This is a genomic window from Halolactibacillus halophilus (genome assembly GCF_900115605.1).
Classification (GTDB): Bacteria; Bacillota; Bacilli; order Bacillales; family Amphibacillaceae; genus Halolactibacillus; species Halolactibacillus halophilus.
Map to the genome: position 1 here is coordinate 1 of NZ_FOXC01000007.1, position 57,671 is coordinate 57,671.

The 57,671-nt window shown below is 37.5% G+C and carries 54 protein-coding genes, 1 tRNA gene, 1 pseudogene and 1 riboswitch (1 of these 57 running past the window's edge); of the genes and pseudogenes, 33 read left to right on the plus strand and 23 right to left on the minus strand.

The window, feature by feature from the left end:
• The 3 genes and pseudogenes from BM098_RS03940 to BM098_RS03950 form a co-directional block, all read right to left on the minus strand.
• Positions 1-583 (minus strand): annotated as a pseudogene (locus BM098_RS03940) (transposase); the annotation flags it as partial.
• A 189-nt stretch (positions 584-772) separates the two neighbouring features.
• Entirely contained in the window at positions 773-991 is a 219-nt protein-coding gene (locus BM098_RS03945) for a hypothetical protein (RefSeq protein WP_089830641.1), read from the minus strand.
• A gap of 227 nt (positions 992-1,218) precedes the next feature.
• Positions 1,219-1,677: a hypothetical protein gene (locus BM098_RS03950; RefSeq protein WP_089830643.1), complete on the minus strand. Its 459-nt coding sequence runs from the start codon at positions 1,675-1,677 to the stop codon at positions 1,219-1,221.
• Between the two features lie 779 nt (positions 1,678-2,456).
• Here BM098_RS03950 and BM098_RS03955 point away from each other — a divergent pair.
• The gene (locus BM098_RS03955) at positions 2,457-4,106 is read left to right on the plus strand and encodes an FAD-dependent oxidoreductase (RefSeq protein ID WP_089830645.1); all 1,650 of its coding nucleotides are present in this window, start codon (positions 2,457-2,459) and stop codon (positions 4,104-4,106) included.
• Between the two features lie 326 nt (positions 4,107-4,432).
• Here the strand turns inward: BM098_RS03955 and BM098_RS03960 are convergent, their stop codons facing one another.
• Both BM098_RS03960 and BM098_RS03965 read right to left on the minus strand, forming a co-directional pair.
• Positions 4,433-5,950 (minus strand): ABC transporter permease/substrate-binding protein, encoded by a 1,518-nt coding sequence (locus tag BM098_RS03960; RefSeq protein WP_089830647.1) that lies wholly within the window; start codon positions 5,948-5,950, stop codon positions 4,433-4,435.
• A gap of 1 nt (position 5,951) precedes the next feature.
• Complete coding sequence (locus tag BM098_RS03965; RefSeq protein ID WP_089830649.1) at positions 5,952-6,890, minus strand: ABC transporter ATP-binding protein; 939 nt, start codon at positions 6,888-6,890, stop codon at positions 5,952-5,954.
• 221 nt (positions 6,891-7,111) lie between these two features.
• Between BM098_RS03965 and BM098_RS03970 the strand changes: the two genes are divergently transcribed.
• Complete coding sequence (locus tag BM098_RS03970) at positions 7,112-7,513, plus strand: hypothetical protein (protein WP_089830651.1); 402 nt, start codon at positions 7,112-7,114, stop codon at positions 7,511-7,513.
• A 340-nt stretch (positions 7,514-7,853) separates the two neighbouring features.
• On the opposite strand, the gene BM098_RS03975 is transcribed toward BM098_RS03970, so the two are convergent.
• Positions 7,854-8,483: an FMN-dependent NADH-azoreductase gene (locus tag BM098_RS03975; RefSeq protein ID WP_089830653.1), complete on the minus strand. Its 630-nt coding sequence runs from the start codon at positions 8,481-8,483 to the stop codon at positions 7,854-7,856.
• Between the two features lie 206 nt (positions 8,484-8,689).
• Here BM098_RS03975 and BM098_RS03980 point away from each other — a divergent pair, with 206 nt between their 5' ends.
• From BM098_RS03980 to BM098_RS04010, 7 genes are all read left to right on the plus strand, one after another.
• Positions 8,690-9,244 carry a TetR/AcrR family transcriptional regulator gene (locus BM098_RS03980; protein ID WP_089830655.1) on the plus strand — a complete coding sequence of 185 codons (555 nt, stop codon included), beginning with the start codon at positions 8,690-8,692 and terminating at the stop codon, positions 9,242-9,244.
• A 73-nt stretch (positions 9,245-9,317) separates the two neighbouring features.
• Positions 9,318-10,106, plus strand: coding sequence for a heliorhodopsin HeR (gene heR / locus BM098_RS03985; protein WP_089830656.1), 789 nt, complete (start codon positions 9,318-9,320; stop codon positions 10,104-10,106).
• A gap of 266 nt (positions 10,107-10,372) precedes the next feature.
• Entirely contained in the window at positions 10,373-11,242 is an 870-nt protein-coding gene (locus BM098_RS03990; protein WP_089830658.1) for a patatin-like phospholipase family protein, read from the plus strand.
• A gap of 35 nt (positions 11,243-11,277) precedes the next feature.
• Positions 11,278-12,369 (plus strand): site-2 protease family protein, encoded by a 1,092-nt coding sequence (locus BM098_RS03995; RefSeq protein ID WP_089830660.1) that lies wholly within the window; start codon positions 11,278-11,280, stop codon positions 12,367-12,369.
• A 247-nt stretch (positions 12,370-12,616) separates the two neighbouring features.
• Positions 12,617-13,087: a MarR family winged helix-turn-helix transcriptional regulator gene (locus tag BM098_RS04000; RefSeq protein WP_089830663.1), complete on the plus strand. Its 471-nt coding sequence runs from the start codon at positions 12,617-12,619 to the stop codon at positions 13,085-13,087.
• A complete protein-coding gene (locus BM098_RS04005) occupies positions 13,080-14,819 on the plus strand; it encodes an ABC transporter ATP-binding protein (protein WP_089830665.1) in 1,740 nt (579 codons plus the stop codon). Before BM098_RS04000 ends, BM098_RS04005 begins: the two co-directional genes overlap by 8 nt.
• Positions 14,812-16,707 carry an ABC transporter ATP-binding protein gene (locus BM098_RS04010; RefSeq protein WP_089830667.1) on the plus strand — a complete coding sequence of 632 codons (1,896 nt, stop codon included), beginning with the start codon at positions 14,812-14,814 and terminating at the stop codon, positions 16,705-16,707. The genes BM098_RS04005 and BM098_RS04010 overlap by 8 nt, the downstream gene beginning before the upstream one ends.
• Positions 16,708-16,835: 128 nt before the next feature.
• Here the strand turns inward: BM098_RS04010 and BM098_RS04015 are convergent, their stop codons facing one another.
• The 5 genes from BM098_RS04015 to BM098_RS13855 form a co-directional block, all read right to left on the minus strand.
• Positions 16,836-17,021, minus strand: coding sequence for a hypothetical protein (locus BM098_RS04015; RefSeq protein WP_234987407.1), 186 nt, complete (start codon positions 17,019-17,021; stop codon positions 16,836-16,838).
• A 171-nt stretch (positions 17,022-17,192) separates the two neighbouring features.
• Positions 17,193-17,705, minus strand: a complete 513-nt coding sequence (locus tag BM098_RS04020; RefSeq protein WP_089830671.1) for a DUF3221 domain-containing protein — start codon at positions 17,703-17,705, stop codon at positions 17,193-17,195.
• Positions 17,706-17,914: 209 nt separating this feature from the next.
• Positions 17,915-19,276 carry a PFL family protein gene (locus BM098_RS04025; RefSeq protein ID WP_089830672.1) on the minus strand — a complete coding sequence of 454 codons (1,362 nt, stop codon included), beginning with the start codon at positions 19,274-19,276 and terminating at the stop codon, positions 17,915-17,917.
• 12 nt (positions 19,277-19,288) lie between these two features.
• Entirely contained in the window at positions 19,289-19,561 is a 273-nt protein-coding gene (locus BM098_RS04030; RefSeq protein WP_089830674.1) for an ACT domain-containing protein, read from the minus strand.
• A gap of 86 nt (positions 19,562-19,647) precedes the next feature.
• Positions 19,648-19,726: riboswitch (glycine riboswitch) on the minus strand.
• A 274-nt stretch (positions 19,727-20,000) separates the two neighbouring features.
• Positions 20,001-20,135, minus strand: a complete 135-nt coding sequence (locus BM098_RS13855) for a hypothetical protein (protein WP_261766423.1) — start codon at positions 20,133-20,135, stop codon at positions 20,001-20,003.
• 155 nt (positions 20,136-20,290) lie between these two features.
• Between BM098_RS13855 and BM098_RS04035 the strand changes: the two genes are divergently transcribed.
• Both BM098_RS04035 and gndA read left to right on the plus strand, forming a co-directional pair.
• Complete coding sequence (locus BM098_RS04035; RefSeq protein WP_089830675.1) at positions 20,291-21,034, plus strand: Cof-type HAD-IIB family hydrolase; 744 nt, start codon at positions 20,291-20,293, stop codon at positions 21,032-21,034.
• A gap of 185 nt (positions 21,035-21,219) precedes the next feature.
• On the plus strand, positions 21,220-22,641 hold the full coding sequence (gene gndA, locus BM098_RS04040) for an NADP-dependent phosphogluconate dehydrogenase (RefSeq protein WP_089830678.1): 1,422 nt from the start codon (positions 21,220-21,222) through the stop codon (positions 22,639-22,641).
• Positions 22,642-22,837: 196 nt separating this feature from the next.
• Here the strand turns inward: gndA and zwf are convergent, their stop codons facing one another.
• Positions 22,838-24,331, minus strand: coding sequence for a glucose-6-phosphate dehydrogenase (gene zwf, locus BM098_RS04045; protein WP_089830680.1), 1,494 nt, complete (start codon positions 24,329-24,331; stop codon positions 22,838-22,840).
• A 215-nt stretch (positions 24,332-24,546) separates the two neighbouring features.
• On the opposite strand from zwf, the gene BM098_RS04050 reads away from it, so the two are divergent.
• The 3 genes from BM098_RS04050 (at position 24,547) to BM098_RS04060 (ending at position 26,130) form a co-directional block, all read left to right on the plus strand.
• Complete coding sequence (locus BM098_RS04050; RefSeq protein WP_089830682.1) at positions 24,547-25,311, plus strand: TIGR01457 family HAD-type hydrolase; 765 nt, start codon at positions 24,547-24,549, stop codon at positions 25,309-25,311.
• A gap of 28 nt (positions 25,312-25,339) precedes the next feature.
• Positions 25,340-25,555 (plus strand): YdbC family protein, encoded by a 216-nt coding sequence (locus BM098_RS04055; RefSeq protein ID WP_089830684.1) that lies wholly within the window; start codon positions 25,340-25,342, stop codon positions 25,553-25,555.
• An 89-nt stretch (positions 25,556-25,644) separates the two neighbouring features.
• Positions 25,645-26,130 (plus strand): PTS sugar transporter subunit IIA, encoded by a 486-nt coding sequence (locus BM098_RS04060; RefSeq protein ID WP_089830686.1) that lies wholly within the window; start codon positions 25,645-25,647, stop codon positions 26,128-26,130.
• Between the two features lie 72 nt (positions 26,131-26,202).
• Here the strand turns inward: BM098_RS04060 and mreB are convergent, their stop codons facing one another.
• A complete protein-coding gene (gene mreB, locus BM098_RS04065; RefSeq protein ID WP_089830688.1) occupies positions 26,203-27,261 on the minus strand; it encodes a rod shape-determining protein in 1,059 nt (352 codons plus the stop codon).
• Positions 27,262-27,591: 330 nt separating this feature from the next.
• Here mreB and BM098_RS04070 point away from each other — a divergent pair, with 330 nt between their 5' ends.
• The 6 genes from BM098_RS04070 (at position 27,592) to BM098_RS04095 (ending at position 34,088) form a co-directional block, all read left to right on the plus strand.
• Positions 27,592-28,299, plus strand: a complete 708-nt coding sequence (locus tag BM098_RS04070; RefSeq protein ID WP_089830690.1) for a lysophospholipid acyltransferase family protein — start codon at positions 27,592-27,594, stop codon at positions 28,297-28,299.
• Positions 28,300-28,734: 435 nt separating this feature from the next.
• A complete protein-coding gene (locus BM098_RS04075) occupies positions 28,735-30,858 on the plus strand; it encodes an EAL domain-containing protein (protein WP_234987408.1) in 2,124 nt (707 codons plus the stop codon).
• Between the two features lie 131 nt (positions 30,859-30,989).
• Positions 30,990-31,454 (plus strand): low molecular weight protein-tyrosine-phosphatase, encoded by a 465-nt coding sequence (locus tag BM098_RS04080; RefSeq protein WP_089830694.1) that lies wholly within the window; start codon positions 30,990-30,992, stop codon positions 31,452-31,454.
• A 14-nt stretch (positions 31,455-31,468) separates the two neighbouring features.
• On the plus strand, positions 31,469-31,750 hold the full coding sequence (locus BM098_RS04085) for a hypothetical protein (protein ID WP_089830696.1): 282 nt from the start codon (positions 31,469-31,471) through the stop codon (positions 31,748-31,750).
• Between the two features lie 29 nt (positions 31,751-31,779).
• Positions 31,780-32,787: a YihY/virulence factor BrkB family protein gene (locus BM098_RS04090; protein WP_089830698.1), complete on the plus strand. Its 1,008-nt coding sequence runs from the start codon at positions 31,780-31,782 to the stop codon at positions 32,785-32,787.
• 185 nt (positions 32,788-32,972) lie between these two features.
• Complete coding sequence (locus tag BM098_RS04095) at positions 32,973-34,088, plus strand: GGDEF domain-containing protein (protein ID WP_089830700.1); 1,116 nt, start codon at positions 32,973-32,975, stop codon at positions 34,086-34,088.
• Positions 34,089-34,193: 105 nt separating this feature from the next.
• On the opposite strand, the gene BM098_RS04100 is transcribed toward BM098_RS04095, so the two are convergent.
• Positions 34,194-36,146, minus strand: coding sequence for a heavy metal translocating P-type ATPase (locus tag BM098_RS04100; protein ID WP_089830702.1), 1,953 nt, complete (start codon positions 36,144-36,146; stop codon positions 34,194-34,196).
• A gap of 333 nt (positions 36,147-36,479) precedes the next feature.
• On the opposite strand from BM098_RS04100, the gene BM098_RS04105 reads away from it, so the two are divergent.
• The gene (locus BM098_RS04105; protein ID WP_089830704.1) at positions 36,480-37,313 is read left to right on the plus strand and encodes a transporter substrate-binding domain-containing protein; all 834 of its coding nucleotides are present in this window, start codon (positions 36,480-36,482) and stop codon (positions 37,311-37,313) included.
• Positions 37,314-37,343: 30 nt separating this feature from the next.
• A complete protein-coding gene (locus tag BM098_RS04110) occupies positions 37,344-38,027 on the plus strand; it encodes an amino acid ABC transporter permease (protein WP_234987409.1) in 684 nt (227 codons plus the stop codon).
• 91 nt (positions 38,028-38,118) lie between these two features.
• Here the strand turns inward: BM098_RS04110 and BM098_RS04115 are convergent, their stop codons facing one another.
• The gene (locus BM098_RS04115; protein ID WP_307725228.1) at positions 38,119-39,291 is read right to left on the minus strand and encodes an MFS transporter; all 1,173 of its coding nucleotides are present in this window, start codon (positions 39,289-39,291) and stop codon (positions 38,119-38,121) included.
• Positions 39,292-39,612: 321 nt separating this feature from the next.
• On the opposite strand from BM098_RS04115, the gene BM098_RS04120 reads away from it, so the two are divergent.
• Entirely contained in the window at positions 39,613-40,002 is a 390-nt protein-coding gene (locus tag BM098_RS04120; RefSeq protein ID WP_089830708.1) for an OsmC family protein, read from the plus strand.
• A 176-nt stretch (positions 40,003-40,178) separates the two neighbouring features.
• Here BM098_RS04120 and BM098_RS04125 read toward each other — a convergent pair whose 3' ends face one another.
• Positions 40,179-41,045: a mechanosensitive ion channel family protein gene (locus BM098_RS04125; protein WP_089830710.1), complete on the minus strand. Its 867-nt coding sequence runs from the start codon at positions 41,043-41,045 to the stop codon at positions 40,179-40,181.
• A gap of 105 nt (positions 41,046-41,150) precedes the next feature.
• On the opposite strand from BM098_RS04125, the gene BM098_RS13560 reads away from it, so the two are divergent.
• Positions 41,151-41,300 carry an SE1561 family protein gene (locus BM098_RS13560; RefSeq protein WP_186819678.1) on the plus strand — a complete coding sequence of 50 codons (150 nt, stop codon included), beginning with the start codon at positions 41,151-41,153 and terminating at the stop codon, positions 41,298-41,300.
• Positions 41,301-41,688: 388 nt separating this feature from the next.
• Here BM098_RS13560 and BM098_RS04130 read toward each other — a convergent pair whose 3' ends face one another.
• Both BM098_RS04130 and BM098_RS04135 read right to left on the minus strand, forming a co-directional pair.
• Positions 41,689-43,770, minus strand: a complete 2,082-nt coding sequence (locus BM098_RS04130; protein WP_089830712.1) for an RNA degradosome polyphosphate kinase — start codon at positions 43,768-43,770, stop codon at positions 41,689-41,691.
• Positions 43,771-43,775: 5 nt separating this feature from the next.
• Positions 43,776-45,326: a Ppx/GppA family phosphatase gene (locus BM098_RS04135; protein WP_089830714.1), complete on the minus strand. Its 1,551-nt coding sequence runs from the start codon at positions 45,324-45,326 to the stop codon at positions 43,776-43,778.
• A gap of 240 nt (positions 45,327-45,566) precedes the next feature.
• Here BM098_RS04135 and BM098_RS04140 point away from each other — a divergent pair, with 240 nt between their 5' ends.
• Both BM098_RS04140 and BM098_RS04145 read left to right on the plus strand, forming a co-directional pair.
• Positions 45,567-47,681: an ATP-dependent Clp protease ATP-binding subunit gene (locus BM098_RS04140; RefSeq protein ID WP_089830716.1), complete on the plus strand. Its 2,115-nt coding sequence runs from the start codon at positions 45,567-45,569 to the stop codon at positions 47,679-47,681.
• Between the two features lie 259 nt (positions 47,682-47,940).
• Complete coding sequence (locus BM098_RS04145) at positions 47,941-48,777, plus strand: dimethylarginine dimethylaminohydrolase family protein (RefSeq protein WP_089830718.1); 837 nt, start codon at positions 47,941-47,943, stop codon at positions 48,775-48,777.
• Between the two features lie 92 nt (positions 48,778-48,869).
• On the opposite strand, the gene BM098_RS04150 is transcribed toward BM098_RS04145, so the two are convergent.
• The 5 genes from BM098_RS04150 to BM098_RS04170 are packed head-to-tail and all read right to left on the minus strand — an operon-like array spanning position 48,870 to position 51,671.
• Positions 48,870-49,646 carry an ABC transporter permease gene (locus tag BM098_RS04150; protein WP_089830720.1) on the minus strand — a complete coding sequence of 259 codons (777 nt, stop codon included), beginning with the start codon at positions 49,644-49,646 and terminating at the stop codon, positions 48,870-48,872.
• On the minus strand, positions 49,621-50,544 hold the full coding sequence (locus BM098_RS04155) for an ABC transporter ATP-binding protein (RefSeq protein WP_089830722.1): 924 nt from the start codon (positions 50,542-50,544) through the stop codon (positions 49,621-49,623). Before BM098_RS04155 ends, BM098_RS04150 begins: the two co-directional genes overlap by 26 nt.
• A 3-nt stretch (positions 50,545-50,547) precedes the next feature.
• On the minus strand, positions 50,548-50,763 hold the full coding sequence (locus BM098_RS04160) for a PLD nuclease N-terminal domain-containing protein (protein WP_089830724.1): 216 nt from the start codon (positions 50,761-50,763) through the stop codon (positions 50,548-50,550).
• On the minus strand, positions 50,756-51,406 hold the full coding sequence (locus BM098_RS04165) for an SdpI family protein (RefSeq protein WP_089830726.1): 651 nt from the start codon (positions 51,404-51,406) through the stop codon (positions 50,756-50,758). The genes BM098_RS04160 and BM098_RS04165 overlap by 8 nt, the downstream gene beginning before the upstream one ends.
• Positions 51,399-51,671: an autorepressor SdpR family transcription factor gene (locus tag BM098_RS04170; RefSeq protein ID WP_089830728.1), complete on the minus strand. Its 273-nt coding sequence runs from the start codon at positions 51,669-51,671 to the stop codon at positions 51,399-51,401. The genes BM098_RS04165 and BM098_RS04170 overlap by 8 nt, the downstream gene beginning before the upstream one ends.
• A gap of 176 nt (positions 51,672-51,847) precedes the next feature.
• Between BM098_RS04170 and BM098_RS04175 the strand changes: the two genes are divergently transcribed.
• The 7 genes from BM098_RS04175 to BM098_RS04205 form a co-directional block, all read left to right on the plus strand.
• Positions 51,848-51,920 (plus strand) — tRNA-Ala (locus BM098_RS04175).
• Between the two features lie 293 nt (positions 51,921-52,213).
• On the plus strand, positions 52,214-53,191 hold the full coding sequence (locus BM098_RS04180; protein ID WP_089830730.1) for a LacI family DNA-binding transcriptional regulator: 978 nt from the start codon (positions 52,214-52,216) through the stop codon (positions 53,189-53,191).
• A 1-nt stretch (position 53,192) separates the two neighbouring features.
• Complete coding sequence (rbsK, locus tag BM098_RS04185) at positions 53,193-54,062, plus strand: ribokinase (protein ID WP_089830732.1); 870 nt, start codon at positions 53,193-53,195, stop codon at positions 54,060-54,062.
• Positions 54,063-54,064: 2 nt separating this feature from the next.
• A complete protein-coding gene (gene rbsD, locus BM098_RS04190) occupies positions 54,065-54,454 on the plus strand; it encodes a D-ribose pyranase (protein ID WP_089830734.1) in 390 nt (129 codons plus the stop codon).
• Between the two features lie 24 nt (positions 54,455-54,478).
• On the plus strand, positions 54,479-55,972 hold the full coding sequence (locus BM098_RS04195) for a sugar ABC transporter ATP-binding protein (protein WP_089830736.1): 1,494 nt from the start codon (positions 54,479-54,481) through the stop codon (positions 55,970-55,972).
• Complete coding sequence (locus BM098_RS04200) at positions 55,959-56,897, plus strand: ABC transporter permease subunit (RefSeq protein WP_089830738.1); 939 nt, start codon at positions 55,959-55,961, stop codon at positions 56,895-56,897. Before BM098_RS04195 ends, BM098_RS04200 begins: the two co-directional genes overlap by 14 nt.
• Before the next feature lie 68 nt (positions 56,898-56,965).
• On the plus strand, positions 56,966-57,671 hold the 5' portion of the coding sequence (locus BM098_RS04205) for a substrate-binding domain-containing protein (RefSeq protein WP_089830740.1). Its footprint extends 215 nt past the window's final position; the window shows 706 of its 921 coding nt (coding positions 1-706); it begins with the start codon at positions 56,966-56,968; its stop codon lies beyond the right edge, outside the window.

Below are 57,671 nucleotides of genomic sequence, written 5' to 3' on the forward strand. Positions count from 1 at the left end.
GCGTCTTTTATACCCTGAACTTCTCTTATCAATGTTAGGTGAGATACCGTTAATTTGGCTTTTCTTTGAACTTAGTAGAGAGAAATCTACAGGGACAAAGGTTGCTCCGTCGGACCAACCAAGTGTAAGTAAACGAAAACCTTTGTAGTATCTCATCTTCTGAGAAGCATGATCAAAGCAACGTGCCAGTAATTCAACAGATTTACTTCGATTTCTATCATAAGATGAGTCATCCAAAATGAGAACCTTTGGTCGTTGGTGATTGGTTAACTTGGTTACTTTACCAATAGTATAACGACTTAGGTTAAGTAGGAACTTACGCCAATTGAATGGTTGAGTGATTCATAAAGCGATAAACGGCATCCTTTGCGGGAAAATCGTGAGATTTCTTACTTTCAAGTGTTCTAAACCAGTTCTTATTTCTGAATATGAGACCAAAAACAAGCTGAAATAAATACCCGCTAGAAAAACCAAGTGCTTTCGTAATACCGGCATTTCTCAAGTGTTGTAAAACTTTGAGTTCTTTAAAAATGACATTTAATTCATTTGGTAGTTGCTTATTTAGGTCATTATTAGTTATCATATAGGAGACACCTCTTCTGTATGTTATTGTGTTTTGGTTAACTCAATTATACCAAACAGGAGTGGTGTTTTTTTATATTTTTTTAAAAGCAACATGAGTATTTAATTAACTAATGTTCTTAGAATCACTAAGTTTAGCAGTCATTTTTGAACTGCGAAAGTTGAGTTAATTACTAATAAATTTAAGACGTTATTGTTTTTTACTAAAAGTTTTCATAGCATCATAAACTACCAACAAACCGATAATTAATGAACTCGTTCTCAATATAAATTCTGCAACTAAAAGGTTGCCCATAACTCTTTGTACATCATACGATGCTCCAGTTATAATAACAGGAGAAAAAATTATAAGTGTTCCAACTATTAGACCGATAATTAAAAAAGATAAATTTATTACGTTTTTTTTCATGGTTAGCCTCCAGAGAATTAAAAGTATTTGTATCCTTCTTGATATTTATATTTGTACCAACTTGTAGCATGAGATACCCCAAATGAAACGCTACCATATTTTCCGATTCCTATGTTTAGACTACCGTTATAAGTAGTGGTACCGTTATTATAAAAATCACCATTTAAAATATAGAATATCTTATTTGGATCCTCTAATTTAGTATAAATTTCACCACTAAATTGTTTTTATTTACCATTATACGACCTATTCAATGAAACTTTTAATATTTTTTTAATTGCTCTAAAACTACCTCCCCGTTCATCGGTTTGGCAATAATATCTAATTTGAGGTTTATAAGTCGATGTTACACTTACGCTAGTACTTATAGTTCTGTAAGTTGCAGTAGCTGCTGCAGCTACTGAAGATTTATTTACTACCTTACCAGAGGTTCCGTATAAAGAACTAGTTAATTCGTTACGAGCTTGTTCTTTTGAAATGTTTTGATCATTTGCAACTTCACTTACTAACTCTTCATAAGTTAAAACATCACTTATCCCTTCAGTGGACTCATCAATTACTAATTCTTGTCCAAGCTCAACCTTGTTGTCCTTCAAAGAGGACGATCCAGTTTGAGCAAACACAGAAGTAGTCGATACAGTTAAAAACATGATGACAGATAGTGCGACAATCAATACTTTTTTCAAATATATAACCTCCTAAATTTTAGTTAATTTTAGTGTATAACTATATTATATCACTGTCAATAGTTCACAATTAAAAATATTTTTTAACACGGGAGTTTGACACTTCATTTCTCTAAAAACACTCTTAAGCCTTGATATGGCCTTATTTTTTTGTCGAATTTGGCGTTATAGAAACCCAAGAGATCCGCAAAAAACACCTCGGCATTGATTCTCAAGAATGAGCGCGTCAATGTGCTAAGACACTGGAGGATTGTCATAACTTTTCTTTGAGAGAGCATTGTACAAAAGTAAAGGAAGGCAATAATAGAAAAGTGTACATCAACAAAATAATTGGAACAGTAAAAAACATATATTCGTGCGAAGTTTTCGGCTAAAGTGGTTCACTTTTCAAGTAATATTCTGGTTCACTTTTAAGATAACACATACATTCTTGAAAGCTATTTTGGATTATACAAGATTTTCTCTTCGCGGAAAAGAACACGTAGAGAATGAATGAGGATTTGCATTATTGGTAACCTTTTTCAAGGATGAAATTACTAAAATAGAACCGGATGTGATCTTCTTATCAGAAAAACACATCCGGTTTTCACTTCATATTTTCGAGTTTTGCTTCAGACTCTTTTTGTTAAGAATGTGTAAAGTACTTGTATTTATAAAGAGGATTCCTTAGTATATAAGTAGATGATTATATAAGGTTAATGAGTTAATAAGTAGGGAAAAGTAACAGTGTGAAAGATAGGTAGTTGATCATTAAAAAGATACTCTAGGAGGCACACAAAATGAAACTAATTGTCATAGGCGCAGTAGCCGCCGGAACATCAGCGGCCGCAAAAGCAAGACGAAATCAAGATGATTTAGACATTACGATTTATGAAAAAGATATCGATATTTCTTACTCAGGTTGTGGATTACCATATTATATCGGAAATGAAGTAGAATCGATTGAAACGTTAACCCCAAGAGATCCTGCTTTCTTCAAGAAAAAATACAACATTGATATTCATACCGCTCATTTAGTAACCGAGATTGACCATGATAACCAACAAGTGCATGTAAAAAACTTAAAAACAGGTGAAATCTTTACAGATGCCTACGATAAACTCGTTATCGCTACCGGCGCAAAAAGTATAGCACCACCAATTGATGGTGTTGATTTACCACACGTCCATGCTTTACGAACAGTTCAAGATGCGCGTCAGATTAAAGGATATATCGATGACCATCAACCGAAAAAAGCTGTGATTGTTGGAACGGGATTCATTGGGTTCGAGATGCTTGAAAACTTAATTGAACGAGATATAGAAGTAGTCATCGTTGAGATGAAATCACATATTACCTCAAATCTTGATCCTGATATGGCGGACTATTTAGAAGATAAGCTTATAAAAAAAGGGATTGATGTAAGAACAGACACAACTGTCAAAGCGATTCAAGCCAATCACGTGAAGATTGACGAAACAGAAACGATTCCAGCGGAACTTGTTATTTTAGCAACCGGTGTGAAACCAAATGTCGCCCTCGCAAAAGCGATTGGCGTTGAGATTGGTGAAACAGGGGCAATTAAAGTAAATGAGCGCATGGAGACAAATCTTAAAAATGTTTATAGCTGCGGGGACTGTATTGAAACCTTTCAGCGACAAACAAATAAACCCGTTTACCGTCCACTTGGGTCGACGGCGAATAAAACCGGCCGGATCGCAGGTGACCAATTGTCTGGCGGTTCATTAGAATTTAAAGGGATTCTCGGGACAAGTATTTATAAATTATTTGAATTTACCATCGCTAATACCGGTCTATCTGAAGTGGAAGCACGGGCAGAAGGGTTTGATATTGAAGTTTCCCACAATATTAAACCAGATAAACCGGCTTACTTTAATGGAACGGAGATGAATATTAAGGCGATTGCTGACCGAGCATCTAAAAAGTTACTTGGCGTGCAAATTGTTGGACAAGAGGGGGTCGATAAGCGAATCGATGTTTTTAGTACATTGATTACTTATGGTGCAACGGTCGATGAGTTATTTCATTTAGATCTTGCTTATGCTCCGCCATTTTCAACGACTAAAGATCCGGTTCATTATAGCGGAATGATTTTAGATAATGCGTTGTCTAAAGGACGTCCGCTAAAGACGAGTGATGATGTTCGTGAGCTAGAAGCGAACGGTGAGAAGATTCAAATTGTCGATACCCGGATTGAAAAGCAACACCTCGCTAATTGCGTGGACGGCGCAGTGAGTATGCCGCATGCGGTTATTCGGGCACGGCTAAATGAGCTTGATAAAAACTTACCGACAGTGACGTATTGTAACAGTGGTACAACGGGTAATGCAGTTCAGAATATATTACTCAACCACGGCTTTAATGATGTCTCAAACTTATCGGGTGGGAATAAGTTTTATCAAGCGACGAAAAAAACGCGTGATCAATAAGAAAGCTGCATGAGTTATCAATCATTTCCTTTATAATAACAGAGATTAAAAGAGAAAGTCGCCTCTATAGGTGACTTTCTCTTTTATACTGGATTTATCGATGAATCCACTGGATTTTTATCCCATTTAATTTCCGATAAAGTTTAGAATAGTATAAAAAAGTAGAGGGTGACATTCAATTATTGTCCAACTAAAATAGACCCGAGATGCTCATTTTAAGCGTCTCAGGTCTATTTATGTGTTGCTTCATATTCAGCTAATTGCTTAAGTTTGAAAAAATCTTTACAAGAACTTTATTGCTATAAGGTTTTTTGCTTTCAATCATGTTACTCGATTAATCCTGCTTCAGTTAAATAGTCTCGTGCGACAACACTGGCATCTTCATTATCAACTCCGACACGGTAGTTCATCTCGCGCATTTCATCAGAGGTAATTTGTCCACCCAGTTGGTTTAAAACTCTTTCAAGTTCTGGGTATTCTTCTAACGTTTCGGCACGTAATAACGGCGCACCTTGATAAGGTGGGAATAATTCTTGGTCGTCCTCTAAGACGACTAAGTTATAGCGTTCAATCTCAGGATCGGTTGAGTAAGCATCAATTAAATTAATGTCACCTGACTCAATCGCCTGATAACGCAAACTTGGCTCCATCGTTTGCAGTGATGGGAAGGTTAGGTCATAGAGTGATTGAATCCCGAGATACCCATCTTCACGGTCAGAAAATTCTAAGGTGAAGCCTGCCTTAATATCTCCAAGTGCACGGTTTAAGTCAGAAATGGTCACCAAGTCATATTGATTTGCTAGTTCTTCAGTAACAGCCAAGGCATACGTATTATTGAAGGCCATTGGTTCTAATAAAGCCATATTATAGTCACGGAGAATACCACTTCGTGCTTGTTCGTACACAGCTTCTTTTGTATTCGTTTCAGCTTGTTCTTTGATGAGTTCTCCTAAAACGGTACCGGTAAATTCAGGATAGAGATCAATTTCTTCGTTATCAAGCGCATCAAAGACAAAGCTTGTTTTACCTAAGCCGGACCGTGTTTCTACATTAACATCCATCTCTTCTTCAATTAGGGCTTTATACATCTCAACGAGAATCTCTGGTTCAGCACCTAATTTCCCCCCAATGACAAGCGTGTCTTCATCTTGATTTAAGAGTGAAGGGGCGAGTGTTAAACCAAGCGTAAGAATAAGGATTGCCACAATGGCTGTAATGGAATACTTATAATTGACGTGCTCGAGCTTTCTTAAGATAAAGTCAAATAAAATGGCTAATAATGCAGCTGGGATCGCACCAATAAAGATAAGAGCGGTATTATTTCGGTCAATACCAAGCAAAATGATATCGCCTAAGCCACCCGCTCCAATAAGTGCAGCAAGTGTAGCTGTACCAACGATCAATACCATGGCTGTTCGAATACCTGCCATAATAACAGGCATAGCAAGCGGGATTTCCACTTTAACGAGCCGTTTTTTAGAGTTCATCCCCATCGCTGTAGCAGCTTCAATGAGCGAATCGTCTACTTCTTTAATTCCAGTATACGTATTTCTTACAATTGGCAACAGGGCATAAACCGTTAAAGCAATAACCGCAGGCACTTTGCCAATCCCGAATAAAGGAATAAACAAACCGAGTAACGCAAGGGATGGAATGGTTTGAAGGACAGCGGTCACGTTGATAATCGTTTCAGCAACGTTTTCTTTTCTCGTTAAATAAATGCCGAGTGGAATAGAGATAAGTACCGCAAAAAACAGCGCAATAAATGACAGTTGGATATGTTCAAGCAGAGCACTTAATAGTTGGTCTTGCCTTTGAGAAAGTGTGTCAAAGAATATAGACATATTAGACAGCTCCTTTCTCAAAATGATTGATAAAGGCATCGGTAAATGTTTCTTTATTTAGTAGACCGAGTGTTTGGTTGTCCTTTGTAATTAGGAGTGTGTCTGTTGTTTTAAAGTGCCTCATCAGTTCAAATACTGACGTTTCAAGTGGGATTTTTGGTGCGTCTTTAGCGTCTGTTGTTTCGATTAAGTCTTGAATATCAAAGTCTTCATCTTGTTGAACGCTTTTAGTAAAGGTTCGAACAAAGTCATTGGCAGGGTTATATAAGAGCTCTTCGGGACTGCCGACTTGGATAATATCTCCGTCTTGCATTAAACAAATGCGGTCGGCAAGCTTAACGGCTTCACGAATATCATGTGTCACAAACACAATCGTTTTTTTGATTTTTTTCTGTAAATCTTGAATGTCATTTTGCAGTTTCTCACGACTAATCGGATCAAGCGCACTAAATGGCTCGTCCATAAGGATGATATCTGGGTCCGCCGCGAGTGCACGAACAACGCCGACGCGCTGTTGTTCTCCTCCAGATAATTCATGAGGCAGGCGTTTTCGGTATTTATCCGCATCAAGTCCAACCATGTTTAATAATTCAGTCACTCGGTAAGTGATGTCTTCACGTGACCATTTCTTTAGCTCTGGCACAATCGCGATATTTTCTTCAATCGTAAGGTGAGGAAATAAAGCGATTTGTTGGAGCACATAGCCGATATTCCAACGCAGTTTATTAATGTTATACTCACTGATTTTTTTATCTTGAATAAAGATGGTGCCGTCAGAGATTGGAATGAGCCGGTTGATAGTTTTCAAGGTCGTTGTTTTACCACAACCACTTGGTCCAATGATAACAAAAAATTCTCCTTCTTTGACATCAAAGCTACTATCTTTTATTGCGGTGGTGCCATCTGGAAATGTTTTTTTAACGTTTTCGAAACGAATCATGTTGTTCTCCTTTCTTTGAATACTAAAAAGTATGTAAATAAGTATTCGTTAATCTTAATTACCCGTAATAACAAACTATCAAACGCTTGAGCCCAAAAGAGTAGTCATTCTTTCCGTATGTCTGATATGATAAGGAGGGATATAAAATAATATGAAAAAATACTAAAAACCCCTTCATAGAAGAAGCGTAAAAGTATTTTAATCAATTGGAGGATTAAGAAATGAAAGAACGATTCAGACGTTTTATGCAAGGTCGTTATGGCCTTGATCAATTATATGTAGGGATGTTGGTGCTTTATTTCATCTTGTTGTTTTTTAGTCGCTGGTTTATGCCAGAATTAATGACAGGATTGATGACCGTGGTCATTTTGCTAGCTGTCTTTCGGATGTTCTCAAAAAATATTGTGGTAAGACAAAAAGAGAATGCGGTTTATTTACGGGTAATCAATCGAATCAAACATACCGTAAAAAAACTTGTTCAAAAAATAAAAGACCTTCCGACAAAACGCTACCGTACGTGTCCGAATTGTGGGGTTACCTTAAGGTTACCGCGTAAAAGAGGACGGCACAAGGCGACGTGTCCAAAGTGTCAAGCGTCGTTCGAAGTGAAAATTCGGTTCTAAACAAAATATTAAGAAGAGCTGCGTTAAAAATTCGTACACGGCTCTTTTTTAGTGAATAGTGAAGACAGAGACGATTGTTTTTTTACGATACCCCTAATATTCGCCCTATAACATCATCCAGTTACATCAAAATTATTTGAGAATAAGGCCAGTGATTCATATATGAAAAATAACAGTACACTTCATCTCTTATCTTTTGATGTCACAAATTATTTTTTGGGAATTTGTATAAGTAGCAGTTTACATCCAGGTAAAATAGTGAACGTAATAGAGAAAATCTTATTATTTATGTATATAAAAAGCGGAGAAGACAGGGTCTTTTCCGCTTTTTCATTATGTCTTATTTTAAATTTTTAGCGACAGTTTTTACTTTCTCTAAGCCTTCAGCAATGATATCATCTGATTTTGTCGGGTCTTGGTTGTGACCTTCAATGATGACTTCATCAATGATTTCCATACCCATGACGCCACCAAATGATGTTTTCATGTAGTTAACAGCCATTTCTAATGGTTGCATTTCTTTAGTTGAATAAACACCACCACGTGCGTTAAGTAGAATAATTTTCTTATCATTCATTAATTGAATCATGTTGCCTTCAGTATCATATTTAAACGTGAAACCAGCTGAGAAGACATAATCAACGAATGTTTGTAATTTCGCTGGAATGGTTAAGTTCCATAATGGGAAGACAAAAGCGATAGTATCTGCTTTTTCAAATAAATCACGCGCTTTAGACTGAGCAGTAAAAAGACGATCCTCTGATTCTGTTAAAGGTTCGTGACCTTCAAGTTTCATATAAGCATTAAAGATATCTTGACCTAAGTAAGGGGTATCTTCTTTATAAACATCATAAACAGTCACGTCAACGTTGTCATTTTGTTTTAGTTCTTCCATAAATGCGTCATACATTTTTGGTGAGGTTGCTTGACTTGATGGACGGTCATTTGCCGTTACAACTAATAAATTCATAATAATCGTTCCTCCAATTAATTCGTTTATATTTAGCCAATCATAAAAAAAGAGTTTCAAATCATGACTACATTTGATATTATAATATTATCTTCGATTCAAGACAAATAAAGTGAATCCAAATATCCGATTTTAAACAAATACATGACATTTGATCTATAAACGGCTAAATTTAACAGCAAGAAAACATGATTATATGATCGCAGATGGGGAGAGAACCAATGCAAACAGACCCAAGAATTATTCGCACAAGAAAGAGTGTCGTTGATGCTTTACTCGCATTGATGTCAGAACGTGAAATAGAAAAAATTACCGTAAAAGATATTACTGAAAAAGCAGATGTCAACCGAGCAACGTTTTACCATCACTTTAAAGATAAACAAGCCTTGTTAAACTATACACTAGAAGAACATTTAATTCGCTATTGTTTTGAACCATTCAATGATGCAGACAGTTTTTCACGCGAACTTGTCTTAGGGGTGTTGGAAGCGATTGTTGAGTTGCATGATTATTTAGAAGGCCATTGTCAATTGAACTTCCAAAAGTTTTTACTCGATATTGAACAAGAGATTAAATCTGCGTTAATCAAACGATTTTTACCATTTGTTAAACAAACCGCTAATCACTTCTCGGACGATTATACGTTACTTGAGACATACAAGCTTGTTGGTGGGTTATACAGTAGTGCGATTGCAATAAGAAAAGCAAGTCATTATCGTAGTCAGTTAATTAGTTATGCCACTGATCAATTGATAAAATAGTCGGTTCTTTTTGGTTTAACCTTGCACCTTAGTAGGGAATAGGTCAGTGTAAGTATAAAAGGAGGCGACAATTATGCAAGCACGTTTAAAAAAATTACGACGATTTAACTTAATTATGGGTGGTTTCCACTTCGTTCAGGCAGTCATTATGTTGTTTTTAGCAACCACAGTGATTCAAACAATCTCTGAATTTAGTCCAACGATTACGCAATTCTATTTATCTTTTAATCCAGACACGCAATCACTAGAACTTGCGCAAGATCAATTGTTTGATTTACCGTTTGGGATTGGTGTGAGTTTATTTTTATTTATCTCAGCTTTTGCTCATGCGATCATCGCAATACCTAAGAAAACGAACGATATATACAACCGTGATTTAGAACGCGGAATTAATAAATTTCGTTGGTTTGAATATGCATTAAGTTCATCGATTATGATTGTTCTTATCTCAACGCTATTCGGTATTTATGATATTGCGTCCCTTATGTTAATCTTTATCGTAAATGCAACGATGAACTTATTTGGACTAGTGATGGAACAATTGAACGAAGGCCGTGACAAAGATAACCTGCGTTGGGGTGCATTTATTTGGGGGTCGATTGCGGGTATCGCCCCGTGGATTGCGATCTTCCTCTACATGTTTGGAACAGGCAATTTTGACATGGTTCCTTGGTTTGTGTGGGCGATTGTAGTGACGTATTTCATCGCATTTAACACCTTCCCAGTAAATATGATCTTACAATATAAAAAGATCGGTAAGTGGAAAGATTATTTATACGGCGAACGGGTTTATATTATTTTAAGCCTTGTCGCAAAATCTATTCTTGCATGGCTCGTGTTGTTTGGTGCGATGCAACCATAAGGATCTAAATGAAAAGAACAAACTAAATGTTAAAAAATAACGAAATCGTCCCGGTGACTATATGGTCAAAGGGGCGATTTTTTACATGTAATTGATAATTAAGGATAAAAAGTCGTTCAATACCTCAATTGTCGTAAAAGTATAGGTAACGAACAGGACTTTTGTGCGAAAATTTAGAAAAACATCGCTTTGAATAAGGAGGTTTGATATAATTGGTAATTAGTAGAAGTGATATGTTCACAATGACATTGTAGGAGGTGAGTGTGATGCATCAGACGAGTTTAATTTTAGAAGGTGGCGGCATGCGTGGTGTTTTTACATCAGGCGTGCTTGATTATTTAATGACCGAGGATATGTTTTTTCCTTACGTGATTGGGGTATCTGCAGGTGCGTGTAATGCGTTAAGTTACTTATCTAGGCAGCCGGATAGAAGCCGTTATATTAATGTGAATTTCGCGAATGATCCACGTTATATTAATATGCGCAATGTGCTAAGGGGTAAAGGCATGTTTAATATGGATTTTTTATTTAATGATATTGCGAATGAACTTGTTCCGTTTGATTTTGAGACCTTTCTTAACATTAACGAACGTTTTGTGATACCAACGACAGACTGTGAGACAGGAAAACCTTGTTACTTTGATAACACCGAGGACACAGATATCTTTACGGCCGTTCAGGCGTCAAGCAGTTTACCACTTGTTGGGGTGCCAATCGAGCTTGATGGTTACACGTTACTTGACGGTGGGATTGCTGATCCGATTCCCATTCAAAAAGCGATTGATGATGGCTTTAAACGTCATCTCGTTATCTTAACCCGACCGAAAGGTTACCGTAAAAAACCTTTTCGAGCGAAGTTTACTTCAAAACTGCTTTACCGGGAATACCCTAAGCTAGTGGAGACGATGCTCAACCGGCATGAGATTTATAATAAGACACTTGATCAATTAGAAGCACTTGAAGACGAAGGTAAAGTATTTATTATTAGGCCGAAAGGTCATGAACAAGTCAAACGTGCTGAAAAAGATGTGTCTAAACTAAACGCCCTGCACGGAGCAGGCGTGTCACGGGCAAAGGAACAAATGCCAGCTTTGAAAGATTGGTTAAGCGCAAATAAGCAAGTTGAAATCCATTAAATTTTTCGAGGTGTACAATGAAAAAGTGGCAGAAAATGAGTATATTCTATGGTGTGTGTCTAATTATTGGTCTTATTTTAGGCCTATATGCAGGTGCAAGCGAGCCGTTTTACGAACCTTTTCTATATAATTTAACGATTCAAAATGGATTAATACTTGTTATCTTCATTTTGGTCGTCTTATTTTTAGCGATTAATATTCATGAGTTCGGTCATTTTGTGTTTGGGAAACTCGTTGGTATGGACTTATTGATCTATCGCATTGGTTTTTTGGAGTGGAAGAAAGTGAATGGGGCGTTTCGAGTATCCGTTGAAAAAATGCACGGTTATGGTGGGTTATGTGGGATGATACCTAACCGTTTAGGAGACATATCCAACCGCTCCTTTATCATTTACTTTTTCGGTGGCGCCTTGTTTAACCTTATCTCAGCGTTTCTTGGCTATATGCTCATTTTACATACATCAGGGTTACTTCAAGTGTTTCTTTGGGTGTTTGTTATCTTATCGGTATTCTTAGGGGTCTCTAATTTGTTTCCATTTAAAACAACGACGATGATGATGTCAGATGGTGCCTATATTGTTGGACTAATTAAAGGTGAGAAAGCTGTGACGGATTTGGTGGAGATGATGAACTTTTCAGCGCAATTACAGGCTGGCGTTTCACCTGGTCAACTCAATTTTGAGTTGGTAAAAGAAAATGACAGTATCCATTGTACGTTGCTTAAGCACCTTCAGGCGCTAGAACAGTTAGACTTTAACTCCTTAAAAGAGACAAAAGCAATGCTCGGTGAACGCGTGGATACATCGGACATATTTACGCGAAAAAGTGTCTTAAATGAACTTGTGGTAGCCTCTATACTCTTAGACGACCATGAAGATGTGAAGAAATGGCGAAAAGTGTTAACGCATATAGAGAAAGATCGTGATGCGAACGGTTACCGCACCAAAGCCTACCTTGCTTATTATGACGGCGACTTGACTTTAGTAAAAGAGGCCATTGATCAAGGACGAGCGGTTTTGCACCACTATCCGAGTTTAGGGCAGCAAACAACAGAAGCGGTATTGTTTAATTATTTGGAAAAACAATGCTTGATTGGGTCTCGTTCAAAAGAAGCCGTGACAGAATGAAACATAAAAAAATAGCAAGGATGAAAAACAATCGGTGACGGTTGTTTTTTTCATTCATTCTTATAATTAATTCAGCGTCTACTAAAAAATATATGAAGCTATAGTGGTTGGTTTTAATGATGTTTGGTTTCAGTTGAAAAATTCCATCGTTTTTACACAAAAAAGCAGGAGTCTTTTGATTGACATTTTTTAAAGAAACGGCAATAATATATAGCATGCTATGTAATTGCAAGGAGGTTTATCAACGTTGTCAAATGATTTAGTTCTTTACATACGTTTTGTGTATTTTGCACTTGAGCGTGAAAAAAATCAATATTTTGAACAGCACAACCTTACATCCTCGCAAGGAGATATTTTATTGTTTTTAGGTGGGGCTTATTTTCATCAAAAGGATGTGAACCAGAAAAATATTGAGGAACATTTTCATCTAACTAATCCAACCGTTACAGGATTACTTAAGCGATTAGAGGAAAAGGGTTTTATCGATCGGAAGAAAAGTGAAATCGACGGACGTCAAAAATTGATTTCTTTAACAGATCAAAGCATGCGAGTATTAGAAGATTTCCAGGCGTATAGAGAAACAATTGATCAAAAACTACTTCAAAACATTGATGTTGATCAGCGTGATTTTATGATTAAACAGTTGAGGAAGTTATTAAGTAATTTAGCACCAGTACACAGACATTGTAAGATTGATGGGAGGAAAAATAATGATTAAAAAACTAGTGCCTTTTTTAGGGGAGTATAAAAAAGCAACAATTTTAACGCCAATCATGGTTGTTTTTGAAGTTGTATTAGAACTTATGATTCCACTACTGATGGCGAGGATCGTTGATTATGGTATTCAAGGCGAAGGCGGTATGAGTTATACGATTCGTATGGGATTATTGATGATTTTAATGGCGATTGTGGCCTTGATTTTTGGTGCGCTCAGCGGGAAATTTGCTGCTGAAGCGGGCATGGGGTTTGCAAAGAATATTCGCTCAGGTTTATTTGAGAAAATACAAGGCTATTCATTTGCGAATGTTGATAAGTTCACTACGGCTTCCTTGGTTACCCGTTTGACGACAGATGTCACGAACACGCAAAATGCCTTTATGATGATTATTAGAATGGCCATACGGGCACCGATTATGCTTATTGGTGCAACGATTATGGCAGTATCAATTAACGCACAGTTATCGTTGATTTTCTTAATTTCAATCCCAGTCCTATCATTGACCCTTTTCTTTATTGGTAAGAATGCGCATCCACGCTTCTTAGCCATGCTAGAAAAATACGATGGCTTGAATGAAAAAGTTCAGGACTTTATCGTAAATATTCGGGTAGTTAAGGCATTTGTAAGAGAAGACCACGAAGAATCTCGGTTCATAGAAAATGCTAAACAAGTGCGCGATGCGCAATTAAATGCGGAAAAGCTTGTGATTTTGAACATGCCGATTATGCAGTTAACGATTTATACGAGTGTCGTCGCCATTCTATGGTTTGGTGGTAATATGGTCATTGATGGCACATTTAATATTGGACAGATGTCCAGTTTTATAATGTACATCATGCAAGTGCTTATTTCACTCATGATGATTTCAATGATTTTTATTATGATGATTATTTCACGCGCATCCTTCTCACGTATTATTGAGGGATTAGAGGAAAAACCTACTCTTGATGATGAAGGTACAGATCCAAATCTTCAACTCAATGATGGAACGATTGAGTTTAAAAACGTGTCATTTAGTTATACAAATGACCCTGAGAATGTTGTTTTAAATCAGATTGATTTATCAATCAAGTCAGGTGAAACGATTGGTATTATCGGAGGGACAGGGTCTTCTAAAACAACACTTGTCCAGTTGATCCCGCGCCTATACGACATCTTATCAGGTGAGGTTGTTGTAGGTGGACACAACGTTAAAGATTATCGCTTAAATGTGTTACGTGATAACGTTGCGATGGTCTTGCAAAACAATGTCTTATTCTCAGGTACAATTAAAGATAATTTAAAGTGGGGAAATGAACACGCGACAGATGAAGAAGTAAAAGCGGCAGCAAAAGCCGCTCAAGCGCATGACTTCATTACTTCTTTCCCTAACGGTTATGATACTGATCTTGGTCAAGGTGGAGTAAATGTTTCGGGTGGTCAAAAGCAGCGCTTAACCATCGCAAGAGCATTATTAAAAAATCCAAAAGTGATGATTTTAGATGATTCAACAAGTGCTGTTGATACAGCAACAGATGCAAAAATAAGAACGGTATTTAAAGATTCATTTGACGATGTCACCACACTAATTATTGCACAACGTGTGAGTTCTATTTCCGATGCTGATCGAATTATCGTCTTAGATGACGGTGAAATTAAAGGATTTGATACCCATGAGAACCTCATGCGATCAAACGAGATTTATCAAGAAATCTACGAATCTCAAAGTAAGGGAGTGAGTATCGATGGCTAAAGCAAGACCAATGGGTGGTCCAGGTAGCGGACCAAAAGGTATGGGAAAACCAACGAATATTAAAGATACATTAAAACGTATTGCTAGTTACATGAAAGAGGATAAATGGATTTTCTTGATTGTCTTTCTGACAATTATTACGAGTGCACTTAGTAACGTTATTGGTATTTCTTTCTTACAGACGATTATTGACAATTATTTAACACCGCTGATGGAAGAACAAACGGCAGAACTGATGCAAGACTTTATGATGGTGATTGGTACAGTCGCTGTCATTTATCTTGTTGGGGCAGCGTCCACATATATTTTCAACCGTTTAATGGTTGGGATTTCCACACGGACATTATATAAAATTCGTGTCGACTTATTCCAAAAACTCGAGAAACTTCCGTTGAAGTACTATGATACTCATACACACGGGGACTCGATGAGTCTCTTCACAAATGATATTGACACACTAAGACAAGTGTTATCAAACTCGGTTACTGGGGTTATTAATTCACTTATTACCGTTGTTGGTGTCTTCAGTATGATGATTTTCTTTAGCTGGCAATTAACAATTCTCGTCGTGATTATGTTAGGCGTTATGTTATTTGCGGTAAAAGAAATTGGTGGACGCAGTGCAAATTATTTCGTCAAGCAACAACAAGAACTTGGACAAGTTAATGGCTACATTGAGGAAATGATTGAAGGGCAAAAAGTTATTAAAGTCTTCTCACGACAAGAGAAAGTACATGACGAATTTGATGCCTTAAACGAAGGTTTGAGACAGAGTGCAACAACAGCCAATACCTTTGCAAATATACTTATGCCTATTATGGGTAACTTATCGTATATTCTCTACTCTATTACAGCCATGGTTGGTGGACTTCTTGCGATTGAAGAGTTACTCACTCTAGGTACGGTTGTAGCATTTTTACAATTTACCCGTACTTTTTCACAACCAATCATGCAAGTGTCGCAACAAATTAATGCCGTTCTAACCGGACTTGCTGGAGCAGAGCGTGTGTTTAAAGTTATTGATGAACAGCCGGAATTTGATGAAGGTACTGTTGAGATGGTGCCTGTGTCGATTACTGCGGACGGCACGATGACAGAAGTAACTGAAAGAACAGGTGAGTTTGCTTGGAAAGACCGAGGTGAACTTACACATGTCAGAGGTAGCGTTGTCTTTCATGATGTGGTCTTTGGATATGAGGAAGATAAAACCGTGCTAAATGGTATTTCTCTTTATGCCAAACCAGGGCAAAAAATTGCTTTCGTTGGTTCAACAGGAGCTGGAAAAACGACGATTACGAACCTTATAAACCGATTTTATGATGTACCAGGGGGTAAGATTACCGTTGATGACATTGAAATAAATCGCATTAAGAAGCCAGACTTACGCCGGTCACTCGCTATGGTTCTGCAAGATACCCACCTCTTCACTGGTACGGTAATGGAAAACATCCGTTATGGTCGCCTAGATGCAACCGATGAAGAAGTAATTGATGCAGCGAAATTAGCAAATGCTGATCCGTTTATTCAACATTTACAAGATGGCTATCAAACTGAACTGAAATCAGATGGTAACAGTCTATCACAAGGCCAGCGTCAATTGATTGCGATTGCGCGAGCGGCAGTCGCAAAAACGCCAGTATTAATCTTAGATGAGGCTACCTCATCGATTGATACACGAACAGAAGCACTAATTCAAAAAGGGATGGATCGCTTAATGGATGGTAAAACATCCTTTATTATCGCTCACCGTTTATCAACGGTTCGTTCAAGTGATGCGATCATGGTTCTTGAACAAGGGGAAATTATTGAGCGTGGGAACCACGATCAATTAATTGAACAAAAAGGAAAGTATTATCAACTTTCGGCAGGTATGTTTGAGTTAAGTTAAGCATAACTATCTAAATATTTAATTGATTATTAAAAGGTAGAGATACCAATTAATTTTAAACTAAAACCCTCGTTGTTTGCTTAGCAAATAACGAGGGTTTTTAAGTGTGTGTGGTTTGATTTGTAGTTTTAGTTTGCTTGAATAGATTGCCTCTCAAATGACCGAATATTTTGCTTCATCACTAGTGAAATAACAAATGTGATGCCAACAAGGCCTGAAAAAATATACAAGGCGGTGTTGTAACCACCCGTTGCGTCGTTAATATAAGCAACAGGAAGCAGACCAATTGAACTGCCCCCACCAAACATTCTCACGAATGTTTGAGGAAGGTGTCTTCTCGCTCTAAAACGATAAACCTATGTGAATCAGTGAATATTGTGAACAATTGAATAAAGAAACATTTTATCTTTAATTAGTGTAACTACCGTTAATAGAAAAATTCAACACTTGAATTTCAAACTATTTATAATTGCTACTTACTATTTTCACATGCTGTCATCAAGGCTAAAGGATTGATATCGTTCAGAAAAAACATCGTATAAGTCCACATGCCATACCGCTGCTTGTTCATCATATTCGATCTGGTCAATGACGAATAGTTCAGCAGGATGAGAAGGAGTATCTTGATAGACTTTCTGAATGATCTGTTTTCTGGTTAAAGTCGTATCTTTTTGTGGAACGCGCATTGATTGGGTAATTTTTTTGGTCGTTGCTATTCGCGGATAGTGTTGGCTAATTGAGTGATACCAAACATCAACATAATCCCCAACATCGTACCGTTTTTCGTCTATATTTACCCAAATTAATTCATAATAGCGCTCCCTGCCACCATATGCTCGCATATCTTTAGGATTTTCAGATTGGATTAATAAGCGCTTGGGTGTGGTTCGAATCACATAACCCGTAAGGTCGGGGGTGGTCTGTCTATGTGAAATAAAGAGCCAAAGTGTTAAAATGCCTAAAGATAGAATTAAGATATAAAAAAATGATTGCTTCATAAGTCACTACCCGCTCTCGAATAAAAATAGGTACATAAATAAGACGAGGCAACATCCTAAAAAGTTACAGTAAAATATGAATATTCTTATAAATTAGATAGGAATCATTGTAAATAGCATAAAAAGCCCACTTAATCAAAGTATGAATCTCTGATTAAGTGAGCTTATGGCTTGTTAAACTAGGTTGAAAAATATTTTTTAATAGACGGTTAGTTAATTAGCGCCTGAAGTGGGGCGGGAATACGTCCACCACGCTTAATCATCTTTTCAGAACTGAAAGGTTTTACACCAATGATTGGCGCACGGCCAAGCAAGCCACCAAATTCAACCATCTCTCCTTCATTCTTACCGACAACAGGAATGACCCTGACGGCAGTGGTTTTCTTATTGATCATACCAATCGCAGCTTCATCAGCAATAATAGCTGAAAGTGTTTCAGCTGGTGCATCGCCATTTAGCGCAATCATATCAAGTCCGACTGAACATACACAAGTCATGGCTTCTAACTTATCTAATGTGAGAGAGCCGTCTTGAATACCACGAATCATACCATTATCTTCACTGACTGGGATGAAGGCACCGCTTAGACCACCAACATAGGAACTGGCCATTGCACCACCTTTTTTAACAGCATCGTTCATTAGGGCAAGTGCAGCAATTGTTCCGTGTGTACCCACGCTTTCAAGGCCAATCTCTTCTAATATTTCAGCAACACTGTCGTTCATCGCATTCGTTGGTGCAAGTGATAAATCCATAATTCCAAATGGCACGTTTAGACGTTCAGCGACAACACGGCCAAGCAGTTCACCTGCACGTGTGATTTTAAACACGGTCTTTTTAATGACGTCAGCCACTTCGCCTAAATCAGCTTCTGGATAGCGCTTAAGTGCATTGAGTACAACCCCAGGTCCACTAACACCAACACTCAAGACAGCTTCTCCCTCACCAGCACCGTGGAAGGCACCAGCCATAAATGGATTGTCTTCAACGGGGTTACAAAAAGCAACAAACTTCGCGCAACCAATACTATCTTGGTCTTTTGTTAATTCGGCTGTTTCTTTAATAACATGACCAAGTTGACCAACAGCATCCATATTAATACCGGTTCTTGTTGTTCCAATTGATACCGAGCTACAGACACGATTTGTTTCACTTAAAGCGCGTGGAATAGCTTCAAGAAGTGTTTGGTCTGCTTTTGTCATACCTTTATGTACCAAGGCAGAGTAGCCCCCGATAAAATCAACACCGGTCTTTTCTGCTGCTTTATCAAGTACTTTTGCTAGTTCTACGGCTTGGTCAACACTTAAGTCACCTAAGATTTCAGCGATAGGTGTAATCGAAATACGTTTATTCACAATCGGAATCCCGTATTCTTTTTCGACTTGTTCAGCTATAGGCTTTAATTGTCCGGCATAACTCACAATTTTATCATAGACATTTGCCTTTACTTTTTCAAAATCACTATCTTGGCAGTTTCGTAAACTAATGCCCATTGTAACAGTACGAATATCTAAGCTTTCCATTTGAACCATGCGGATTGTTTCTTGAATTTCTGAATAATGAATGGCCATGTTTTCCCCTCCTTAAATTCGGTGCATTGCTTGGAAGACGTCTTCTAATTGCACACTAATTGTTAAGTTCATTTCTGCTTCAACTTGTTCAAATGCTTCGAGTAAATCTTCTAATAAATCTTTGTTTTTCATTTCGACAATCATCATCATCGTAAAATAGTCTTGAAGGATGGTTTGGCTAATATCGTGAATATTCATCTTGTGTTTCGCTAATACGGTGGTAACTTTTGAAATAATTCCTACTTGGTCTTTTCCTACTACTGTGACTACTGCGCGTTTTTGCATGTCTTTCACCTCGTATTAAATATTTTATGAATAAAAAAAGATTGGAGTCAATCCCCAATCTCAAAAGACAAGAAGCTTATTAGCTTCATTTGTCTTCTGTCCTTTTACCTGAGATTGTGAATCCTTCGGTGCCGTCATTAGAGCGGTCTCTCCAGAAGTTGCTCCCACTATAGTGTCACCCATAATGATCGTTGCGACTTATTTAATTACTAAGCATCGTACCAAGTTTTTCAGAAAAGGTCAACCACTGTTTTAGTCAAAAAAATTGGACAAGGGCGATGCCACTTGTGACATCGCCCTTTTAAAGGTAAAAATATTTGTTTTACTACAAACTGCCACGGTAGTTCATTCTAAATGCTTCTAACTTAAACACATAATCCCTACCTCTATTATGTTCTTACGACTCTTGAGTCGATCCAGTTGAATAAGTATTACGTTATTATTGTTTATCAATTTGCAACCATGATAAAATCCATTCAATAATCGTGTCGTTCATCATACCGTCATGATGTGTATCCAAATCATCTAAAATGATGCCTCTTTTACCTTGACTTTTTAAGCCAACATTAATCATCTCATAAAAACAACAATCTGTCAATAGTCACGAGTAGATGGAACGAATTAAATTAAAGAGAGTTTTAACATCGATAGTTTAAGTTGAACATATCTAAACTAGTGTCAATCATGAAAAAATGGTATGATTAAAACGATTGTTAGGGGGGATGAGCTATGACAAAACAAATAAAATTAGTAGCATTAGACTTAGATGGAACACTGGTAGAACACGGTGGTAAGGTGGTGACACCACGGTTAATTGAAGCGGTCAAAGCAGCAAAAAAGCAGAAAGTTGATGTTGTGATTGCGACAGGTCGTCACCGCACGACAAGTTTACCTATTGCCGAAACACTCGAGGTCGATCATTTAATTACATTAAACGGGGGAGAGGTCTGGACAACGCGCGGAGAGTTATTGCTTAGACAATCGATCCAACACGGTGATGTTGAAAAAATTATTAGACAATTTGACCGCTTAAATAGCCATTTCTGGTTAGTAAGTGACCAAGGGGTGTTTCGACACCAATTACCTGATAATTATTTAGAACATGAGTGGATTAAGTTTGGTTTTGATATTTTAGATGAGCAATTACGTGAGGAAGCGACGCGTTATTTTAGTGCGATTGAAACGCTTGAATTAACTAATTCAAGCCCGACAAACATTGAAATTAATAGCCGTGGAACCCATAAACGTCAGGCGATTGAGTGCTTACTAGAAGCAAGAGCGCTCGATTTTAGTCAAGTCATGGCCGTGGGTGACAGTATGAATGATATTAAAATGATTGAACATGCTGGTTTTGGTGTCGCTATGGGTAATGCTCAAGCGGAAGTGAAAGAAAAAGCTGACTTTGTGACGACGCGTTTTGATGAGGACGGGGCAGCGCTTGCGATTGAAAAAATGTTGTCAGGACATTTTTAATATTATAAGGCTATGAGAAAGTTGATATGAGAAAAAAATGAATTTTTAAAAAATTCATTTGCATCTGGCCTAAATCTGTTATAACTTAGTATATGTAACGTTGGGGTTTCATGTGGATAATTTGCGCAAATATCAAAATCCACGTATGATAGAGATAGAATCAACTAGATAAAGGAGCTAAAAACATGACAAAACAACAATTTGGTGTCATTGGTCTTGCGGTAATGGGGAAAAATTTGGCTTTAAACGTAGAAAGCCGAGGATACTCTGTATCTGTCTTTAACCGTACGTACAAAAAAACAGAAGATTTTATGGCAAACGAAGCCAAAGGAAAAAACTTCTTTGGAGCAGAAACGATTGAAGCATTCGTGGACTCATTAGAGAAACCACGTAAAATTATGTTGATGGTTAAAGCAGGTCCAGCAACAGATAAAACAATTGAAACACTTCGTCCGTTACTTGATAAAGGTGATATTATTATCGATGGTGGAAATACATTCTTCCAAGACACGATTCGTCGTAACAAAGAATTAGATGAATCAGGTATTCACTTTATCGGTACGGGTGTGTCTGGTGGTGAAGAAGGCGCGCTTAAAGGCCCATCAATCATGCCAGGTGGTCAAGCAGAAGCATACAAACATGTGGCACCTATCTTAGAAGCAATTTCAGCTAAAGTTGAAGGCGATTCTTGTGTAACGTATATCGGACCAAACGGCGCCGGGCACTATGTGAAAATGGTGCATAACGGCATTGAATATGGTGATATGCAGCTGATCGCAGAAGCTTATTTCATTCTAAAAAATGTTCTTGGACTATCAGCAGAAGAATTACACGATGTCTTCAAAGATTGGAACCAAGGCGAATTGGATTCATACTTAATTGAAATTACGACAGATATCTTTACGAAAAAAGATGATGAAACAGGAAAACCAATGGTTGATGTCATCTTAGACAAAGCAGGACAAAAGGGAACAGGTAAATGGACAAGTCAAAGTGCGCTAGATTTAGGGGTACCACTTCCTGTGATAACAGAATCTGTTTTTGCTCGGTTTATTTCAGCACTTAAAGATGAACGAGTGAAAGCAAGTAAGATTCTTTCAGGTCCTTCAGCAGAATCTCTCCCATATGAAGGGGATAAAGAAGAATTAATAGAGGCGATTCGTCAAGCGCTTTATATGAGTAAAATCACCTCATATGCTCAAGGGTTTGCCCAAATGCGTACAGCATCTGAAGAGTATGATTGGAATTTGGATTACGGTGAAATTGCGATGATTTGGCGCGGGGGTTGTATTATTCGTGCGCAGTTCTTACAAAAAATCAAAGAAGCCTTTGATCATGACAAAGCACTCGCGAACCTTATGTTAGATGATTATTTTAAAGACATTGTTGAGAAGTATCAATCATCATTACGTAAAGTGTTAGCCATTGCCATGGAGCGTGGTATTCCAGTACCTGGTTTCGCCGGAGCGTTGGCTTATTATGATAGCTACCGTACTGAAACGTTGCCAGCTAACCTTATTCAAGCACAACGTGATTACTTCGGTGCTCACACATATGAGCGCGTTGATAAAGATGGAGTCTTTCATACGGAATGGTTAGATAAATAAAAGTACTCACCGTTGTTAAAGACGTGTGAAGCTGAAAATATAAAAAAGTCGCTGACAGGTGTTTAAATACCTACCAGCGACTTTTCGTGTTGGATTAATAATTTGGTAATTAAGGAAGTTTAAAATTACTAACGCTAGTAAATACCTAAAACAAAAAGCAGGCCATTGGTCTGCTTTTTGTTTTAAGGCATACAACTTATGATTGCTCACCATCGCGAGAACATGTTTCCCACCAGTGGAAACCATCTTTATTTAACAATTGTTTGGACACGTCTGGACCATTCGTGCCAGAGGCGTAATTAGGGAAATCAGCTTTTGTTTTTTCCCAGCGATCAGTAATCGTATCGACGAATTTCCAAGAAAGAGCGACTTCATCAGCGTGAACAAAACTTGTTGAATCGCCATTTAAGCAATCATTAATTAATAGCTCATAAGCTTCTGGTACTTCAACATTTTCTGAACTCTTATCATAATGCATCGTAATCGGTTTACTTGTCATACCGTAATCTGTTTTCTTTGCATTTAAGTGCATCGTAATCCCTTCATCGGGCGCCACATGAATGACTAAGAGGTTGGGATTGATGGTTCCTTCATTATCCTTATACAAGTTCAGTGGCAAGTCTTTAAATTGTACCACAATTTTTGTGCATTTTTCTTTCAGTCGTTTCCCTGTTCTGACATAGAAAGGTACACCAGCCCAGCGGAAGTTATCAATCATAAATTTACCCGCAACAAATGTTTCAGTATTAGAGTCAGCTTCAACACCATTACTTTCGCGGTAGGCATTGACTTCTTGGTCATTGACGATTCCTTTATCATATTGTCCTCGAACGAAATAGTCATCAACGTGCTGTTCACTTAATGGACGAAGGCTACGCAATACTTTGACTTTTTCATAACGGATATCATCTGGATGAATTTTTGCGGGTGGTTCCATCGCAACAAGTGATACCATCTGTAGGAGGTGATTTTGAATCATGTCACGCAGAGCTCCAGATTCATCATAATAGCGTCCACGTTCTTCTACTCCTAATACTTCACTTGAAGTAATTTGGACGTTTGCAATATACTGGTTATTCCAAAGCGGTTCAAACATCGCGTTTGCAAATCGGACGATTTCAATGTTTTGGACCATTTGCTTACCTAGGTAGTGGTCAATACGATAAATTTGGTCTTCATCAAATGCTTGACCGATTTGGTCATTGAGTGCTTGTGCAGTCTCATAGTTGTGTCCAAATGGTTTTTCAATTACGAGGCGTGACCACCCTTTGTTGTCGGTAAGGCCTTGAGATTTTAAATTTGCGGCAATGGGTCCAAAGAAGTTTGGTGCCATAGCCATATAAAATAAACGATTTTCACCTGCTTGATGTTTGTGATCAAGTTCTGTAATAAAGTTATCGAGTTTTTGATATTCTGATAAATGTTGAGCATCAAACGGATTATAATGGAAATGCGAGGCGAAATCATCATGATCGATGGAATCGTCTTGATACTCTTTAATTGATGCTTTAATATTGTTTCTAAAATCTTCTTGCGTTAATGGCCTTCTAGCTACCCCTACAACCGCAAAATGATCGGATAATTTTTTATTACGATATAAACGGTACAAAGCAGGGTACAATTTACGATTAGCTAAATCCCCAGTTGCTCCAAAAATTACAATAATAGCTCTTGGTGTGTCTTGTGTCATTGGCTTTAACTACCTCTCTTTTATAGAATAAATGTTTAAATGTCGTATGTAGTCCTTCTCTATATTTAACATACCACTTTCAAGCCTTTAGATAAACCATTTTACATTTCTCTCTGTTTAAAGTTATAATTTTAAAGATGGTTATGTTCTATCTTATCATGTATTCAGAAAATAACAAATAATTTTACAATTATTCTTTATAAGGGGAGAAATTTATGACAATGTATAGCGGTTACTTAATAGATCTTGATGGGACGGTTTATAACGGTACGGAAAAAATACCAGCAGCAGTAGAGTTTGTGAAAGTATTAAACGAGAAGAAGATCCCGTATCTATTCTTAACCAATAACTCCACAAAACATCCACGTGATGTAGCGGAAAAGCTGCGAGCAATGGATATTGCGGCAACTGAAAATCAAGTATTAACAACAAGTATGGCAACTGCAAAGTATGTTAGTGAGCAACATCCAGGAGCGAAAGTATATCCAATTGGTGAAGAAGGTTTAATCATGGCTTTAGAAGCAGAAGGTCTCGTGTTAACGGATGATGATCCCGATTATGTCGTCATGGGTCTTGATCGCGAGATTACTTATGAGAAGTTATCGATTGGTGCTCTTTCGATTCGAAATGGTGCTAAGTTTATCGCAACTAATGGAGACATTAAGTTGCCAAGTGAACGCGGATTTTTACCGGGTGCAGGATCAGTTATTTCCGTGTTATCTGTTACAACAGAAGTTGAACCAAAATTCATTGGAAAACCTGAGCCGATAATGGTTGAACAAGCACTTGAGGTCTTAGGCACGGATAAGGCTGAAACGTTAATGATAGGGGATAATTATTACACGGATATTTTAGCTGGTATTAATGCAGGGGTTGATTCACTCCTGGTATTTACTGGGGTGACAAAGTTGGCGGATTTACAAGCGATTGATAAGCAACCAACGTATACGATTCAATCATTAGCGGATTGGAAATTTTAAGTTTTTTTGAGAGGAGAGAGGACATTAGATGGCAATTTCATATGAGATTATTAAACATTTAGCGGTATTATCCGAAAATGCATCAGGTTGGAAAAAAGAACTCAATCTTGTATCATGGAATAATCGTGAACCAAAGTATGATTTACGCGATTGGTCAGATAATCATGACAAGATGGGGAAAGGTTTGACGTTATCAAAAGAAGAGGTTGAAGAACTGAAACGGGCTTTAGAATTAATAGAATAGATATTAGAATTTATCTAAACATTATGCTTGAAATTTTTAAAATAGGGTATAGAATCATATAAGTGTATAAAACAAGGAGGACAAAGTATATGTTTAAAAAATTATTCGGTAAAGAAGAAAAAATTGACCATGAAGTACTCGTATCACCTATGACTGGAGAAGTGGTGGATGTAACAGAAGTACCCGATCCAACTTTCTCTGAAAAAATGATGGGTGACGGTATTGCTTTTAAGCCGACAGATGGTGAGGTAGTTGCGCCTATTGGTGGCGAAATCGTGAACTTATTCCCAACAAAACACGCGATTGGTATTAAATCTAAAGCGGGTGTCGAGTATCTTATTCACATCGGTTTAGATACAGTTATGTTAGATGGTGAAGGGTTTACCGCACACGTAAGTCAAGGAGATAAAGTGAATGTTGGCGATAAATTGATTACGGTTGACTTAGACTTTGTAGCAGAAAAGGCAAAGACGATTACACCGCTTGTGATTACAAGTGATGTCGGTTCGATTGAAAAAGATATTAATAAATCAGTGGTAAAAGGTGAAACAGAAGTTTTAACAGTTCACCTATAAGCTATGTGATAAATGAACCTGTAAAAAGCGAAGACATTTGGTTGTCTTCGCTTTTTAATGTTGTCAAGTCCGTTAGGACCCGATTACTTTTTCCGTCGCAACATCTAGTGTTTCACTGTCAACATTATCGATTGATGGACGATCACGATGGCTATCGCTGATCGTCATTAATGTCCCTTTAGCAACCGCAAGGAGCGGTTCATCTGCAATATGGATTGGGACATGTAATTCTTGTTCAAGCCAAGGGGCGATGCCTTTTAGTAAAGCGCCACCCCCGACAAGGGTAATGCCATAATCGACAATGTCACCACTTAGTTCAGGTGGTGATGATTCTAATGTTTGATGAATCATTAACACTATCTGATTAAGTGTGTCGACTAAAGCTGATTGTATCTCAGTCGATGTTAAAGTGACGGACTGCGGTAGACCAGTAAGGAGGTCACGTCCTCTGACGTTTAATGTCTCCTCCATATGTGCGCCTGGTGCGTAACCAATGGTTTGTTTAATCATTTCAGCGGTTTGTTCACCAATCATAATATTGTACTTATTTTTGACGTGTTGAATAATTTCCTTATCTAAATCATCCCCTGCGGTCCTTAGTGAACGACTAGTGACAACACCCCCGTAAGAAATAATTGCTACTTCTGTTGTCCCACCGCCAATATCAACGATGGTACTGCTTATTGGTGCTGTAATAGGTAGACCGGCGCCAATCGCCGCCGCTACAGGTTCTTCGATTAATTGTACCGCTTTAACCCCGAATGAATGCATAGCATTTTCAATTGCCCGTTTTTCTACCGCTGTACTGCCAGACGGGACGCATATCGTCACCCGCGGTTTTCTAAAGCGTTGATTCAAGTTTTGTTGTACTTTGGATAGGACGAGTTTTAGCATTTGACTCGTTAAATCAAAATCAGCAATCACACCTTCTTGGAGTGGTCGAATAGTATCAATATGGGCCGGTGTTTTTCCGACCATTACTTTAGCAACCTGTCCTGTTGCGGTGATTTTATTTGTTTGTCGATTAACAGAAATCACGGTTGGTTCATTATAAATCATGCCTTTATTTTTATGATAGACTAAGGTGTTGGCGGTACCTAAGTCAATGCCTAACTGAATTGGTTGAAACATATATAAGCCCCTTTGTCATAAATTAATCCGTCTACATTCTTTTGTCTAGCATCGATGAATATAGACAATCTCATACTTTAATCTTCTGCAGTCTAGCATAATGTTTGCTTTATGAACAAACGTCATTAGACCTAAATCAGGAAAGATACAACTACCGGTTCACGAAAGATTAAAAATCTATTATAATAAATAAGGATTAAGTCTATTTTTTACATGTAACGCTAGGTATTCTATCAGGTGCATAACAAATAGCTAACAATCAAACAACAATCATATTACGGTATGTCACAGCGAAGTGACATAAATTAGCCCTATCGAAGGAGAAGACAGATGAAAACGCTATGGATTTATTTATATGCGATCCGAATTACTATTCAAACATTGCCAAAATTAAAACACGCTCAAAAATTGCCGGATGATCCTTACGGACCGAAAGGACAAGCTATCTACAAAATTCCACAAAGTGTGTCGAAACGAGTGATTAAAAAAACGAAAACAAAAGTAACCGTCACTGGGTTAGAACAAATACCTGAAGGTCCGGTATTATTCGCTTCTAATCATCAAGGATTATTTGATATTCTGTTATTGCTCGGCTATATCGAGCGCCCAATCGGGTTTATTGCAAAAAAAGAGATTAAAAAAATCCCACTCATTAGAAGCTGGATGAAAGAGCTGCAATGTGTCTTTATCGACCGAAGTAACCGCCGGGCTGCGATCAAAGTGATAGAGGATGGTGTGAATAGTCTTAAACGCGGACAAAACATGGTGATTTTCCCGGAAGGCACCCGATCAAAAGGGGGGCCAATCGTGCCATTTAAGTCGGGGAGCTTAAGGCTAGGAACGCGGGCAGAAGTGCCGATCGTTCCAATTACAATTAACGGAACACATCTTATGTTGGAGGCAAACGACGGAAAAATGAAACAGGCAGATGTCTCTTTAACAGTTGGAGAGCCATTGATGCCAGAGGCTTACAAAAATTTAAAGTCGCAAAAAATTGCAGATATTATTTATGAGCGTGTAAAAAGTAATCTCAAATAGAGAGCCTAAGCAGCTTATCTATTGGCTGTGTGTAAAAAAGTGACCGAAGACATCACTATGTCTTAATGGTTGCTTTTTTGTTTTGATTACGTGAGGTAAATACTTACTTTAACTGAGTATATTTATCAACTGATACCGTACTTATAACAAGGGCTAATTTAAAAGTTTATACAAATATTGACGAGAAAATGACAGAAAGGCAATGGAAAATGCTCTAAAGATTGTGATTAGAATGTCGATATAAATATATAGATGTTTAAAATGTTAAGGAATGTAGATAATAATGAACAATTTTCTTGTTATTTTGTTTAGCGACAACTAGGTTTTATCATTAAAATTCGCTATACTATAGAAGAGAATAATAAAAAAACGAATAGAACCAATAAATTACAATAAACTAAAGGTGATGCTATGACTAACCCATCGATTACAGACATGTTAGAACAACAAACATTGAGTCAATTACTTGAACAATTTAAAGAACGACAGCTTGCTGAAGATGAATTAAAGAAGCACCTTTATACATATGTCTCAACAAAAGTCTTTTCAACTGACGAATTGAATAAGAGTGTGAGTCGAACATTTGATATTATTCTGTTGGATGATAAAGGCTATTTAACTTATTGTGATCAAAGTTTTGCTAAACATTTAGGTTATCAACAAGACGAATTGATTGACCATCATTATCGTATGCTTCATGCGAAAGTCCATGATGATCAATTTTATAATGATATGTGGCAAACCATTCAACAAGGTGATGTATGGACGGGAGACATTGTAACAGTCGCCAAAACAAATACCGCCCTTTGGTATCGAACAACGATTATTCCTATTCTTGATGGGGATCAAAAGCCGTTTCAATTTATCGTGTTCCATACGGATATTACCGATGTGAAAAAGAGTGATAAAGCAATATTAGAGCAACTTGATGATGATTACCGGAAAGTACTCAGTCATGTGATGAACCTGACTTTTCGTGTGAATCGTGACAAAACAGTTAATCGCTACCGTTTCCGTTTATTTGAAGGGAAATTAATCCGAAAAATGTCACCGTCATTTGATCAGATTGTGACAGGCCATGACGTTTTCTTTGGTCAAAATCCTGAACTCACCTATTATTTTGAACGCGCGTTTGAAGGGGAAGAAGTTCGTTTTAAACATCAATATAAACAAACAATACTGCTAACGACATTGGTGCCAATTATTGAAAAGGGGCAAGTTGTTGAAGTGGTTGGGAGTTCGAGTGATGTGACCTCACTTGAAGAAGCGGAAAAGAAAGCGAAACGGTTAACGTATTATGACTTATTAACTGACCTACCGAATCGAGAGAAATTCAAGCATGATTTGACAGATTATCTCCACCATCAACCGCGTGATTTGGCACTGTTAATTTGCGATATCGACAAATTAAAAAACATTAATGACACCCTTGGGGAAGTTATCGGGGATGATGTTATTCAAACGGTTGTGACACGTATTCGTGCCGAACTGACCGACTTCGATACCCTCTATCGCTATGGGGGTGATGAATTTGCGATTATCACTACAGGTGACGAGGCTAGATTAAAAAACTTAACCGAGCGAATGATTCAAGCGATTAATCGACCAGTAACCTCTCATCGGCAAGATGTGTTTGTCTCTGCTTCAATTGGTGTCAGCCGATTTAGTCTAGATGCAACAACAAAAGAACAACTCGTACGACACGCAAATGTTGCTGTTCATTATTGCAAATTAAACGGGCGTAATCACACACTATTTTTTTCAGAAACCATGGAAGAAGATTATAATGAGAACTTAATTCTTGATGCGGATATTAGAAAAGCCTTGTATAACAAGGAGTTTGAACTTTATTATCAACCGCAAATTAATGTCATTACAGGTGAAGTGATTGGTCTTGAAGCGTTAATTCGCTGGATGCACCCGAAAAAAGGACCTGTTTCACCAGCGAAATTTATCCCACTGGCAGAAGAGTCAGGTGTGATTACACAAATTGGTGAATGGGTGATACGAGAAGCGTGTCAACAACATCAAACATGGTTAAAAGAAGGTTACGAGCCAATTCGTATTGCAGTAAATGTTTCGGCAATTGAGTTGCAACGAACAGACTTCTCAGAAAAAGTAAGATCCATCCTGACTGAAACGAATATGGATCCGCATTTCTTGGAGATTGAAATTACTGAAAATAGTGTAATGCAAAATACAGAAGAGTGCATTTTAACAATGAATTGTTTACGTAAAATGGGTATCTCATTGTCAATCGATGATTTTGGTACCGGTTATTCTTCATTTGGCTACTTAAAACAATTCCCAATTAATTATTTAAAAATTGATCAGTCATTTGTAAGAAGTGCTCTCAAAGAACAAAGTAGTGCCGCAATTGTGAAAGCCATGATTCAACTAGCACATAACTTTGGCTTAAGAGTCGTCGCAGAGGGTGTTGAAGATGAAGCTATCTTGTCGTTATTAAAGGCAGAGAACTGTGACTTTTACCAGGGGTACTTTTATAGTAAACCAATTAGAGCGGTGGATATAAAGGAGCGAATTTTAAAGGCAAAGTAAAAAGCAAGTGATCTATCATCAAACAGTTAGTGTGATGATAAGATCACTTGTTTTTTAAGTTAGAATATTTTTAACTTATAGTATTTTTAGCTATAATGAGGTGTAATCAATTAAAAAAGGTGGTATATACTATGATAAGAGTACTTTTTGTTTGTCTCGGGAATATTTGTCGTTCGCCGATGGCAGAAGCATACTTTAGAGATTTAGTGAAAAAGAGAGGATTGATAGATCAATTTGAAATTGATTCAGCAGGCATTGGCCATTGGCATGAAGGAAAGCCCCCTTACATAGGGACACGTGATAAGTTGGATCAAGTAGGTATTACTTATGATGGGATGGTGGCTCGTCAAATCAAATCAAGTGATTTAGACGATTTTGATTATATTATTACAATGGACAATCAAAATCGCCAGGATGTAATGGCTTTAAGACAAGAAATGCCAACGGCTAAGATATTTAACTACATGGATGTCGTTGATAATGATTTAGAGGAAGTGCCTGATCCTTATCATACGGGCAAGTTTGATGAAACATTTGAACTGATTGAATTAGGGGCAGAGAAATTATTAGCTCAAATACTAAATGAATCTGAATAATAGGAGTGAAACAAATGCGAAATAAAAAAATGTTAGGTTTTATTGCGATTGGTGCCCTATCAGGAGCCGCTATTAGTTTGTTTGATAAAAATGTCCGCCGTGAATGTAAAGAAACGATGGACAATCAGATGTTGGAATGTCGTTACTATGCCAAACATCCAGCAGAATTGATGCATCAGTGCCGTAAACAGCTCGCTTGTGTGATAGATTTTTCTGAAACAGCGTTAGACCTAACGGTCCAATCTGCTGATAAAATAGAGAATCTGCTGAACAATATTGATAAAAAGATTGACTGATATGTGTGAATAACAAGGAGGCGAATAAAATGAACAGTCCCAACTGGAAACGGTTAAAACAATTCGGTATCGATTTATTTAAGAACTTTACCGAAGATGAAGTGACCTCCTTATCTGCACAAATGGCGTACTTCTTTTTACTTTCGCTGTTTCCATTGTTAATTTTTCTCGTGACTTTAGTCGGTTACTTTCCGTTTGATGCGGCATCATTGATTTCGGACTTAAGTGGCTATATTCCTGGGGAGGCAATGAGTTTGATTGAGTCAAACTTAGAACAAGTTGTAAATGCTAGTGGAGGTGGACTATTATCTGTTGGTATCATTGGTACACTCTGGTCTGCTTCAAATGGCATTAATGCGGTGATGCGCTCATTAAATAAAGCTTATGATGTTGAAGAAAATCGTTCCTTTTTAGTGGGACGTTTAATCGCAATTTTATTGCTAGTATCGATGCTCATTTTAATTCTTGTCGCTTTATTACTGCCTATCTTTGGCCGGGCGATTGGTGTTTATATCTTTTCGTTCTTTGGTGCATCTGAGACATTCATTGATGTATGGAATATGTTACGATGGGTCATATCTTCATCAATTTTCTTTGTTGTTTTCTTGTATCTATACCGTTTAGCACCAAACGCTAAAGTATATATAAAAGATACACTTTACGGTGCTTTATTTGCGACACTTGGCTTTCAGTTAGCGTCGTTTGGTTTTAGTTTTTATGTCAATAATTTTGGGAATTATACAGCCACATATGGTAGCCTTGGTGGTATTATCATTATGATGTTTTGGTTTTATATTACCGGTATTGTTGTAATTACAGGTGGAGAAATCAATGCGTTAACGGCGAAGTATCGAGGTCGTTCAAGTCAAAAGAACCGCAAAAATCATCAGCGCAAACCAAAGTCTGATGATTCAAGTAAGGAGAAAAAGTCAGATTCAAGTGCGAAGAAGAAACCAAATCAAACAGCACTAATCAAGCGAGATAAACAAGAATTAACAGAAGTAAATCAATTAAATAAAGACAAAGATATTAACTAGAATGATTCAAAATTTGGGAAAAGATATTGGCCTTGTTAGCAGGGTCAATATCTTTTCTCACTACAGAATGAGCTTAGTACATGAAGTTAATGAACTCAATTTAAATAGAAAGATGGGTCACATGAAGTATCATTTACAACTGATTTTCGGAATTATTAAATTTTTAAGGGTGAGTAGGTGAGGGTATGGAGTACTTTGTTCAATTTCAGTTGAATGTTTTTGCACTTTTGATTGTCGTAATTTTATACGCAATGATCAAATTGAAACTTAAAGTGAAAAGCTATGGCAAGTTTCTATTACGGATTATTATGCTTGTCTCTGCAGTCGCGATTATTGTTGAACCATTGACATGGATTTTTGACGGCAAGGTATTTCCGTTCAGCTATGTTTTAGAGTATGGCACGAATATCTTGTTATTTCTTGTTGGTCCTGTTTTAGGTGGCTTATTAATGAGTTATGTGGATTATCATACGTTTCACGACCCAAAACGATTAGGTAAGCGGTTATTTTATCAACAATGGAGTGTCGTGACGGTGATCATACTTATTGTCAATTTGTTTAACCCGATTTATTTCGAGGTGGATCCAGTCACAAATATTTATTCCAGTGGTGACTTTAAAGATTTTCATTATGTCGTACTCGCAAGTATTTATATTTATATGATTGTCTCACTATACCGGCATCGCCGTCTCGTGACTAAACATGCTCAACATATTTTCACTTGGTTTTTTATGTTGCCGATTCTTGGTATGATTGTGCAGCTATTTAATTCGAGGCTATATTTCTCGTGGACATCAGTTGTGCTGGGCATTTTAGTAGCTTATATTTTCTTAGAATCACAAGCGACAGAAGAGGATCACTTAACAAAATTATATAATCGTCAAAGTTACGAAATGTATGTCGAGCATTTGATTGAAGGAAATCAACCGTTTAGCTTTAATTTGTTTGATTTAAATCATTTTAAAATGATAAATGACACTTATGGCCATCTCGCTGGAGATCAAACGCTAATAGCTTTTGGACAAGTTCTTAAGCGTGTATTTGATAAGAATGCGCTTGTTTCAAGGCTAGGAGGAGATGAGTTTGTTGTTGTGATAGAGGGTGAGTACGTGAATGAAACGTATCATGAGCAAATAAATAGCTTATTGCAACAATACGAAGAAAACTATATCAAACAGGTCTCCTTCAGTTCAGGGTTGTCTGTTAAAAATGGCTTTGAAACGACTGAACAAATTTATCAACATGCTGATCATAAGCTTTATAAAGAAAAACGCACCTATCACCAAAGTCTCGTTGATTAATAAAGTATAACTATTAAGATGAGTCATTTCTATAGAATGAAAACAAACGACGCCTGGGTTTTGGAGACGTCGTTTGTTTAGTGTCGTTTTCTTTATATATATGGTTTAAGAAGGTAAGCCAGATTCTTTATATTTGAGTAAGCGTAAACCATTTAAAATGACAAGGATGGTACTCCCTTCGTGCCCTACAACCCCAAGTGGTAAATTAATAAACTGAAAGAGATTTGAGACAATCAGTAAGACAATCACAGAGATCGAGAAGAAAATATTTTGTTTCACGATGGTATTCATCCGTTTTGATAAACTGAATAGATCAACCAATTTAGAAAGTTTGTTTTTTATTAAGATGATATCAGCCGTTTCTAAAGCGACATCTGTCCCTGCGCCCATTGCAACACCGATATGAGCAGTCGCAAGTGCCGGCGCATCATTAATACCATCGCCGACCATCATAACAGTATCAAACTCTTCTCTTAATTCTTTCAATACCGTCACCTTATCTTCCGGCATACAGCTAGCTACATAGCGGCTTAAGCCAACTTCCTCTGCAATAGCCTCAGCTGTTTTTATATTGTCACCGGTTAACATAATGGTTTCAATGCCGAGGGATTGGAATGTTTTAATTGCTTCAATCGTATCTTGGCGAATTTCATCTTTTAAAGCAACGATGGCAACAACTTCATCATTTTTTGTAACATAGACGAGGGTTTTTGCGTGTCCTTTTAAAACAGTTGCTTGTTGTTCATACCAATTGTCTGATGAAGCATTAAATAGTTTTTCGTTACCAATTGCCCATACATCACCATTGAAGTTTGCTTTGACGCCTTTACCCGTCACTTCTGTCATTTCATCTGAAGCATTGACAGTCAATGGATCGAGGTGGTTTGCACTATACCGAATCATCGCTTCTGCAAGCGGATGACTTGAACCTTTTTCGATTTGAATAATCCGCTGTATAATCTCCTGATCTTCTTCGTTTGTTCTTGTAATGAAGTCAGTGACATCAGGACGACCAACAGTAAGTGTTCCGGTCTTATCAAAAGCAATTGCCGTGATTTTATCAAAATTTTCTAAATGTACACCACTTTTTACGAGCATTCCGCGTCTAGCACTTGTTGAAATTGCCGATAGTGTCGCTGGTGTAATTGAGGCGACAAGCGCACAGGGTGAGGCAACGACGAGTAAAATCATTGCCCGGTAAAAGGTTTCATTCCAACTCCAACCGACGATAAAAGGAGGGAGTATCATCATTAAAGCTGTTACACCTAAAACGACATAGACGTATACATTTTCAAATTGTTCAATAAATAATTGTGACGGTGATTTTTCCGATTGCGCTGAGCGTACAAGGGTCATAATTTTTTGTACGAATGAATCACGGCTATCTGTCGTTACTTCAACTGTAAGGCTGCCACTTTTGTTCATCGTTCCGGTAAATACTTTGTCACCAAATGATTTTTCCACTGGGATTGACTCACCAGTCAAGGCGCTTTCATCGATGGCGGTGCGTCCCTTAATAATCTTACCATCAACTGGCATTCGCTCGCCAGGTTTGACATAAATCAAATCACCAATACTCAGTTCATCAATTGAGACAAGTTCTTCATTATCATCATTAATACGAAGTGCTTGATCAGGTTGTAGGTGCATAAGATTGGATAAATCCCGCTCGCTTTTTTGCATCGTGTACGTCTCCATTGCGCCGGAAAGTGAGAAAATAAAGATAAGAATCGCACCTTCGACCCAGTAACCGATCACGGCAGATCCAATGGCAGCAAGGATCATTAACAGTTCAACGTTTAATGTCTTATTTTCGATTGTTTCGGTGATGCCTTCTTTTGCTTTTGCGTAACCCCCAACCAAAAAGGCTAAAATATTTAATGTAATATAAGTGCCCCCTGGAAGTTGATTGCTAAAGACCCAAGCGATTAAAATAAGTGCCCCGCTAATGATCGCAGCAATTAATTCTTGATGTTTCTTTACCTTTTTAAATTGCATCTGTACTAATTGAGAATGAGTCTTATTGTTATTTATAATATTTTTAGTTATTTCGCTCATAAATGACCCCTCCGTTTTCTAATTGAGAATTATAATCACTAATATTTATCTTAAACCCATTAATTAAGGTATTTTTTTAGTCTTTTCTTTAATAATTAAATTATAATAATTATAATTTAATTATAACAAGTAATTCTCAAAATGCAAGAATGGATACGCAAACGATGCTGAAATGTGAATAATTTGTGGCACAGGAGTAAAAAAATGAATTTTGTTATATTACAGATAAGATTATAAATATAGTACAGTTAATGTTTTTTGGTTGCATTACAATCTAATAGTTGATATAGTGAGTAACGAAATAAGTGATTTATCAGATAACAAACAAAGGGGATGGAAAAGTTGAAAAAAATACTTGCGGCTTTTTTACTTAGCAGTGTATTAGTTTTAAGTGCTTGTTCAGAAGAGGAAACAATATATGATGAAATTAAAGATAAAGGTGTCTTAACAGTAGCTACATCTGGGACATTAATTGCGGCTTCTTATTATGATGATGCAGATCAATTAACAGGATTTGATGTCGAAGTAGCGCGAGAAGTAGCGAACCGTTTAGATTTAGACGTAGCATTTGAAATTATGAGTGTGGACGGTATGTTACCTGCTGTTGAAACAGGGCGTGTTGATTTAGCGGCTAACGATTTTTCTGTAACGGAAAATAGAAAAGAGGCATTTACGTTCTCAGAGCCATATAAGTATTCGTATTCAACGATGGTTGTAAGAGAAAGTGATTATTCTGGCATCTATGCGCTTGAAGATTTAGAAGGTAAGATCAATGGTGGTGGGGCAACAACAATTTCGTCTGAAATCGCCCGACATTTTGGTGCAGAAGTTGAAACTTACGGAAATGCAAGTAATGAAGCTTACTTAAGAGATGTTTCAATTGGTCGAACAGATGTTGTTGTGAATGATTATTATTTAATTAAGTTTGGTGTAGCAGCCTTTCCTGACTTTGATATTATGATGCATCCGGATTTGAAGTTTCATCCAACCGAACAAGCGCTTGTGATGAAAAAGGATGAAACAGAACTTGAAGCAGCTGTTAATGAAGCATTAGAAGCAATGCGTGATGATGGTACTTTATCAGAGATTGCGATTGAGTTCTATGGTGAGGATGCTTCTGAACCGACAGAGGCAGAAGTTGAAATCATTGAGGGGTTAGATATTTAATTAATTTCTTGCTGGAAGGAGGCGGTAATGATGATGACATTTGATGTAGGTTTTTTTAATTTGGATAAGGCCATTGAAAATTTACCGCTCATTCTTTCTGGGTTACCAATGACGATTGCGGTTTCGTTTTTTAGTATGGTAATTGGTTTAATACTTGGCCTGCCCGTTGCTTTACTTAGAGGGAGTGAACGTAGGCGGTTTCGGTTACCCGCCCGAGTGTATATCTCATTTATGCGTGGAACACCGATATTAGTCTTTCTATTCATTATATATTTTGGTTTACCCGCTGTAGGTATCGAATTTTCTGCATTTCAAGCAGCGGTGATCGGATTCGGTTTAAACGCCACGGCCTATATAGCAGAGGTGAATCGTGCGGCCCTTAATAGTGTCGAACACGGACAGTGGGAAGCAGCGCAATCACTCGGTTTGAATTACCGACAAACAGTAATGGGCATTATCTTACCACAAGCAATGCGAATCGCATTACCACCGCTGACAAATATCTTTTTAGATTTAGTAAAGGCAACATCGCTTGCGGCAGTTATAACTGTACCTGAATTGTTTCAAAAAACACAGATTGCTAGTGGACGATCGTTTGATTTTCTAACGATGTATACCTTAGTAGCTATGATCTACTGGCCACTCAGCATTTTGATTAGTGCTTTTCAAGAACGATTGGAAATACGTTTTTCAAGGTTTGTTGATCGTAATTAAACAAATAGCTAGAAAAATGAGTCGCTTTTTAAATAAGCAGACTCTTTTTTCTAGCTGATAAACTTAATGTTAGCGTTTATAATCTTAGGTTTTAAGTGGACTCTATTTGGACTCTTTTAGGAGTGAAAAAAATAAATAAAAGGGCAATGATGAGTAACATAACAGTTAAACTATAAAACAAGGAAACGTCCGGAAATTTTTGAATTACTGCCCCGCCAAAGTAAGGACCAATCATACTTCCTAAACTAAAACTAATCCCACACATAATATTCCCTGCCGGTAGTAACTGTTTTGGCAAGGAGTCTGTCATAAAGGAGACGCCCATTGAAAACAATGAACCGAGTAAACCACCAGCTATTATAAAGGTTAAGATAATGACAAAAAAGTGCTGTTCAAATAGAGCACCGATAAAGAACATAATGGTTCCGGCAGATGTTACAATTGCCAACATTTTCTTGCGTCCAATCTTATCACTTATTGTTCCAAGCGGTACTTGGGTAAAAAGTGTTGCAATGGAAAAGAGCGGGATAATATAAGCGATTGTATCTACAGAATAACCAATCCGCATGCCATACAATGGGAAAATCCCATGTAAGACAGCTTCTAAAATTCCGTATGCAAACGGTCCAAGCAAACTTAGCCAAGCAAGCTTAATAGTAAGGCCAAAGCGAATGAAAATCGATTGAATTTTGACAGTTTGAATCGTCTCATCTTGCTCAACATGATCATTTTGGATAAATAAAACAAATAGCCAAGCTACGAAGCAGGAAAGACTCGCAAGGAAAAAGGGCAGGTGTGGATGCACTTTTACGAGTTTTAACATGAGTGGTCCAAGTGCAAATCCTAGGCTGAAGAACAGTCCATATATAGCGATAATTTTCCCGCGCTTATATTGCGGAGTTGCCGAGGTGATCCAGGTTTGTGTGGCGAAGTTTAACATATGGTCACCGACACCGACAGCGAGCCTTAATATAAACCAAACAAATAGAGACGGGAATAGCGGGAACAATAATAATGAAATAAAGACTAATGCACCACCTGTCACAATCATTGGTTTATATCCGAACCGGTGGAGTGGTTTCTCCATAAAAGGAGAAGCAATCAAGACCCCAATATACAATCCGGTCGCATGTAAACCATTGATACTTGATGACACACCCATATCTTCTAACAGAATGGCTAATAGGGGCAACAACATCCCTTGAGTAAAACCAGAGATGGTCACAAAACTGATTAATATATTAAAACGCATTGATTTAGACAATATTTCCCTCCTTATCTACCGATAAATTTAAACAACAGTCTTACTTTAATACGTTTAGTTAGAAAAGACAAGCTTCTTAGACGAGGGAATGTATGAGAAAGTGTTAAAAAAGTGAAAAAATCCAAGTGTTTATTTAAGCATCAAATTCTGAAAAGTGATAAACTAGAAAGGAATAGAAAGATTGAGCCTTCAATAAAGTTATGAAATGAAGGTCAAACGACTATACTCATAACGGGATAAGTTTTAAAAAAGAGAGAAGGATGCTTATCACAACTCAATATAGGGAAAAGAGAAACTATCGTAAGAAAGGGAGTCGATATTATGTTATTTAAATTTAAAGAAGAAGGTATCCGTGTCGAAGTGGAATATGGTATTTTAGATGTTTCTGAAGACCCATACCATGGTTATAAACCGGAACACTTATTGGTGGCATCGATTGCTGGGTCAAGTGCTAAGGAATTTACTGATTTATTAGAATTACATCACACACATGTAGATGACTTTTTTATTCGAACAGAAGTAAAGAAAGATCCAAAAGACGATCATAAAATGACAAAGATTAAATTGCACTTTGTTGTTAAAGGGCGTAATTTAAATATTGATAAACTATACCGTCTCTTAGAACAAGCAAGAGAGCGTTGTATGATTAGTCGTGCTTTAGAAAACAGTGTTGAGATTGATGAAACATTAGAAGTTGTCTCATTAAGATAAGTGATAATGGAAAGTATGTATTACGAAATGACACAGAGTCCTTTCGTTGTACATGCTTTTTATTTTTCGAAAAAGGGGCCATTGTCTTTATCTTTGAACTATCTCCACCCAATATTATCTTGAGTGTTTGAAGAGGGTGTTTATTCGCTCTAAGACAAAAAACACAACGGGCAAGATTACTGTCCGTTGTGCTGGTCCATATCAGTGATGTGGATGGCTTGATGGGGCATTTTTATTTGATTTTTAAACATATGCTTTGCGATAATTGTTTTTACCGTTCTTGCATTGCCAAAGTAATTCAAGTCTCCAACTAATCCAGAAATAATATAGCGATAACCTTGGTGTTGATCATTGACTGAGTCTACCCCAAGAACTGAAAATGGTTCAATCGGTTGTCCGGAAATATTCTGTTTTAAATAGTCTCGCAGTTCATGGTTAATATCCGTACAGACATCTTCTAGAATCCGTAACACTTTGGTGGGGTCTTCATAGTAACTGACTGTCACACGCTCTAAAACTCGCATTTTACTTTTGTTGAAATTTTCAACGGATGTTACTTGACCGTTATTTATTGAGATAATAGTCGCAGACCAATCACGGATTTTCAAGACGCGAAAGCCTACTTCTTCCACTATCCCTTCGTATTTTTCATTGACAATAACCCAATCACCTTTTTGAAGTTGTTTTTCATAGACGATGAAAAAGCCAGCGAGTAAGTCTTGCACGAGACTTTGTGCACCAAAACCAATAATAATACCAAGAACCCCAGCCCCAGCTAGCATTCCACCCACATCTAAACCAAAGATACTTAAGGCAAAGAATAAAAACCCTAGGATGGCAATGTATTTAATAACAGATTGTAAAAGGGATATAACGGTATCAGATTCTTTGCCATCCATTAAAGTTGTTCGACTTAAAACAGAGCGAACCAACCGCTGTAAAAAGACAGCGACAATAAAGATGACAAAACCACCAATGAGTAATTGCGTTATATGGTTTTCTAAAATTTTTTGTAATAATTCATTAATTTGTGAGAGCGACATACTATTCCTCCTGCTTGGTTACTTTTAGATAGTTATTATAACATACTAGACAGCAGGCTGCTTTTTTTGTACGATAGAGGGACATAATTAAAAAGGAGCTTTTTCATGCCAGACAATCCGAAAATACAGCAACTTAAACAGCAGCTAGAAGCATTTGTACAACAGCTAGATGAACTCGAACCAAGCGAAACCTCACTTGAAGACATTGACCGTTTAATTGAAATGATTGAGTCGATGGAAAAAAAGCTAAAGTAATGAAAGACAAGTCCATTAGGACTTGTCTTTTTTAGAAGTTTTTTGTGAATCGCTTTAAATAAAGCTTTACGCCATGAATCAAGCTGGACATTCAACAGGAGACGAAAATATGTTAAATATATTGATTGGTGTCATCATTATCTTTGGCTTTGCATTCGTTGTTTTTGATCACTATGTTCGTTTTAGATGGAAAAGTAATTATGGAAGAATTAGCTATTAAAAAATAGACGCAACTTGTCAATTGAGTGAATACGATCACTCGAAATAATCAATAAGTGATTGAAGACGATTGTTTGATTGCCTGTCTATATGGTGAAAGTCCGTGATTTTCTTTGATAAGTTATGAGCTTATTCTTATCGTTTCAAACACCCGTGAGAATGTACGGTATCAATTTGTTGGTGATGTTTGATAGGCCATGTCAAAGAATGAAAGTTGACTAGAGACTATGTCCTCATCAATCTGTTGTTTATAATCATAACACCCATTGGCTAGTTGGTAACGTGCCTTTTGATTGTCATGGAGTTGTAAATGTAAGATATCTATTACCCGCTTTTTATGGTGCCGGTCAAGAATAGGAAAAAGTAATTCAATTCGCTTAATCATGTTACGTGTCATCATGTCACATGAAGCTAAAAAGACTTTGTTAGTCCCGTGGTGATGGAAGTAATAAATCCGACTATGCTCTAGGAAACGACCAACAATACTCGAAACAGTAATGTTTTCGCTGACGCCTTTGATACCTGGTTTTAAGCAACAGATACCGCGCACAATCAATTCAATCTTAACCCCCTTATTCGATGCTTCATATAATTTTAAAATAAGTGGTTTATCAGTTAAGGCGTTCATTTTTGCAATAATATGACCATCACCATGTTGTTCGTGATAAGTCATTTCTTGATCAATGTAATGAATGAAGTCAGCTTGGATCTGATAAGGAGCCATTGATAAATGATGAAAAGTTGGCTTAAAGGTATAACCGCTTAAGAAATTAAAGAATAACGTTGCATCAATTCCAAATTCACGTCGTGATGTTAAAATTGATAAATCGGTGTAAAATTTGGCAGTTTGATCATTATAGTTTCCTGTACTTAAATGGACAAAACGTTCAATTCGTTCATGTTCTTTTCTAACAATCAAGGTAATTTTACTATGTGTCTTTAATCCAGTAATCCCGTAGATCACATGGCAACCGGCTTTTTCTAATGCCTTTGCCCATTGGACATTATTTTCTTCGTCAAAGCGAGCTTTTAATTCGACAAGCACAGTGACTTGTTTCCCGTTTTCGGCAGCAAGTTTTAAACTATTGACAATCGGTGAATCCCCACTGACGCGGTATAAGGTTTGTTTAATCGCTAAAACATGAGAATCTGTGGCTGCCTGGTCAATCATATCAACAATCACTTCAAAGGATTCATAGGGATGGTGCAACATAATATCTTTCCGACGTAACTGATCAAAAATATTAACAAGTGGTTCAACTTCTTTTGGTGGTTGTGGAATTAATGTTTGAAATACAAGATGCTCAAAGGTTTGTTTTAGTTGGCTATAAACATTAAGCAAGAATGTGAAATCAAGCGGGCCGTCATGATAGTAAAGGTCGTCGTTTGAAACTTCTAATACATATTTTAAAAAGTTAATCATATGCTGATTATGTTTCCCTTGACTCCCCATAATTTCTAATCTAACTGCCACTCCCCAGCGCCGTTTCTTAAGCTCTTTTTCGATTTCTTTTAGTAAGTCACGTGAGCCTTCCTCATGTAAGTTCATATCAGCGTTACGTGTGATCCGAAAACAAATCGTATCTTCGACGGTATAACCAGTAAATAAGCGATTTATATAATACCGGATGACATCCTCCAATAAAAGATAATGATGTTTATTTTTAATTTTGACAAATCGATTAAGAAGCGCTGGTACTTGGACAATTGCTGTTAGTTTTTTTTCCTTTTCATCTGGATGGTGTAGTGTAACGGCAATGTTTAACGATAAATTCTGTAGTATCGGAAATGGCCGATAAGCATCAATGGCTAGCGGTGTTAATACCGGATAGATGACCTGCTCAAAATACGTGTCAAGCCATTTTAATTCTTTTTTTGTTAGCTTATCGATCAAACCGATATGAATGTTTTCGTCGGCTAATTGCTGTTTTAACGTACGATAATAATCCTGTTGTTGTTTTACAAGTGGATGGGCTTCTTTTGTGATGGCTTTTAGCTGCTGCAAGGCAGTTAAGTCGGATTTATTCTCTGGTCGATTAAAGCCTGCTCGTACTTGGTCTTTTAGACCAGCAACGCGGACCATAAAAAATTCATCAAGGTTATTAGAGAAAATCCCGATAAAACGTAACCGTTCAAGTAAAGGCGTTTGTTCATCAATCGCCTCCTCTAGTACCCGTTTATTAAAGCGCAACCAACTAATTTCACGATTGTTAAAGTGTTCTGGTGAGTCAATAATGATGGGTTCTGTCATAGTTGTCACTCCTTATCTTTACTAGCCTTAACAAACGTTAAATCAATCGTACGTTTTAACGCTTTTTCTAAATGCTTCTTCTGTTTTTCTGCTTGATAAATTTCAGGGGCAGCATTTTTAGTATGAGTCAAGGTAAGCTTGATGGTTTTCTTTTTAACGGTAAGCGACACGTCGCTAATCGCACGTCGTTTAGTCGCATCTAAACAATAGGTGAATTTAAGTAAGGCACCTAATAGCATCATTTTTTTGCGCTCGGTTTTTGTTAACCAACTTTTATAAGGGCGCACAAACTGTTTGAAAACGGTTTTATTTTTAAACGAAGAAACAAGAGCAAGTTCAAGCTTTTCTCGGTGGCTTAAACCGTCAATGGTTCGGTTACTAAGTAAATAAAAGGTATGCTGGGCACTTGACTCATTATCAATATAGTCCCCCATATTAAATACATAGCTGGCACGTCTAAGTATAGTCCAATCTTCTTTAGTTAAGCCTTTAACTTTATGGTCAAGCAACGTCTCAAAAATTTCACGGGTAAGATGCTGAACTTGAAAGACTTGTCTTACATCTAAATCAAAGTCAGAAATAAGTTCTTGAAAAGAATCTTCTAGTACATTAGGCGAATATGGCTCTTCTTGTTTATGAAATAGTAATTCATAGTTAATACCGTCACGCAAACCTTTTTGACTCAATACAAAACGGTCAGCATGGGTGTACTTATAAAGTGTAATAAACGTCATAATCGCTGGTAAGATAATATCTGACCGGTCTTTTGATAACCCTTCTACTTTCATCCGTTTTTTATCGGATAAACTAAGTAAATGATCTTTTATTCGATTTAAATCCTTAAGGAGCATCGGGTATTGATGTAACCCGGCCATTGGATAATCTTTATCGATTTGATCGATTTGGGCAACGTTTCTCGCACTTCCTCCAATCGCAATAATAGGTACTGATAAATCTTTTAGCCAATCTAATGTGTGAAATGCCTTTTTAACATAGCTTTTTACTGTAGCTAGGTTAGCTGCTTCAGATAACGTATCATCATATAACTGACGTAAACTTAATGTACCAAAAGGAAAACTATGCGCGTAAATAAGTTTACGATTCTTAAAGTACGTGACCTCGGTCGAGCCACCACCCATATCAACAGTCACACCTTCAGTGAGTGAGGTTGAATTTACAATGGCTAAATATCCGTAAAAGGCTTCTTCCTCTTCGGAAAGAATTTGCATGTCCCAACCAAGATGCTCTTTAACCATTTGAATGATTGTATCTGAATTTTTTGCTTGTCGAACCGTCGCCGTTGCAACAACAGTAAAGTGTTTCAGTGGATAGATGTTTAGAACATCTTTAAATTCCTCTAAGGTTTCCATTAAAATAGTGATACCTTCATCAGATAAGTACCCTTCATCATTTAAATGATTTCTTAATCGAGCCACTACTTTGACGTTTTCTATTTCACGAAAGCGTCCGGCTTCATTTGGTAAATAAATAACTAGTCGCATCGTATTTGAACCAATGTCAATAAGGGCATAATAATTGTCTTTTTTGATTTGCATTTTCATCCCGCCTTTAATAAGTATCAGTATTATGTATATACCACGAATCGGCATATTATTAACCCTTTTAATTTGTTGGACTAACGAGACCATCGCTCTATTTTTAGAAAAAAAACATAAAAATCAAACAAAATACTTGAAAGTCAAAGAAGGTCAAAGTATACTGGAGTCAGGAAAGGTCAAAGATAGTCAAATGATAAGAACCTTCCATTATTATACTGAATGAAGGAGGAAAATAAAATGAAATGTCAAAAATGTCAAGTTCGTCCCGCAAATGTTAACGTCACCTTACGCATAAATGGTCACACCGAACAACTTCACGTGTGTGAGACGTGTTTTAAAGAAATCCGCAATGAATCCCTTCACCCATCTGGCTTCTTAGGACAAGCACCACATGACTTTGATGAACAACCTCGGTATACTCAACGTCAAACCGGTGTTAAAACAGAAGCACCTCAACATGATGGCTTACTTGACCAGCTCGGACGTAACCTTACTGACCAAGCAAAGCAAGGCTTAATTGACCCAGTCATTGGTCGTGAACGAGAGGTCAAACGCGTGATTGAAACATTGAATCGCCGTAATAAGAATAATCCCGTCTTAATTGGGGAACCAGGTGTTGGTAAAACAGCGATTGCTGAGGGGTTAGCATTAAAAATTGCTGATGGTCATGTGCCCAAAAAAATAAAAGAGAAAGACGTCTATTTACTTGATGTTGCATCACTTGTTGCTAACACGGGAGTGCGTGGTCAATTTGAAGAACGGATGAAAGGGTTAATCAATGAACTACAAGAACGTGAAAACGTGATTCTATTTGTTGATGAAATCCACTTACTTGTTGGTGCTGGTACGGCGGAAGGATCTCAAATGGATGCCGGTAATATTCTAAAACCAGCACTTGCTAAAGGCGAGCTGCAATTAATTGGTGCTACAACGTTAAAGGAATACCGTCAAATTGAAAAAGATCAAGCGCTTGAACGCCGGTTCCAACCGATAATCGTCAAGGAACCAACAGAAGATGAAGCGATTCAAATTTTACAAGGTATTAAGGACCGCTATGAAAGTTATCATCATGTTGCCTATAGTGACAATGTGATTGAACAGGCGGTACGATTGTCTAAGCGCTATATTCAGGACCGATTCTTACCAGATAAAGCGATTGACTTAATCGATGAAGCTGGGGCACGGTTGAATTTAACGTTATCTGAATCAGATGAATCAACGATTGAAGATGAATTAAAACAGATGGCGATAGAAAAACAACAAGCAGCAGAACGAGAAGATTATGAAACAGCCGCACATTTACGTCACAAGGAGTTACAGTTAGAGAAGAAGTTAGAAAATCATGAAGGTACACCGTCAATTGAAGTCACAACAGAAGCGATTCAATTACTCATTGAAGAGAAAACTGGTGTTCCTGTGAGAAAGATGCAAGCAGATGATCAACAAAAGATGAAAGATTTAAAAGCACATCTTGAGAAAAAAGTGATTGGTCAAGCAGTTGCTGTCGATAAAGTAGCGAAGGCGATACGTCGTAGCCGGGCCGGATTAAAATCAAAACATCGTCCAATTGGATCCTTCTTATTTGTCGGGCCAACGGGGGTTGGGAAAACGGAGTTAACAAAAGTACTCGCAGAAGAAATGTTTGGTCGTAAAGATGCTTTAATTCGCCTTGATATGAGTGAGTATATGGAAAAGCATACGGTATCTAAAATTATTGGATCTCCCCCAGGTTATGTCGGTCACGAAGAAGCAGGTCAGCTGACAGAAAAAGTTCGCCGGCAACCTTATAGCGTGATATTACTTGATGAAATCGAAAAAGCCCATCCCGATGTTCAACATATGTTCCTGCAAATTATGGAAGATGGTCGTTTAACGGATAGTCATGGTCGTACCGTTAATTTTAAAGATACGGTTATCATTATGACAAGTAATGCTGGCAGTGCAGTGAAAGAGTTACATGTTGGTTTTAACAAATCGGAAACAGATGCTGTTTCAACGCTCTCTCAGCTAAAAGATTACTTTAAACCAGAATTTTTAAACCGTTTTGATGCGATTATCACCTTTAATCATTTAGAGCAACAGCACTTAATCAAGATTGTTGATTTGATGTTAAATGAATTAAATGAAAATTTAAAAGAACAAGGTTATACACTAGCAGTGACAGAAAAAGCTAAGTTACACCTTGTGGATATCGGCTATGATCATGAATTTGGGGCACGTCCACTTCGACGAGTCATCCAAGAAACCATTGAAGACGGTATTACTGATATCTTATTAGATGAATCTGATATCACTGCTTTTAAAGCAGATATTGTTGATGATCAGATTGTTGTAACTAAGGTATCCGAATAGACTAAATCCAAATGAAACATAAGATAAACGGAATCATACGCTCAAACTAAGAGCGTATGATATTTTTTTAGAAAAAAACATCTGAATAATTATTCAATAAATTACCTTTTTCAACATAGAATATTAAAAAAATATGATTTTTTGTGAATAAAGATAAATGTTATTGGATAAAGCTATATTTGACAAAGGTTCTGTCAGTTTTGTTTGTGAAAAAGTCTGGTATAATAGTGGAAAAGTACGCTGAAGGGGAGAAACACTTATGACTACCGTATGTCAATCAGAATATGACAGGTTAACCCGCGTCATCGTAGCGGAACCTACTTATATGGCAATCACAGAAGTGATTAATGAAACACAAAAACATTTTTTAACTGACAATATAGATACCGAAGTTGCGACGCATCAACATCAAATGTTTGTCGATGTATTAAAAAATGAAGGTATTGAAGTTGAGCATCTGCCAGTGAAAGACCATCTCAATGAACAAGTATTTACCCGCGATATTGGCTTCATCTTAGGTAAGACATTATTTATTGCCAATATGGCGAGTAACATCCGTAAAGAAGAGACGAAGCTTTTAACTGATGCACTAGAAAAAAGTAACACGCCTTTTCAACCGCTAGTTGGACCGTCGATAGAGGGCGGGGATGTTTTGATTGATGGAAAAACAATTTATGTCGGTGTGAGTGAACGTACAACACAAGCTTCGATTGACTTACTCAAACAACAGTTACCTGACTACGAACTGTGTCCATTACCCTTAGTGGGGGATATTTTGCACTTAGACTGTACGTTTAATATTGTAAGTCAAACAGATGCGCTTATTTATCGTGACGGTTTAACAGACGAAGCGGTTGAACTGTTAGCACAACGCTATAACTTAATTGACGTTTCAGCTGATGAGCAATTTACCCTTGGTACAAATGTCTTGTCGATTGGTGATAAAAAAGTGATCAGCTTACCTAATAATCAAGCTGTAAACAAGCAATTAAAAGACAAAGGCTATCAGGTGATTGAAGTCGCTTTTGATGAGATCATTAAATCAGGTGGGTCTTTTAGATGTTGCACGTTACCGGTTGTAAGAGTGCAGGATTAAATCACTGTATATCAATTATTTAACTTAAGACAAATGAAAGAACCTGTCGCTTTTGCATGTTGTGTTGTGCAAAGAGACAGGTTCTTTAGTTATTACAAGCGTTCTTTTCGGTCAAATAGCGTGAAACTAAGTAAAAGGAGCGCAAGGCTTGTAATGAGCAGTAAACCAACATTTAATAAGAGGTCGATTGATACAGTCTTTGTTTGGAGCATCTCAACAATCAGCGCAGATAAATTATTATAAAACCAAGGGATTTTGTGATGAAAGATCCCGTTAATAATTGAGCCTGTTGCGAGTGTGAGCACCGTGATGCCAACAATCATATACTGTTGGCGAATCACAGCGGCATAGGCAAGTGTCAGACTAATAACGAAGATAAACCAACAACTATAAAAAATAATTGCTAACATCATGTAAATCAGAGGTAATGACCCAAATAAAATCGCGACATAATAACCACTAAATAACAAGCTAATGACGATTGCGCCAGTAAACACGACCATTTTAGCGAGGGCTTTACTACCAATATAATGCGAAGCATTGATCGGTTTTACTAGTAACAGTTCACTGACACCGGTTTGACGCTCTTGGCTAATTGATGAGGCTGTAAGTAAGATAGTGATTAAGACGCCAAACATACTTAGCTCCGATAAACTGAGACCGAACGCTTCACTTGCGGGAACAGCCGGGATATCAAAGGTCACGCCTTCAGGCATGCCGCCAACATTTTCTAGAATGACGGGTAAGAAGTAGGTTGTAATTGGATCCATAATCGCTAAAAGAATAAAGACAATCGGAATCCAGATCAAACTGTGGTTACGCTGATGCATCCGTAACTCTTTTTTAAGCAGGGTCAATAGTCGCTTCAAATCCAATCACCTCCAAAAACATTTCTTCAAGCGTTGTTTTTTCAATCGAAAAATGGTTAAGCGCAAGGTGCTTATCAGCTACTAATGCTAAGATGGCTTCTCGTGTAGCGGTAACATCTGTCGTTTCAAGATAATAATAATTACGTTCTTGTTTAACTTGTTTAACATAAGGGAGAGCTTCAAGTATCTGAATAAAGTCTTCTGGTTGTTCATCAACACCAAATTTAATGATTTGTTTCTGATATTTCTTCTCTAAGTCATGAACTTGTCCTTGTTCGACGATTTTCCCTTGATTCATCACGACTAAATAATCACTGATTTCTTCAGCATCTGATAAGATATGCGTTGAAAATAGAATGGTGGTTTCTGATTTTAATGTTTTTAATAAATTCAAGACATCGCGCCTTCCGACAGGATCAAGTGATGAGACGGGTTCATCAAGAATCAATAGTTTCGGTTGATGAATCATTGCTTGGGCAATACCGAGACGTTGTTTCATCCCACCAGAATAACCATTAATTCGCTTATGTTTTGCTTCAGCTAGGCCGGTTTTTTTTAACAACAACTCGGCACGTTCTTTTGCATCAGCTTTGGTCATACCACTTAACTCCCCCATTAAAAGAAGAAACTCATATCCTGTCATCCAGCCATGAAAATGAGGATACTGAGGCAAATAACCAATATAATGACGGCGGTCGCTGTTAGGTATTACTTGGTCAAATTGAATCGTACCCGACGTCGGTTTAATGAGTCCTGAAAGCATCCGGAAAGTCGTTGTTTTACCAGCACCGTTTGGACCGAGTAAGGCAATTGTTTGACCTTCTTCTAACTTTAGGTTAATAGACGAAACGGCCTCGATATTTTGAAATTTTTTTTGGAGCGATTGAATATGAATCATAAGTTAATCTTGTCTCCTTCCAAAAATGAAAAATAAAATTGGACCAAGGGTGCTAATGAGTAAAATGATCATTAACCATCCCCATTTGTTGCCGTTTAAACGTATGTCTTGGTCAGCTTTATACCAACTCATCACGGCGACGGTGGTTAAAATGAACTGTAACAGAATTAGGGGCAACAATAACAACACGATATTAATTGGTAAATATAAATCAGTCATTTGAATCCTCCTTTTGTTCACGGCGATAGAGTACATAAGAATATACGGTAGGAATAAGTCCCGCTAATATCGCTGGTATGACAATCATATAAACCATTAAGTCAACTGGTAAGAAAGGAATAAGGAAAAATAACAGACCACAAATCATAAATAGTTTTGAGCCCAGACGGTGTGTTTTACGCCAGACTGTTTCACTCGATAGTGTCCAAGGTGTGCGGATGCCCATAAACCAATTGGCTTTAACTGTCTGCATGTAGTTACCGATGATAATGAATAAAATACCAACAAGAATAGGAATGACAAGCTCAATATTTAAGTCAAACCCTAAGCTTTGAAAAATAACAAAAGCATTCACAAAGACCAACAAACCAAGGACAGCATAAATAATGATCCAATAAGCTTTTGACGTGTATAAGTAACCTTTACGTTTTGGATCTAATTTAGGGCTAAGGACAAGTATAGGGTAAATCACGAGTAAAATACCGACATTCACCAACATCCCTAACAGCTTAGGGGCGGTCCAGTTGACACTGCCATCAGTTCCCCACTGCATCGGAATCTGATTAGGTAAATTTGGATAAGCGATGATCCACATAATGAGTGTTGCGATTAATAAAAAGATAAAGGGTAGGTGTTTACGCATTTGTATCATCTCCTTTTGTAAACGACATCGCCCAACTAATTAATTCTTGAAAAACAGTCGTGTTTAAATGGTAGGAAATGTATTGTCCTTGTTTTTCAGCTTCAATTAAATCAGCGGCCTTTAAAATTTTCAAGTGTTGAGAAATGCTTGGTTTTGACATGTCAAATTGGTCGGCAATCTCGCCAGCGGTGAGGTCTTTACCTTTGAGTAAATCAAGGATTTTCCGACGCGTTGGATCGGCGAGGGCTTTAAATGCCTCTTTCATGATGTGGCCTCCTTAATTAAGTATTTAAGTAATTAACTAAATAATAAAACATATAGAATAGAAAGTCAATATAGAACACAGTATGATAGAAAAACAATAGTGAAATTATGGCTTAGGAAATAATCCCCCTTGTCAAAACAGGTGAAAATTTGTATAATACTCATGTAACAGATTGCGGGGCATTAGCTCAGCTGGGAGAGCGCTACACTGGCAGTGTAGAGGTCAGCGGTTCGAACCCGCTATGCTCCACTTACTCTCTTAAGGGATGGTCCCATTCGTTTTTTATGAGACGCGCCTGTACATCTATTGATGACCACGTTGGTTTTTTAAAATACCTTTATTGATTGATTTTTTTACACCAACGAAATGTTATTTTAAAAGCATAAAATATATTTAAATCAGTCAGCTCGCTTTAAAAAGCATGCTGACTGATTTTTTTTGTATCTTGACAAAGAGAAAATTAAATATTGTAACAGTGGTTGACAATCTGATCATTATCAATTATATTGTATGTAACCGGTTACATGAAGTGAGGGATAACAATGGCAACGATAAAAGATGTCGCAAAACATGCGAACGTATCTGTGGCAACCGTGTCACGATATTTAAATAAAAAAGGTTATTTAAGTAAAGAAGCTGAACAAAAAGTAAAAGAAGCCATTGGTGCACTGAACTATAAACCGAACTCAGTAGCACGGTCGTTATATCATAAAACGTCAAAAATGTTAGGACTCGTTATACCGGATATCACGAACCCGTTCTTTCCAGAACTGGCACGTGCGGTTGAGGATGTTGCTTTAACCTATGGTTATACGGTGGTGATTTGTAATACAGATGAGGATATTGATAAAGAAAAACACTACATTGAAGCACTTAAATCAAAATATGTGGATGGCTTGATTATTGCGACACATGAATTAAGTGAAAAGGATTATTTAGATTTAGGTATTCCGCTTGTGATGCTTGATCGAACAATTGGTGAAGCAATTCCGAGTGTTAGATCAAATAACCGAGAAGGTGCAAAACTTGGCACAAAGTACTTAATTGAACAGGGGTGTCAATTTATTGCTCATGTCCGGGGGCCATTAACTATAAAAACAGCTTATGATCGCTATCTAGGTTTTAAAGATGTTGTTGACCAACATCAGACACGGCATGAAATTGTTGAAAGTGCATTTGATATTGATGAATCAAAGCAAAAAATCTTAAAGATTTTAAATGAATATCCTGAAATCGATGGGATTTTTACGAGTAGTGATGTCATGGCTGTAGGGGCTTTAAAAGCTACGCAATCTCTAGGTTTACATGTACCTGAAGATATACAAATCATTGGTTTTGATGGTATTCCGTTAGGTGAGATGTTAATCCCGAGCTTAACAACGATTAGTCAATCCATTTATAAAATGGGCACATTAGCTTGTAGACTATTGATTAAACAAATAGAAAAGAAACCTTTAGAAGAATTACATTTTGTACTAGAAACCGAGCTAAAAATAAGAGAAACAACAAGAGGTGAATGAAATGAAACAAAAACAAGTTACGGTGATTGGAAGTATTAATTTAGATATGGTAACTACGTCGGATCGGATACCGCATCAAGGCGAAACAATGATGGGAACAGGGTTTAATACTGTCCCAGGAGGTAAAGGCGCAAATCAAGCGGTTGCAGCGGCTCGACTCGGAGCTGATGTGACTATGATTGGTTGTGTGGGGGATGATCCTTTTGGTAAAGTGTTAATAGAAAATCTTCAACGAGAAGGCGTTTTAACCGATTATGTGGAACCGGTTACAGATGTACCTTCCGGTGTTGCGACTATTCTTGTATCAGACGGTGATAATCGAATTATCGTAACGCCAGGAGCAAACGATTATGTTACACCAACATATGTAGAAAAATATTTAGACGTGATCGACCAGAGTAACATTGTTGTCTTGCAACTTGAAATACCGTTAAAGACGATTGAATATGTAACCGGTTATTGTTATCGACATAACATTCCCGTCATTTTAAACCCGGCACCGATTCAAGAAGTTCCAGATGACGTACTCAAACAAGTAACCTATGTCACACCAAATGAAACAGAAGTCACATCCTTAGATGTTGGGAAAGAAAAATTGATTGTAACTGAGGGTAAACAAGGGGTAAGGTATTTTCAGAACGGCAAAGTTCAACATGTACCGGGTTTTAATGTTACCGTTGAAGATACGACAGGAGCAGGAGATACGTTTAACGGGGCTTTAGCTGTTTATTTAGCGGAAAATCACTCATTAAAAGAGGCCATTATATTTGCCAACGCAGCGGCCGCTTTATCCGTCCGGAAATTCGGAGCACAAGGCGGTATGCCAAGCCGCAGTGAAGTGATTGAATTAATGAAAAAGGGTGGTCAATAGATATGAAAAAGCATGGTATATTAAATCGAGACATCGCAAGTGTATTAAGCCATCTTGGGCACACGGATCAAATCGTGATTGCTGATTGTGGTTTACCGATTCCAGATGGTGTCCGCTGTATTGACCTCACATTAAAACTCGGGGATCCGTCTTTTTTATCCGTTGTTGAGGAAGTACTTAACGACATGGCTGTCGAACAGATGATACTTGCAAAAGAGATAAAAGCTAATAATCAAATAATCGAAACGCGTTTAAGCTCACGTGATATTCCAATTAGTTATCTCACACATGAAGCTTTTAAAACACAAACAAAACAGGCCAAAGTCATTATTCGGACAGGGGAAGCGACGCCTTATGCTAATGTTATTTTACAATCAGGTGTCATCTTTTAAGGGCAAGAAAAGGAGGTAAGGAACATGATTGAAATGTACGGGATTACTAAATCATTCAGTGCTAATAAAGTACTTAATGGTGTGAACTTTACGGTTGAACCTGGTGAAATTCATGCGCTTATGGGTGAAAATGGTGCAGGTAAATCGACATTAATGAAGATTCTTTCTGGAATTTATAAGCGTGATGCTGGTCAAATTAAAGTGAAGAGTAATGATGTCACGTATACACATCCTGATGAGGCAGAAGAAGATGGGATTGTTGTTATTCACCAAGAGCTAAACATCCTACCTGAACTAACAGTTCAAGAGAATTTATTCTTAGGAAAAGAACTTACCTATAAATTTGGTTGGATGAATACAAAAGCAATGGAACAAGAGACGAAAAAGCAACTTAGTCAATTAGGACTTGATGTCGCACCCCACACATTGGCGAAAGATTTGTCTGTTGGAAAGCAACAAATATTAGAGATAGCTAAAGCATTAATGACAAAAGCAGAAGTCATCATTATGGATGAGCCAACAGCTGCTCTTACTGATCGAGAAATCGACACGCTGTTTGCAGTCATCCAGCGTTTGAAAAAACAAGGGGTATCATTTGTGTATATCTCTCACCGAATGGAAGAGATTTTCGCTATCTGTGATCGTATTACCGTTTTAAGAGACGGTGTCTCTATTGGCACACGATTCATTAAACAAACCACGTTTGATGAGATTGTGAGTATGATGGTAGGACGCGAGTTAGGTAATCGCTATCCTGATCGAACCCATCAAGCAAAAGAAGTAAAATTAAAAATAGAAAACTTATCATTAACGGGATTATTTAACGATATTTCCTTCGAAGTGAGGAGTGGAGAAATACTCGGTGTGTCTGGCCTTATGGGAGCTGGTCGGTCTGAGGTTGTAGAAACAATCTTCGGTTATCGTAAAAAGACAGCTGGTAACGTGATATTAGACGGAAAAATTGTCGATATCAATCACCCATCAGATGCTATTAAACGCAGTATTGGATTTATTTCAGAAGATCGAAAATCAAAAGGCTTAATTGTTGATTTTTCTGTTGGAGATAATTTAAATTTAGCTAACTTGAAAGCGTTATCACGTAATGGGTGGATGAATGATAAAAAGTCAACTGAATTATATGAAGAAATGCAACAAGCACTCAATATTAAAGTAACGGGCGAACATCAATTAGCTAAATCACTCAGTGGTGGTAATCAACAAAAAGTGGTTTTAGGCAAATGGTTAGGCACCCGTCCAGATGTTCTTATACTAGATGAGCCAACGCGCGGGGTTGATGTTGGTTCAAAAAAAGAAATCTATACGATTATGTGTGACCTCGCTAAACAGGGCGTAGCGATTATAATGGTCTCATCTGAATTACCAGAAATTATTGGAATGAGTGACCGTGTGGCCGTTATGAGTGAAGGACAGTTAATGACCATATTAAATCGAGATAACTTAACAGAAGAGACAATCATGCATTATGCAACAGGAGGAGATAAACATGTTAAAAAATAAACGGATCCCCCATTTAGTCGCCCAACTTGGTCCACTGGTTGGATTACTTATTATCGTGGTGATTATTAGTATCATTGATCCAGGATTCTTATCTGCAGGTAACTTATTGAATGTCTTTCGACAAGTATCGATTAATGCGATGATTGCCTTTGGGATGACGTTTGTTATTCTAACAGGCGGAATCGACTTATCCGTCGGCTCAACACTAGCTTTGTCAAGTGCTGTATCTGCGTCATTACTTGCAAGCGGTCTCGATCCTATACTAGCCGTATTAGCTGGGTTAATATCAGGTGCAATACTCGGTGCGATTAATGGGATTGTCATTGCGAAAGGTCATGTAGCACCGTTCATCGCCACATTAGCGACTATGACAATCTTTAGAGGATTGACACTTGTTGTCACGGATCGTCGTCCAATCTCAGGTTTAGGTGATTCTACATTCTTCCAAATGATTGGCAAGGGATATTTATTTGGCATACCGGTTCCAGTTGTTTTAGTAGGAATTGTGTTTATCATCTTGTTTCTCGTCTTAAAGAAAACGACACTTGGTCGACGTATTTATGCTGTTGGCGGTAATGAAGAAGCAGCTATTTTATCTGGTATACACTCAGATCGTGTTAAAATTTTCGCGTATAGTTTAATTGGTTTTCTCTCAAGTGTCGCTGGAATGATTTTAACCTCACGTTTAAGTTCAGCCCAGCCAACGGCTGGTGAATCATACGAATTAGATGCCATTGCAGCTGTTGTATTAGGTGGAACAAGCCTGTCTGGTGGTAAAGGTAAGATTGTTGGAACGCTCATCGGTGTCTTAATCATCGGTGTATTAAATAATGGTTTGAATTTACTTGGTGTCAGTTCAACCTTTCAGCAGGTAGTAAAAGGTAGCGTCATTCTCTTAGCGGTACTTGTTGACCGTAAAAAGTAAACGTAAAAAGTGGTTCAAACAGCCGCGTGCTGTCGAATAAATATTAAAAAGAAAATGGAGTGAGTCAAATGAAAAAAATGAAAATGTTTCTCATGTTACTGATTGGTCTTATTGTTATGAGTGCGTGTTCGCTTGATGCCCCTGGTTCAGAATCAGATGAGTCATCGACTGATAGTGATGATACAATGACGATTGGTTTCTCTATTTCAACCCTTAACAACCCGTTTTTTGTAACGCTAGCTGAAGGGGCAGAAGCTCAAGCTGAAGCGCGCGGAGCTAGTATTAGAGTCATTGATGCAGAAGATGATGTGTCTAAACAAATCAATGATGTTGAAGACCTCATTCAACAAGATGTTGATATTATTATGATTAATCCGACTGATTCAGCATCAGTTGGTACCGCTGTTGAATCGGCTAATCAAGCCGGCATTCCAGTCATTACTGTCGACCGTGTTTCTGAAGGTGGCGATGTAGCGGTCCACGTGGCAAGTGATAATGTGGAGGGTGGCAAACTCGCCGGCGAATTAATGGTTGAACTTGTTGGTGAAGGTAGTCAAGTAGCAGAACTGGAAGGTATTCCAGGATCATCAGCAGCACGTGAACGTGGTGAAGGTTTTAACACAGTCGCAGATGAACAGTTAGACGTTGTTACAAAACAAACAGCAAACTTTAACCGGGCAGAAGGATTAACGGTGATGGAAAATATCCTTCAGAGCGAATCGGATATTAAAGGGGTGTTTGCTCACAATGATGAAATGGCTTTAGGTGCGATTG

Bases quoted from the DNA above. Each gene is read 5' to 3' on its own strand.
- BM098_RS03945 (WP_089830641.1), bottom strand. From the start codon at position 991: ATGAAAAAAAACGTAATAAATTTATCTTTTTTAATTATCGGTCTAATA.
- BM098_RS03955 (WP_089830645.1), top strand. From the start codon at position 2,457: ATGAAACTAATTGTCATAGGCGCAGTAGCCGCCGGAACATCAGCGGCC.
- BM098_RS03960 (WP_089830647.1), bottom strand. From the start codon at position 5,950: ATGTCTATATTCTTTGACACACTTTCTCAAAGGCAAGACCAACTATTA.
- BM098_RS03965 (WP_089830649.1), bottom strand. From the start codon at position 6,890: ATGATTCGTTTCGAAAACGTTAAAAAAACATTTCCAGATGGCACCACC.
- BM098_RS03970 (WP_089830651.1), top strand. From the start codon at position 7,112: ATGAAAGAACGATTCAGACGTTTTATGCAAGGTCGTTATGGCCTTGAT.
- BM098_RS03975 (WP_089830653.1), bottom strand. From the start codon at position 8,483: ATGAATTTATTAGTTGTAACGGCAAATGACCGTCCATCAAGTCAAGCA.
- BM098_RS03980 (WP_089830655.1), top strand. From the start codon at position 8,690: ATGGGGAGAGAACCAATGCAAACAGACCCAAGAATTATTCGCACAAGA.
- heR (WP_089830656.1), top strand. From the start codon at position 9,318: ATGCAAGCACGTTTAAAAAAATTACGACGATTTAACTTAATTATGGGT.
- BM098_RS03990 (WP_089830658.1), top strand. From the start codon at position 10,373: ATGCATCAGACGAGTTTAATTTTAGAAGGTGGCGGCATGCGTGGTGTT.
- BM098_RS03995 (WP_089830660.1), top strand. From the start codon at position 11,278: ATGAGTATATTCTATGGTGTGTGTCTAATTATTGGTCTTATTTTAGGC.
- BM098_RS04005 (WP_089830665.1), top strand. From the start codon at position 13,080: ATGATTAAAAAACTAGTGCCTTTTTTAGGGGAGTATAAAAAAGCAACA.
- BM098_RS04010 (WP_089830667.1), top strand. From the start codon at position 14,812: ATGGCTAAAGCAAGACCAATGGGTGGTCCAGGTAGCGGACCAAAAGGT.
- BM098_RS04020 (WP_089830671.1), bottom strand. From the start codon at position 17,705: ATGAAGCAATCATTTTTTTATATCTTAATTCTATCTTTAGGCATTTTA.
- BM098_RS04025 (WP_089830672.1), bottom strand. From the start codon at position 19,276: ATGGCCATTCATTATTCAGAAATTCAAGAAACAATCCGCATGGTTCAA.
- BM098_RS04030 (WP_089830674.1), bottom strand. From the start codon at position 19,561: ATGCAAAAACGCGCAGTAGTCACAGTAGTAGGAAAAGACCAAGTAGGA.
- BM098_RS13855 (WP_261766423.1), bottom strand. From the start codon at position 20,135: ATGATTAATGTTGGCTTAAAAAGTCAAGGTAAAAGAGGCATCATTTTA.
- BM098_RS04035 (WP_089830675.1), top strand. From the start codon at position 20,291: ATGACAAAACAAATAAAATTAGTAGCATTAGACTTAGATGGAACACTG.
- gndA (WP_089830678.1), top strand. From the start codon at position 21,220: ATGACAAAACAACAATTTGGTGTCATTGGTCTTGCGGTAATGGGGAAA.
- zwf (WP_089830680.1), bottom strand. From the start codon at position 24,331: ATGACACAAGACACACCAAGAGCTATTATTGTAATTTTTGGAGCAACT.
- BM098_RS04050 (WP_089830682.1), top strand. From the start codon at position 24,547: ATGACAATGTATAGCGGTTACTTAATAGATCTTGATGGGACGGTTTAT.
- BM098_RS04055 (WP_089830684.1), top strand. From the start codon at position 25,340: ATGGCAATTTCATATGAGATTATTAAACATTTAGCGGTATTATCCGAA.
- BM098_RS04060 (WP_089830686.1), top strand. From the start codon at position 25,645: ATGTTTAAAAAATTATTCGGTAAAGAAGAAAAAATTGACCATGAAGTA.
- mreB (WP_089830688.1), bottom strand. From the start codon at position 27,261: ATGTTTCAACCAATTCAGTTAGGCATTGACTTAGGTACCGCCAACACC.
- BM098_RS04070 (WP_089830690.1), top strand. From the start codon at position 27,592: ATGAAAACGCTATGGATTTATTTATATGCGATCCGAATTACTATTCAA.
- BM098_RS04075 (WP_234987408.1), top strand. From the start codon at position 28,735: ATGTTAGAACAACAAACATTGAGTCAATTACTTGAACAATTTAAAGAA.
- BM098_RS04080 (WP_089830694.1), top strand. From the start codon at position 30,990: ATGATAAGAGTACTTTTTGTTTGTCTCGGGAATATTTGTCGTTCGCCG.
- BM098_RS04085 (WP_089830696.1), top strand. From the start codon at position 31,469: ATGCGAAATAAAAAAATGTTAGGTTTTATTGCGATTGGTGCCCTATCA.
- BM098_RS04090 (WP_089830698.1), top strand. From the start codon at position 31,780: ATGAACAGTCCCAACTGGAAACGGTTAAAACAATTCGGTATCGATTTA.
- BM098_RS04095 (WP_089830700.1), top strand. From the start codon at position 32,973: ATGGAGTACTTTGTTCAATTTCAGTTGAATGTTTTTGCACTTTTGATT.
- BM098_RS04100 (WP_089830702.1), bottom strand. From the start codon at position 36,146: ATGAGCGAAATAACTAAAAATATTATAAATAACAATAAGACTCATTCT.
- BM098_RS04105 (WP_089830704.1), top strand. From the start codon at position 36,480: ATGGAAAAGTTGAAAAAAATACTTGCGGCTTTTTTACTTAGCAGTGTA.
- BM098_RS04110 (WP_234987409.1), top strand. From the start codon at position 37,344: ATGATGACATTTGATGTAGGTTTTTTTAATTTGGATAAGGCCATTGAA.
- BM098_RS04120 (WP_089830708.1), top strand. From the start codon at position 39,613: ATGTTATTTAAATTTAAAGAAGAAGGTATCCGTGTCGAAGTGGAATAT.
- BM098_RS04125 (WP_089830710.1), bottom strand. From the start codon at position 41,045: ATGTCGCTCTCACAAATTAATGAATTATTACAAAAAATTTTAGAAAAC.
- BM098_RS13560 (WP_186819678.1), top strand. From the start codon at position 41,151: ATGCCAGACAATCCGAAAATACAGCAACTTAAACAGCAGCTAGAAGCA.
- BM098_RS04130 (WP_089830712.1), bottom strand. From the start codon at position 43,770: ATGACAGAACCCATCATTATTGACTCACCAGAACACTTTAACAATCGT.
- BM098_RS04135 (WP_089830714.1), bottom strand. From the start codon at position 45,326: ATGCAAATCAAAAAAGACAATTATTATGCCCTTATTGACATTGGTTCA.
- BM098_RS04140 (WP_089830716.1), top strand. From the start codon at position 45,567: ATGAAATGTCAAAAATGTCAAGTTCGTCCCGCAAATGTTAACGTCACC.
- BM098_RS04145 (WP_089830718.1), top strand. From the start codon at position 47,941: ATGACTACCGTATGTCAATCAGAATATGACAGGTTAACCCGCGTCATC.
- BM098_RS04155 (WP_089830722.1), bottom strand. From the start codon at position 50,544: ATGATTCATATTCAATCGCTCCAAAAAAAATTTCAAAATATCGAGGCC.
- BM098_RS04160 (WP_089830724.1), bottom strand. From the start codon at position 50,763: ATGACTGATTTATATTTACCAATTAATATCGTGTTGTTATTGTTGCCC.
- BM098_RS04165 (WP_089830726.1), bottom strand. From the start codon at position 51,406: ATGCGTAAACACCTACCCTTTATCTTTTTATTAATCGCAACACTCATT.
- BM098_RS04170 (WP_089830728.1), bottom strand. From the start codon at position 51,671: ATGAAAGAGGCATTTAAAGCCCTCGCCGATCCAACGCGTCGGAAAATC.
- BM098_RS04180 (WP_089830730.1), top strand. From the start codon at position 52,214: ATGGCAACGATAAAAGATGTCGCAAAACATGCGAACGTATCTGTGGCA.
- rbsK (WP_089830732.1), top strand. From the start codon at position 53,193: ATGAAACAAAAACAAGTTACGGTGATTGGAAGTATTAATTTAGATATG.
- rbsD (WP_089830734.1), top strand. From the start codon at position 54,065: ATGAAAAAGCATGGTATATTAAATCGAGACATCGCAAGTGTATTAAGC.
- BM098_RS04195 (WP_089830736.1), top strand. From the start codon at position 54,479: ATGATTGAAATGTACGGGATTACTAAATCATTCAGTGCTAATAAAGTA.
- BM098_RS04200 (WP_089830738.1), top strand. From the start codon at position 55,959: ATGTTAAAAAATAAACGGATCCCCCATTTAGTCGCCCAACTTGGTCCA.